We start from the raw sequence: 57,671 nt of genomic DNA on the forward strand, positions 1-57,671 counted from the left end.
CACTTTTTTGATAATGCTTGCAGAATTGGTGATATTTACACGCATTTGAATAAACGGATAGGCAGCTTTAAATTCCCTGAGGATCGGAGGCAGGATATTTTCCCCGATCGTCAAACTGCAGGCAACTTCTAAATCGCCATGAACCTGTTCTGACATGCTCAGAATTTCCTTTTTAGCCGTATCACTGACTTTGATGATTTCCTTTGCATATCGGTAGAGCACATGAGCCGCTGCTGTAAGCTGTACCTGTTTAGTCGTCCTGTCGAACAAGGATGTGTTCAGGTCTTTTTCTAATGATTTAATCTGGGATGTAATGGTAGGCTGGGATAAATATAGGATTTTTGCCGCTTCAGAAAAGCTCTTCTTTTCAGCTACGGTGATGAAGGTTTGCAGCTTCTCGTAATTCATGATTCATTCCCCTTTCACTAAGGGATAAGGCCAATAGGCAGTGTTATTTCTGCTTAAAAAAGGCGTCTATAACCGTGTTCACTAAAAACTTCAGATCATCTTCTGTTGAGGACAATGGAGGAGCGATGATTAGTACATTATTGTAGCCTGGGACAGTATCGCCGTTTCGACCGATAATCAGCCCTTTTTCCTTACAATATTGGATGACCGGGTTAATCAAATGATCGGCTGCCGGTTTTTTGGTGGTTTTGTTTTCTACCATTTCAATTCCATACAGGAAACCGATATTCCGAACCTCTCCCACGTTTTCATGTTCGATTAATCCTTTCAGTTCACCCAGGATAGACTCTCCCAGCTTGTTTACACGTTCGACGATGCCTTCACGTTCAATTATTTCAATGTTTTTCAATGCGACTGCGCAGGAAGCCGGGTGTCCCCCATAGGTGGAGACATGGCGGAAGTGGTTATGATCGCCTGCTTCCTTAAATTTTTCATAGATTTCAGATTTGACTGCCGTAGCCCCCAGCGGTAAATACCCGCTAGTTAAGCCTTTGGCCATCGTTACAATGTCCGGCTGTACCCCTTCCGCATGCATGAACCCAAACATCTTACCGGTACGACCGAATCCGGAAACCACTTCATCCATTATTAAAAGTACATCATGTTTCTTGCAGATTTCAGCCACTTTCTGGATATAAGCTGTTGATGGTATAATTACCCCTCCACCGGAAATGAACGGTTCCATGATTACACCGGCTACCGTTTCAGCTCCTTCCCAGGTAATCATCTGGTCGAGCATTTCAGCTGTAATTAAATCACTCTGCTCTGGGTCGTCTGTGCCAAAAATGCTCCGATAACTGTACGGCGGTGGTGTATGGAGGAAACCCGGAACACCAGGGTCATATTTCATCCGGCGGTTCGCCTGTGCCGTTGCGCTCAGAGCCCCTAAGGTAGTCCCGTGGTAGGCCCGATACCTGGAAATGAATTTGTATTTGCCAGGATTTCCGTTTTGGTTATGGTATTGACGGGCAATCTTGAAAGCGCATTCATTGGCTTCCGACCCACTGTTAGCAAAGAAGGTTCGATAGGATCCACCCAGCAATTCACTGATCTTAGCGGCTAATTCAATCGCCGGTCCATGACCGAACGTAAGCGGAGAATAGGAAAGATCTTTCATCTGTTCTGCTGCAGCATCTATAATTTCCTGACGTCCATGCCCCAGATTCAAACACCATAGACCAGATACCCCATCCATATATTTCTTCCCCTCCACATCGGTGAACCATGCGCCTTCCCCTTTATCGGCCACCATTCCTGGCTGATTCTTCTTATACCGATGCATCGCATGCCAAAGGTACTGTAAATCTTTTTCTAATAGACTTTCCTTTTCCATTTCCACTTTCATGGCACCCATCTCCTTTATACGTTTGATTACGATAGGACATTCATCCTAACATCAGCACTTATCTACAATTACCATTAAGAAGAAACGGCAGCGAAGCCATCCAGACTACGTTCCAAAGACTGGTATGGTAGTCTCAAAGCATCTGCTACTGCAGGATGTGTCACATTTCCATTCCAAGTGTTAATCCCTTTTGCGACAGCACTATTTACCTGTGCTGCTTGTTTAACACCCTTGTTAGCCAGCAGCACACCATACTGGGTCGTCACATTTGTCAACGCATAAGTGGACGTCCGGGATACAGCTCCAGGGATATTCGCAACCGCGTAATGAACAACTCCATGCTTTTCATACGTCGGCTGATCGTGGGTGGAAATCTGATTGGCCGTTGCGATCGATCCCCCCTGGTCAATGGCAACATCTACAATGACCGAACCTTTCATCATTGTTTTCACCATATCTTCTGACACCAGCCGTGGAGCACGTGCACCGGGGATTAACACAGCGCCTATCAGAAGGTCAGCAGATGCGACAGCTTCTGCAATGTTGAACTCATTGGACATTACAGTAACGACCCTGCCGTGAAATTCATTATCCAGCTCGCGCAGCCGGTTTGCGTTAATATCCAGCAAGGTCACATCGGCACCCAGTCCAATTGCCATCTTGGCGGCGTTCGTCCCCACCACACCACCGCCAAGAATAACTACCTTTCCCGGCTGCACCCCAGGAACTCCACCTAGAAGGGTACCTTTTCCTCCATTCAGCTTTTCAAGAAAATGAGCCCCGATTTGAACGGACATCCGCCCTGCTACTTCACTCATCGGTGTAAGCAGTGGAAGCGACCCGTTTTCCAGCTGGATCGTTTCATATGCGATGGCTGTCACTTTCTTGTCGAGGAGCTCCTGTGTCAATTCTTCTTCAGCGGCAAGATGTAAGTAGGTGAATAAGATGAGTCCTTCATAAAAATACTGATATTCTTCCGGTTGCGGCTCCTTCACTTTCAAAACCATCTCAGCAGTCCAGACTTCCTTTGGGGTAGAGACGATCTTTGCTCCTGCATCTTCATAGGCTTGATCAGAAATACCGCTGCCGATTCCTGCAGTCGATTCCACCCAGACTTCATGCCCTGCCTGTTTATAAGCAATAACACCTGCAGGGGTTATAGCCACTCGGTTTTCATTATTTTTTATTTCCTTTGGCACACCGATTATCATTGCATACCCTCCTTTTACTAACTAAGTCATTCAGACGTCCGGTGGTTCGGACCAGTTAAAAGAATAAAATATCCTTAGCTGTTTTTTCTGGATAAATTGATGGAAAAAGAGTACATATCAGAACGATAAAACCCTTCCTGATATTCAATCAGGCTTCCTTCCTGATCATAAATCATACGGTGAATCATTAAGGCACAAACATCGGAGGTTATTCCTAAGTGTTCTGCATCGGCCTCCTGGAAACATCCGCCTGAAATATTCTGTTTGGCATCAGCAAAGTGAATGCCCAGCTTTTTCTCCAACAAATCATATAAGGTTCCTTTATCAATGTCATAGTTTGCCAGCATGGTACCAATATCTACGGGATAGTATTGGTTCTCGATCGCTATTGGAATGTCATCGGCATAACGGATACGTTTGATAAAGTATGCCGTTTCAAGCCCCGTCGCCTCCACAATTTCCGGGGCGGGCTCAATGACTCCGTGGTCGAGCAGCTTTGCACCTGGTTTCATCCCCATATTACGGATAGTTTCGGTTGTACTGCTTAAGGATCCCAGCCAATCTTGAATCGGCTTAAAAGAAACAAATGTACCTTTCCCGTGCTTTTTTTCCAGTACTCCTTCACGCACCAGCAAATTGATAGCTTCTCGTACAGTACTGCGACTGACCGAAAATTGCTCCATAAATTCTCTTTCACTGGGAACTTTAGCCTGATACTCCCCATCAAATATCTTTTTCTCCAATATTTCTTTTAATTGAATATGAAGAGGAACGGGGTTCGACTGATCTAAAAACATGTACATGACCTCACTTTTCTTGATTACTCATGATGTAGAATAGTTATTACTTTGATATACTTCTTTGACACCTATCAGCCTCCTTCATAAACCTTACTAGTTACCAAATCTTAACTTATCGGTTACAAGTCAAGTATAAGCATATCCTCATATGGTTTTCAATAAATTCAGAAAAATTAAATTCTTCAAAAAGGTGATAAGTATCATAGAAAAATTTAATGAGCATTTGCTAGCTTGTGTATGACATGGAAAAGCACGTTTATCCCATGTTCTATGTCTTCCCAGAATGTTTCTTCTTCTTCACAATGGCTCTTTCCGTTTATGCTGGGCACAAATAACATCCCGGTTTCGGTGCTCTCTTGCATATACATAGCATCATGTCCTGCCCCACTGCTCATGCGTCTATAAGGAATATCCAGCTCTCGGCAATGGGCTTCCATGATAGAACCAATTAGGGGAGAAAATGCTACCGGAGGTTGTGTCCGTATTTCATTCAACGTAAGTGTAAGGTGGTTTGCTGTAACTTCTTCCTGAATAAGCTGTTTGATTTCATCTAAACCCTCATATAAATCGCCTTTATTCGGATGGCGGAAGTCAATGGTGAATAAAGTACTGCCTGGGATAGCATTAATGATGCCTGGTTTCGTTTGTATGTCCCCTACTGTGACAACCGTCAGTTGATCACGACTCCTGCCCCAATCATTCAATTTCTTTATAATGGATGAAGCAGTGACCAGGGAATCCTTTCTCATAGACATCGGGGTAGAACCGGCATGATCCGCTTCCCCTTCGATACAAACCTCCAACCAGGAGAAACCAGCCACTCCTTCTACTACACCGATGCTTTTTTGTTCTGATCCTAATATTGGTCCCTGTTCGATATGCAACTCAACAAAAGCATCCAAATTCTTCGCTCTATGTTTTTCCTCTCCCATAAATCCTATAGCATCCAGTGCTTCTTTAAAGGTTTTCCCTTTGTTATCTTTCCGTTGATACACATATTCTTTTGCGAATTTACCTGTCACCGCACCACTTCCAAGCATCTGAGGGGTAAACCTCGCTCCCTCTTCATTGGTGAAAGATACAATCATAATGGATTTGCGACATGTTGTTCCCTGTTCAATCAGTGACTCTATCACTTCAACTGCTGCTAAGACGCCTAACGTTCCATCGAATTTTCCTCCATTTGGTACCGTATCCAAATGTGATCCTAGCATGATAATCGAATCTTCTTCTACTCCGGCCAACATGCCATAAATATTTCCAAAGTCATCTACACGAACCGAAAGTCCCAGTTCTTCCATCCAGTGTACAAGTAATTGTCGTGCCTCCATATCTTCCCGAGTCAAGGCCAGGCGGCTAACCCCTCCTCCCAACGTTTTACCAATAGCATTCATCTTTTCCATGCGTTCCTTTAACCGGTGCAGGGAAACCATTGTGCATCTCCTCCTTCTATAATATATCCCTAGAATAAATCGCTTCCGTTTTATTTCCAATAGTCGTCCTTTCAGGAAATGCACAAGAATACAGTTATATTGGTAGTTTACGTAGACTTATATAAAGTTTTAATAAGTAAAATCAACAATAACAATGGTTGGAATTTTCCGAATATATTTTACTTTTATGATTACATAGACTACTATTTTTAAATAAGACGAGCTTATACTCTGCCTCGTCTATTTTAAAAAAGGAATGGAGGATATATTTATGGCTTGGTATCTGGCCTATATATTAGGCTATTTTACTTTTATGTTTGCCCTTGGATTCTATTATTTCACCAAGGTAAAAACAGCAGATTCCTATTTGATTGCCGGCTGGAATATGGGATTCTGGAACATCGTTGGTACGATTATCAGTACAAATGCCGGTGCTGCCGTTTTTATAGGGTGGATAGGAATGGGTTTTACTGTAGGGATGTCAGGATTTTTCAAGTTTGCACTACCAGCTTACCTGACCAGCATGTTACTCGTCGCCTTATTCAGTAAACCGTTGCGAAGACAAAAACTTTATACCATGGCAGATTTATTCGGGGAACGATTCGGTGCAAGAACAGGAATTGTGCCATCGATATTCTCTGCTTTTATTTATTCCGTCCCCACAACTGCTCTACAAATAGTCGGCATGAGTACCGTATTTAATATGGTTTTCAATATCGAACCAGCGATAGGAATCGCTATGTCGTTTATTTTAATATTAGCTTTTACCATTCTTGGAGGGCTGGTAGCGACTATCGTGACGGATGCCATTCAGAGCGTGATTTTAATTATTGGCATTATATTGTTATCCTTTGCAGCTTTGAATTATGGTGGTGGCCTTTCCAATGTCATTGCCAATACTCCTTCCCAATACTTAACACCTACTGGTGCAGAGGGACTAAGTGAAGTTTTGCTGTTTGCATTGACAGTGGCTCCTTTCTATTTGATTTGGCAATCGACATGGCAGCGGATCTTCGCTTCTAAGACCGAGAAAATAGCGATACGAGCAGGGCTTACCGGCTTCGCCATAGCCATGGTCATTTCTGTATTACCATACAGCATCGGGGTCATTGCCAGACAATTTGTTCCCGCTGATATTCATCCAGATTTGATTTTTTCCTATGTAACAGTCGAGCTGCTTCCTCCTGCTTTAGGGGGTCTCGTAATAATCGGTCTATTATCTGCTTTGATGACCGGGGCCGATTCTTTTATCCTGCAAGGAAGCTCCAATATTACACAGGACCTCTATCATCGACTAATTAATCCCAAGGCTACTGATAAACAAATGATGTTTATCTCCCGGGTAAGCGTAGTAATCATTTCGTTACTTTCCGTGATTGTCGCTTATTTACTTACAGATATTATCACCATGTATCAATGGGCATTAAGAATTTCCGCTACAACTCTAGTAATTCCATTCCTGGCTATAATGCTTTGGAGAAGAACGACAACCAAAGGTGTTGTTTCGAGTATGTTTGCCGGATGTTTGATCACGCTTTTATGGCCGCTATTTCCAACCAATGTAGACCAGGTTATCCCAGGGTTAATTGTTTCGTTTACCACTTTAGTTATTGTTAGTTTATGGACAAACCATTCCCCCAATGAAACCGTCAGAGCTGTATTTTGGGAAGACCTCCCATCAGCCAAAAGAAACATAGATAATTCCAGCGATTCAGATAATACACAAGTCAGTTAGAAAGGAGTAAGTTTATATGAATTTGGATTTAATCGTTACTAACGCGAATATTATTACCCTTGATTATCAGAACACCATGGCAAAATCTCTTCTTGTTTCTAACGGAAAAATTGTAAAGGTCGATGCTGATCCGATTCCGGATACTCATGGATATACGGTAACGGCAAGCACCGAAAAAATGGATCTGCAAGGTGCTACCCTATTACCTGGCTTCATTGACACGCACAGCCACTTGTTAATGTATGGCGAATTGTTAAATTACATTGATTTTCGTTACCCGCACACCACAAGCATTGAACAAATAAAAGAGAAAATCAAAGAAGCTACAAATGATACACCACCAGGAGAATGGATCATTGGCTGGGGTTACGATGACACGCTTCTGGCTGAAGGAAGGCATCCTACTATTTTCGATTTGGACGATGTATCCAGAGATCACCCTGTGTTTATCCGGCATATTTCCGGACATTTTGCTGTAATAAATTCAAAAGCTCTTGATTTAGCCGGTATAACAGCAGATACCCCAGATCCTTATGGAGGATTCTTCGGCCGTGATGAATCCGGAGAATTAAATGGAGTCATCCATGAAATTCCTGCCTTAGAAAAGGTCTTTCGGGTGTTGCCAGTATTAAGTGAACAGGAAAGTGTAGATAGTATCGGAAAAGCAGCCGAGATTTATCTTTCGCAAGGTATTACCACTTGTACCGACGCAGGTGTTGGGTTAGACAAAGGTATAAGCGAATTACATGCACACTTAGCTGCGATCCAATCAGGTAAAAACCCTCTTTCCATGAGGTTAATGGTGTTGCATCATTTATTAGGGGACGAGGGAGACTTTGCTGATTATAACGCTCAGGAATTACAAGAGGAAATATCTAAAAAAACAAACTATAAAGCTCGTTTGGACAGCGCCAAGATGTTTCAGGATGGCTCAATTCAAGGATATACGGGTGCTTTAAGAGAACCATACTATAGCAAACCATTCGAATCAGGAGGTTTACTGCATGAACAGGAAGCGTTCAATAATGAAGTGTTAGACCTTCATAACAGAGGCTTTCGCATCGCTATTCATGGGAATGGCGACCGTGCAATCGAATCAAACATCAATGCGATTAAGAACGCCGTAAATATGGTACCAAGAAAAGATCACCGCCACAGAATTGAGCATGTGCAAACAGCGGCTCCCGAAGATTTACGAATAATGAAAGAACATGGAATTGCGGCTTCTTTCTTTATTAACCATGTCTATTATTGGGGCGAACGGCACCGGGATATCTTCCTTGGACCAGAACGCGCAGCACATATTAACCCACTGGCCGATGCTAAGGAGTTGGACTTATTATTCACCCTCCACTCTGATTGTCCGATCACTCCGATTTCCCCCTTATTTTCTGTATGGGCGGCTGTCAACCGGCTAACCAGTAAAGGGAATGTGCTGGGGGAAAATCAAAAAATCGACGTACTAACAGCATTAAAGTCCATGACCATTTACGGGGCCGAGCTTAACTTTGAAGAGGACGAAAAAGGTACTATTGAAGTTGGAAAAAAAGCTGATTTTGTTGTATTAGAAGAGGACCCATTAACCTGTCGGCCAGAAGAAATAAAGAATATATCTATTCTGAATACAATCATTGATGGTAAAACAGTTTGGGCAGATAAATGTAAAAGTATTGTATAGCCTGGAAGATTGAGCTGCTCAAAAAATAAATGAACCAAAAGGTCTGATGAAATTGCTCTTTCAGACCTTTTGGTTCATTTTTCAATTAGTATAACTTACTGGCTGTATTCTTCGTAATCCCCATTTTCACTTTTTCTGCGTACTCATAATTCTTAATCGTTAGTCCGGTACATATCAAATCGATTAAGAATAACTGGGTTATCTTAGCCACTAGCGACCCACTGTCCAATGGGCTCTCTTTTGATGATGATAGTAAGACGTGATCCGCAAATTTCGTGAGAGGGGATCTGATATAGTTTGTGAGTGCAATGACTTGCGCGTTATTTTCCTTCGCAATAGCTACACTATCCACAATATCTTTGGTGCTCCCCGTCAGGCTTATAGCGATTACAACCGTATTTTCATTCATGGTTGAAGCACGCATCACTTGAAAGTGTGGATCAGCTATAACGTCGACATGTTTACCTATACGCATAAGTCGGGTCTGCATATCCTGGGCGGCAATACCAGATGAACCTACACCGAATACCACAACATCGTTCGACTCATGGATCGTGCTGATAGACTGCTGTAAGACGTCCGGGTCTACCAGGTCATAGGAATCCTCGATGGCCTGTACCATATTATTCTTGATTTTTTCTACGTACGTAGCTTCATTATCATCCTTGCCTTGCACTGACACTTCCTGAGCGAACAAAAACTTGAAATCCTGAAATCCCTTAAATCCCAGCTTTCGAAAAAAACGCAAGACCGTAGCCTCTGCCACACCGCTCGCCTCTGATAATTCCGTTAATGAATGATAGAGAACCTGCTGGCTGTTTGCTTGGATATACTGATATATTTTATTTTCTGACTTTGTAAAGTTAGGCTTATTTTGTTCCATTAAAATGGAGGGTTTCACACCATTAAGTCGGTTCTTTTCCATAAAATAATCCCCCTCTTTCTTCCTTTGCGGTCAATCAGCAAAATAATGGTAAGCAGCTCCCAGAAGGTTTGCTTTATTTTGATGAACTGCTATCCGAACATCCAGGTTTCTTCGATGATTCGGCATCACTTTTTTAAATAGCGATTGTTTAATATGGTTCAAAAGAAATTCACCTTGCGCAGAAACACCGCCACCGATGACAATCAGTTCTGGATTTAAAACATGGACAACCGACTTCAGGCCAGTCGTCAAATCATCCAGCCAGCGATTAAAAATTACCTCACTCTGTTTATCACCATACCGCAATTTTTCAAAGAATTCTATAACCTTTACTTTACTATCAAATGATTCATTTATCATCTTTTCCAGTGCAGAACTGGAAGCATATCTTTCGAGGCAGCCATAATTTCCACACGTGCAAGCCTGGCCGCCGGGATAGAGAGTGAGGTGACCGATTTCGCCGGCAGCATGAGTGGAGCCTGAATATAATTGACCATTTAAAATTAACGAACCGCCAATTCCCGTACCGATGGTCAAACATAAAAAGTTTTTCTTATCCGTTGCAGCTCCCTTCCAATACTCTCCGAGCGCTGCACAGTTGACGTCATTTTCCACTTTAACCTTCACCCCTGTTGCATTCCCAATACTATTCGCTATACCCATTCCAGTGTAATCAGGGATATTATCCGTAGCATGTACCACTACCCCTTTTACCGCATCAATCTGACCGGCCGTACTGATGGATATTCCATCTATATTCCAGGCTTTATTTATTTCCAGACTTTTAGTAATGACTTTTTTTATAATTGCTTCTCCGCCTTGATTCGCTTCTGTCGGAAAAGAACCTTCTTCCATAAATGAGCCATTCCTATCCACAACACCATACTTTATCGATGTTCCTCCTATATCAAATACGGCAATCAACATAGCTATTTCTCCTCTATATTCAAGTTAAAAAGAGAAAAACCTGCGCACAGGCTTTTCTCTTTAAAATTACGGGCTAAACAAGTTAGGTAAAAATAGTACAAGTTGTGGAAATATCGTTATGATAATCAATGTAACGAACAACGGAATCCAAAATGGAATGACCCCCCTGGTGATGACATGAATAGGTATATTACCCACTTTTGACACGACAAACAGTGCCATTCCCATAGGTGGGGTCAGAATTCCGATCATTAGGTTGAGTATAACAATAATTCCAAAGTGAACCGGATCGACTCCAGCCGCTACAACAACCGGCACCAAAATCGGTATCAATAAAATAAGCAAGGCCAACGATTCGATAAACGTACCCAAGAAGATCAAGAGTAGATTAATCATTAACAGTAATAATACTGGGTTTTCTGTTACATTTAAGAAAAAGTCTGCTATTTCCATGGCAACTCGTTCATGTGCGATCATCTGGCCAAAGAATTCTACAGCCATAATCATCAATACAGCTACCCCGGTCAATTTTAACGAATCAACCACATTATCAAAGAACTTCTTCAAAGTCAGTTCTCGATATAAAAAGAACCCCAGGATCATCGCATAAACGGTTGCTACCACAGCAGCTTCTGTCGGTGTGAATAATCCAGAAAAGATACCACCAATGATGATAACCGGTGTCATCAATGCCCAAAACGCTTCTTTGAAGTGAAAAGCTCGCTTTTTGAAGGTAGCTTTTTCTTCTTTAGGAAATCCACGTTTCTTTGCAAAAGCATAAGCGACCATCATCAAGCTGGCAGCCATGATAATACCAGGAATAACACCAGCTAAAAATAAATCAGCAATGGATTGATCAGAAACTACACCATAGATAATAAGTGGAATACTGGGAGGGATAATTGGTCCAATGATTGCTGAAGCTGCTGTAAGGCCTCCAGCGTAATCATCATCATATTTTCCATCACGCATCGACTTGATTTCTAATTGCCCCAGCCCGCCGGCATCAGCAAGGGCTGAACCGGACATTCCGGAGAACATAAGGCTCGCCATGATGTTCACATGTCCCAGTCCACCCATGAAGTGACCTACCAGCGATCTGGCAAAACTGAAAATCCGCTCAGTTATCCCAGAAGAGTTCATCAATGTTCCAGTTAATATAAAGAATGGTACAGCAAGCAACGAAAATGTATCCAGACTATCAACCAATTTTGCACCTGTGAAAAATACGAGGCTCCAGTCATTGGTGAGGAAATAAACAAATGCCGCGAGTAGCAACGTGAATCCTACTGGCATTCCCAAGAATAAAAGGACAAGCCATAATAACAAAATCATAAAGACATCCATTTATCCCACCTCCTTCTTACGCTTGATATCTTTGATGTTTTTTTCAATCAAACGATATAGCATAAGCAAGGATAAGACCGGGAGCGCCATGTACATATATACATAAGATATATTCAAGGAAACGATCTCCACAGGAAGTTTACGCATCGACATTTCATATCCGATATAAGCCATTACTATTAATATGGCTCCTATCAAAATTTGAAGGATATAATGGATAATATTCTGTATGCTGACTGGCAATTTGTCAAAGAAGTATTCGATTCTGACATGTCCATCACTTTTAATCTCAGAGGAGACGGCAAGGTAGGCGACATATACAAACAGAAACCTTGCCAGCTGCTCAGACCACGTATTCGGATTATCCAGTACCTGTCGTGAAAATATCTGGATGACCAGCACCACTAATATGACAATGAATAGCGATCCACCAATAATCTCCTCAAGATTCCGTAAGAACTTTTTCATAAACATTCCCCTAAATCGAGTTTGAATTACCGTGCGTCTTCAATCTGCTGTAAGTAGTCCTCTCCATCGCCTTCAATATCTTCCAGGTATTTAGGATAAGCTTCGGAGACTGCATTTCTGAACTCCTCTAAATCAGGCTCGGTTACTGTTACACCTTCTTCTTCAAACTTAGAAATCAAGCTTGCTTCTTCCTCTTCAAATAGCTTGGTATGTTCTTCGGCAGCTTTATCAATTCCATCTTGCAATATGGTCTGAAGATCTTCAGGTAATGTGTCCCACGTCTTTTTACTTACTACATAATTGGCATCATTAACCACATGATTTGTCAAAGCAAGGTAATCCTGTACCTCATAGAACTTTTGTGCATCAATGGTGGAAAGAGGATTCTCCTGGCCGTCGACAGAATTGGTCTGAAGCGCCATGTAAACTTCTGTAAATGCCATTGGGGTAGGAGATGCACCAGTAAATTTAGCATAATCAAGTAGTGTATCGGCTTCAGGGACGCGGAGCTTCAATCCTTCCATGTCACTTAATGATTCTATTGCACGGTTGGAAGTTGTCTGGCGTGTACCATTATAGGCAGTTGCCGCAACCATCCAGTTGTGGTCTGTCTCGAGCTCCTCATGAAGTTCTTTACCATAATCCGTTTCATATACAGCACGTTTTAAATGATCGAAGTCATCGACAATATATGGGAGACCCATCAGTTCGGCACGAGGAACCCATATCCCGAACCTTCCTGTTTCAGCAAGTGTAATGTCTAAGCTATCTTCTCTTACTTGCTCCAACATTGCACGGTCATCTCCAAGTTGAGAATCTGCATAAATGTTAATGGTCAGTTGTCCATCACTTTCTTTATCAACATAATCAGCAAGTACCTCAGCTGCCTTGTATTCATTTTGAGCAGTTCCGGCTACCATTCCGAACTTCAACTCAAAGTTTTCCTCATCAGATGAAGAGTCAGCACCTGCAGAACTTGTTTCATCTTCTCCAGAACAAGCGGCTAAAGCGAATACCAAAACTAACAAAAAGCCTAACTTCATGATATGTTTCTTCATAAAATAACCCCTCTCCCTTTAAAATAATGTCTCACACATGTTTGAAACGCTTTCATTTATTAGTAAAAATATATCACCATGAAAGTTTGTTGTCAATATTACAATTATTATGAAAATAAACTATCAAAAAAGAAATTTATTTAAAATACTTGTCAGCAATTTCATTAGCTCTTGTTACTTCTATTTCCGTTAGTGCACGCATCGGCTTTCGACAGAATCCAGCGTCCACACCTTTATACTTTAGTACTTCTTTGATCGTTTGATAGAGTCCATTATCAAGGATTTCAGCAATTAGATCGTTCGTTACTTCTTGTACTGCTCTCGCCTCTTGGTTCTTACCACTTTGCGCCAATTCGAATATCTGCTTTGCCCGTTGTCCATTCAGATTGAATGTACTGCCAATAGCTCCATCGATATCTAATACACTTGCTGGCAGAAGCATTTCATCAAATCCAGAATAGATCAGTTTCTCTGGAAACTTGTGCCTGATTCGCTCCAGCAGGAAGAAGTCTGGTGCTGTGAATTTCACGCCAATGATTTTTTCATGTTCAAATAGCTCAGCAAATTGATCCAGGTTCATATTGACCCCTGTCAATGCCGGGATGGAATAAATGATCAAATCGTTATCAACGCTTTCTAGAATTGTCTGATAGTAGTCTTTGATCTCTGCAAAATCAAATTTATAATAAAATGGCGTGACAGCAGAAATTGCATCATACCCCAAATCTGTCGTGAACTGGGCCAGTTCCACTGCTTCATCGATATTCAAAGAGCCCACTTGACCAATAAGCTTCACTTCGCTGCCAACTTCATCCTTAACAATTTCAAATACCTGTTTCTTTTGATCCGTGGATAACAGGAAGTTCTCCCCGGTACTACCATTTACATAAAGACCATCCACTTTGGAAACATCAATATTATACCTGACAATTTCTCGCAAGCCTTTCTCATTTATGTTGCCTTGTTCATCAAAGGAACACATTAAGGCTGAAAATAATCCTTTCATACTTATCCCCCTATTATTTGCTAGATTCATATTCATTCACTTGATCGATGGCTGCTGCAAATCTCTTAGTAATCAATTGCGGCCTCGTGATTGCACTGCCCACCACCACTGCATGTGCACCTAGTTCTAAAGCTTTTTTCACTTTTTCCGGTGTATCATAGTTGCCCTCTGCTATTACGGGAATAGAGACAAGCCCCATTACCTTCTCCAAGACATGTAGCGGAACCACACCTTCCGTATAGCCGGTATATCCTGCAAGCGTTGTCGCAACAATATTTACGCCCGCTCTTTCTGCTACCATTGCCTCTTCCGGCGTAGATACATCTGCCATAAAAAGCTGTTGCGGAAATTCCTTTTTCACTTTTTGAAAGAACTCAGTAAATCCTTGCTCATCCGGCCGCTTACGGCAGGTAGCGTCGAAAGCAATGATGTCACACCCTTCTTCGTAAAGCTCCCTCACCTCTTTAATGGTCGGGGTAATCCTTACATCATTATCAGGGTAATCCTTCTTGATAATCCCAATGATAGGAAGGTCGACCTCCTGCTTAATCGCCTGAATATCCCTTACTGTATTCGCCCTTATGCCTGCAGCCCCGCCTTGGGCTGCTGCTAAGGCCATCTTGCTCATGATGTACGGATCGTGAAGCGGTTCTCCTTCCAGTGCCTGACAGGATACAATCAATTTTGACTTTAAATTTTTTACTAGATCCATAAATGATCCCCTTACCTAATTTGCCATACTAATGTCTTTTTTTAAAAACGCTTTCAGTAAGTTCACTATAAACCTATGATTGTAGATTGTCAATATTAAATATTATATTGACAATCTACAATCATAAATACAAAAAGGGCATCATTTTTTATAGGTGATGCCCTTTTTAATAGACCTACTATTCTACTATTTTGAAGCTGTTATTATTTCATCTTCCAATAAAATAGCTTCTTGATATAGTTTTCCGTATTCATTAAACCACCGTGAGTTTTCAGCTGACTCAATCTTTACATCATGTATCCCAGCGGGCAAATCAGGCAGTGTGCCAGTAAATGTAAAATGGTTATTATTTTGTTCTTCTAATTGTAAAGTTATCTGTTTCCCGCCAACGGTACCATGAAGCTGCCTTTCTCCCATTAACATCATATATGCATCTTCAAATGATACATCCACACTTATTTCATCACCTTCAACATATACGGGAGGAGGATTAGAGATAATATGAGCCGTTTCTAAAGTCGGATCAGGAGCTTCTCTGAATTTGTCCCATTTCAGAAATTCCTGATTAAATTTGATGAAATCCATTTCCGTGTTGGGAGTCCCCTCATAGAAAAGTCCTAACTTCCCGTCACTCAAGTTAGCAAGACTGGAATACCCATAATGTCCTTCTTTGACAAGCTGTTCATATTTCCAATTGAAATCATACTTTAAACGGCCATTTTCATACGTACCGTTTTCCTCTATTAGGCCGAAACGGACTGCTCCATTGATTCTGCTGGAATTATCATTAGCACTAGACAGTACTACTGCTTCTTTGCCGTCAACCATTCCCTCATACTTGATAGCTGACATTTGACTGTATGGCGCATCTACTGCTTCTTCGGTAATTACCTCATGATGCCATGTTTCTCCACCATCGAAACTAGTTGCAATTTGTGGATGGCCACTATGATTCCTCATGAACAACTTCAGTTGACCGTCTGGCATCTCCACAACCTGGGCTTCTGTAATTTCATACTGCCAGCCTTCAAAGGTTTTCTCATCTAACACTTTGTCGTCACCGACTATTCTGCCATGATTTGGAGACTCACCCCGATGCCATGTTTCTCCGTTGTCATCACTATAAATGACCGCACTGGCCTGGCGATTATTATCATTGATGAAATAAACTGGGAAAACCAGCCTTCCCTGATTCGGTCCTTCTTTCAATTGAATTCCATTACCAGGGCCAGCTCCCAAAAACATCATCCAATCTTCTTTGACTTCATCATTCAAGTCAATCGGGCCAGTCCATGTTTCGCCTTCGTCATCACTATAATATAACTCAAGATAAGAAGTCTTAAATGGCTTTAACGGAGAAGTCTCACTGAAGATGTTATCTATTTTCTCATCATCCTGATATAAATCCCTCTCCATATCGACTGTATATTCAGTAAGCGCTCCTGATTCATCATAAACCTTGCCTTCCTCACGAATCGTATATTCGTTTCCACTTTCATCGGTAAGAAACATATATTCTTTTCCATTAACCGTTTTAAACCCAGTTCCCTTGGAAACGTTCGTACCGAATCCTCCCATCAATCCAGCTCCATGGGGAAATCCATCCACTAAAGCAAAAATTCGTTCAGTTGAGTGATCTTGCAAGAAAGCTAAGTCAATATTGGACGCTTCATCTGGATAATCATTGATAACAATTCCTTCATCCCAGGTTTCGCCTTCATCAAAACTTCGCCTGATTACTGCATCAATATTATTGGGGGAATCAGCCCCACTCTCAACTCTTCTGTCGATTCCGGCAATAAGAGTTCCCGCTTCCGTGTTAAACAAAGCAGGAATACGATAATTATTTGAATCCATGAACCCTGGATAAAAAAGGCTTGTAGGTTCTGTAATGTAGGCGTCCTCGGGCATTGGATTTATCAATGCTTCTTTTGAGGTTACTTCGGTGATGTTAGTAAGTAGGTGATCAGAGAGGGGAGTGGAGTAGAATTCAAAGAAGTCAATATCCCCTTCAAACGGATAAGGATTTCCTCCCGATGCCCGTTCTGTTATTCCCAGTTTTGCACTGTTTGGTTCGTAGATGTTATCGAGGAATTTCACAGGTGAAGTTTGATCATGCTTTATTAATTCACCATCAAGAAAATATTTATAACCTTCCTCCTTGTCTACGGACATTGCTAAAGTATAAACTTCACCTTTTTTTAAAGACAGATTAGGGGCTTGGATGTGTGTATTTTCTTGTGGTTCACCTGGCTTTTCATAGCGATTCTCACTTCCAATCGCTCCAGGCGATACATATAAATGAAAATGACCGTTTGCAAGTCTGTTATTGCTTAAAGAAAACAAAGACATAATCGAATCACCAGTATAACGGAATCTGACCACAATCGTTCCTTCTTCTTGCTGCTTTAGGATGTCTAACTTATTATTTAAATCTACCGATTCGCCACTTGATAGTTGTTTGTTCTCGATTCGCAATATCGGCTCTATCTCTTCTTCAGAAATAGCAGACACTCCAGCGACAGGTTGAAAAGCTGAAATTACCAAAAGGAATACCAGCCCAAGCAGAAAAGCTTTTTTGTTCAAACAATCTCCTCCTAGTTTATAAAAATGTTTATGGCAGCTACCCTCCTATTTTGAAATATTTTTCCATTTAGAAAGATAGTAACATTATGAAAATAAAACATCAATATTAATTTTAATGATGACAATAAATAATCAAAAATTATTGGTCACTTCGTTAATAGACTTATATAAAAAGCACACAAACGAAAATTAACGTTTGTGTGCTGAATACTAATTTCAGTTATATATCCTCGGTATTTCTTTTTCCCACGTTTTCTCGGTTACTTTTTCATCATTTTCATACGCCCATATTTTATTGACCAGATAGAACGTTGTCGCATCACTGGTCATTTCACTGAATGTTTTCACCTTTGTCTGCCAATCCTCCCTGCCGATGGTTAACTCCCATTCGCACTGAACCTTGGCGGAGGCAGGATTCTTTTCTTCTATTATATAGACGTTTTTATTGGTACTTCCATACTCTATCCCATTGGCAGGCAGCCTGCGCTTTCCTTCATCAGAAAAGTCATGCAGCGTCCATGTCTGCTGGATAGGGTCATGGGTGATTTCCTGTGTTCTTTCTTCTTTTCGTAGTATCTCTCTTTCCATGACTGTTGCCGTTTCTGGTGGCTGGAACTTGCCTGCTTGGCTGTCCTTCTCACTCGGTACTCTCTTAGGCATTTCCAGGTAAGTGGAGTCTCCAGTATATAAGGTAAGCTCCACTTCTTCAGGAGAAGGCCATGCCTGTGGCCAATAGGTGGGAGCAATAGCCACTTCCAAACGATGTCCTTCAGGAATAACTTGTCCCAATGAATCAAGTTTGATAGCTGCATGATACGTCTTCCCTGGCACCAATGCTTCAGGGTTTTCATGGGAATCCAGATGATTCAGATTCAGCATTCCCCAACTGATTAACGTAGACTCTCCTGTCGGTGATTTATCCGATAAGCGCACAGCCACGAAAGCATTTTCTTTGTTAGCAGAGAAATTCATATGAAAGACCGGGTGTCCAAGGTATTCTGTTTGTTTAGAAAACGGTTGAGATTGGAACACAACCGATTTTCCATTTTCTAACCTCTGATCGGCAGGCAGATCACCAGGTTGACCAAATGGGCAATACGTACCCGCATAAAATCCATGCTCCTGAACACTGGGCACTACTATTGCTTCCCTGGATGATGCCTTCTCCTGCAATTCATCAGAAGAAACAAACCATTTCTCTTCCTTTAATTGCGGGGATGGCCAGGATTCGTCCCCCACCCATTTTCCTGGGCGTTCATCATAACTGACAGCAGGTTTGACACTGTCCTGCATCCAGGAAGTGAGTTTAGGATCATCCATGATTCCTGTATCAATACCTTTCAGCCAATGATCCCACCAACGGATACATTCCTGCAGGAACCCAATGGTCGGTTCAGGGGTAGCAACTTCAGGAAACTCATGTGCCCACGGGCCGATAATCCCTTTGCTTTCTTTTGGCAGGTTCTCTAATAGGCGGAAAACGGCATCCGTATATCCATCCTGCCACCCACTGACAGCAAAGACAGGGATTTGAATGTCATCATAATTTTCGCAGACAGACCCATGCTTCCAATAATCATCCCGTGTTTGATGGGTCAGCCATTCTTCTACAAAAGGAGGGGTATTTTCGAGACGATCCATCCAATTTTCTTTCCAGATTTCCCCAACCACTGCCGGGTCTTGCGGACGGACATTATAAGCGAACATCGTTGAGGCCCACCAAAGCATGTCCGAAGCAAGAATATTTCCTCCCCGATAATGTACATCATCCGCATACCTATCATCCGTGGAGCATAATGTGATGATTGTTTTTAAAGCACGATGCTGCCTGGCAGCTACCTGAAGTCCATTAAAACCGCCCCATGACTTACCAATCATGCCTGCAGCACCGGTCGCCCACGGCTGATTTTCTATCCAGGTAAGTATGTCTAAAGCATCGTCTTGCTCCTGCTTCGTATACTCATCTAATAGAATGCCATCTGAATTCCCGGTACCTCTAATATCAACCCGGATACTGGCATAGCCATGTCCTGCAAAATATGGGTGTCTTGCCGAATCACGTATGGCTGTAAAATCATCCTTACGATAAGGGAGATATTCCAAAATGGCAGGGACTGGATTATCCTCTGCATCTGTCGGGAGCCATATTGTGGCAGATAATTTTGCACCATCAGACATAGGGATCCATATGTTTTCTATCTTTTTCACTTTTCTAGGGTAATCGGTTTTTACCTTTCTTCGGTCAGAATCTTTTATGTTAAATACCACCGGTTTCCACCTCTTTCAAAATTCGATGTTTAAGTCAACTTTTTCTCTATTAACTTCTGGTATGGCATGAACCAAAATTTCCCGCACATATTTTAACGTTAGATAAACTGCTTCATCTTTTGCTAAAGGACGTCGTTCATTGATGTAAGTGCTCATCATGCCTTTCCAAATCATTAAAGTCATATCGGAAATAAGTTCTACTTTTTCTTCCTGGATCAAACCTTCTTCAACAGCTTGCTGAATAAAGAGAGCACTACGCTTAGAAAAACTATGTTCTGTGATAATAGATCTTATTTCTTGCGGCAGCCCAATTAAATCATCAGCGTAAATATCATAATAGTGATCAAGGAGATCCTGGGCAGAGCCCCCAACATTTTCGATGAAAATTACTTCATAGATTTTTGGTTGTTCAAAACTATGTTCACAAAAACATTCCCAGGCATACAGCCATTTTTCCAACGTGTTATTACCCTTTTCTAAATAAGCAGGCAGCTCTTCTGTATAGCTTTTTGTGAAGCGCATCGCTGCAAAAAATTTCAAATGAGAAAGGTCTTTGAAGTAGTTATAAGCAGTGGAACTAGTGAAACCGGCTCTATCTGCTATCTTACGGATGGTTACATTTTCAATGCCTGACTCTTCGATCATCTCTACAGCAGCCTCCATGAAATAGTTCCACATCCGCGCTTTTTTCAATTTTTTTCTGTTATCTTCCATATCACTCATCCTCTATTTTTTATCATCTATATAAACATGCAAATGTTCATTGCTCTTTAACCATTTAATAAGAGAATAAGCCATCAGGATATACATTATCAATACAGGGACAGATACTAATACCGAAGAAGTCTGGACAACATCCAAGCCTCCGACAATGGTCAAACTAATTGCCAGCGCAGAAAGTAAAATACCCCATAGCAGTCGATGCCAACGGGCAGGTTCCGCCCCATCTTCCAACTCCCTGGTAGCAACGCTTGCAATGACATAACTTGCTGAATCAAGAGATGTAGCCAAAAATATAAAGCCCAATATTACAAAAAATGTTGACACTAATATAGGAAGCGGGAGTGAGTTCAACACTTCTACAATGACGGAAGGGCCACCTTTCTCCGTAAGAATGGATGTTAGGTCTACTTTGTCGGTCAATTGCAGATTCATGGCATAGCCACCAAAAACCCCGAAATATAACCAACTGCCAAGTGACCCCCATAATAAAACATTAGAAACTAATTCACGGATGCTTCTTCCTTTGGAAATACGAGCTACGAATATTCCTATAAATGGAGCCGTAGCCGCAAACCATGCCCAGTAAAAGACAGTCCAGGCCTGTAGGAAGCCACCTTGGTTGATAGGATCGGTGTAAAGGCTCATGCGCATAAATTTGTCCAACATGATTCCCAAACTATCTGTAGTATAAGAGAGAATAAAAAAAGTCGGACCAAAGATGATGACGAATAATGCTAGGCCTAAAGCCATATAAACATTCCAGTCGCTCAGTTTGCGAATACCTTTGTAAAGGCCGAAATAGGCACTGGTACTGAAAATAAATGTCCAGATGACAATAATGGTAAGGTTAAGCCATAAAGAAGGCTCGATACCAAAAAGGTTTCCTAATACGGCAGCCACCATAGGTACTCCAAGCCCTAAGGAAGTACCAAGCCCGCCTATCATACTCCATATCACTAATACATCAATTGTTTTCCCAAGAAAACCGTCTGCATGTTTTCCTAATACTCCCCTGCAAGCAGCACTGATTTTCAACGAACGATCCTTTCTAACAAAAAAACTATACGCCATGACTACTGCTGGAAGCGCATATAAGGCCCAGGCAGAAATTCCCCAATGAAAAAAACCGTAACTCAGAGCATACTCTGCTGCTTCATTGGTACTTGGCTCAATTCCAAATGGAGGGCCTGTGTAGTAATAAAGCGGTTCGACAATGGACCAGAACATAATGCTGGTTCCCATACTTGCACAAAATAACATGCCACCCCAACTGAAACGAGAGAATTCAGGTTTATCTTGTGGATCGCCCAACTTCACTTTTCCATATCTGCCGATCATCAGCCAAATAAGTATAATAAATAGTCCTATCGTTAAGAATTCGAATGCCCAATCCAATCGATTATTGATTGCGGACATCATACCCGAAATAACCGGTGCTGCTGATTCTCGTAATATAACAAGCAACAGGGTTACGACGACAACTAAAATCAATGACGGCCAAAAAATACTTTTTTCTAAATTAGCTTTCATAAGAGTTTGCATTCCTCCCCTATTTATGAACACGTTCTTTTTATGAACATGTTCATATTAACATAACAATAAGATTTGTCAAAAAATTATTGAAAAATAAAATCACCCCGGAGCCCTCCAAATTTTGGAGGGCTCCGGGGTAGACTCACAGCTAGCGTACTTTATTGTTCAAATGTTTGATCAACTGAAAGAATAGAAGCATGATTCGACGAAATCCTTGTAAATGACTAATAAAAGCACACCAAAATAGAAAGACCAATAAAAAATGTCGTTAAAATACTTCCATCCAGTTCCCTCTTATATACCCTGCAAAGTTTCAATTCGCAGAAGCAAGGGTACGCTTATAACAGAGAAAACGACGGAGGTACATCATGAACGAATTAATGGTTTCGGTGATCATCCCTGGCTATAATGAAGCTGAAAATATCAATCCGGTATATAACGCCCTCCAAATGGAGTTTTCCACGCTTCCCTACTCCTGGGAAGTCGTATTTGTCGATGACGGAAGTCAGGACGACACCTTACTGAATATCCGGATCCTGGCCGATAAGCATCCGGAAGTGAAATATGTGTCCTTCAGCAGGAACTTCGGCAAGGAATCCGCCCTCCTTGCTGGACTTCAGCATGCGAAAGGTGACGCAGTAATCATCATGGACGCCGATCTCCAGCATCCGCCTGCACTGATTCCTGAATTGATCGCAGGCTACCAGGAGGGTTACCAGCAGGTGGTCGCTAAACGTAACCGAAACGGTGAAGGCAGACGCCGATCCTTCCTCTCTTCCCTTTACTATAAAGCGGTCAACCGGTTGATCGATGTAAAATTGAATGACGGCGAAGGCGACTTCCGGCTGCTGGGTAGACAGGCAGTCGATGCCATCCTAAGCCTTAGTGAGGGAAACCGGTTTTCCAAAGGGCTGTTTTCCTGGATCGGCTTTGATCAGAAGACGATCCATTTTGACAATGTCGAGCGGGAAAACGGTGAATCGCAATGGTCGCTGAAACAGCTTTTGGAATACGGAATCGAAGGAGTCATTTCATTTAACCAGCGCCCGCTCCGCCTGGTTTTGTACACCGGGTTAATCATTATGAGCCTTAGCCTTCTCTATATTATGATCATGTTCGGGATAATCCTCATAAGAGGCGTAGACGTGCCGGGCTATTTTACCACCATTTCATCTATCTTGTTCCTCGGCGGGGTGCAATTGGTGAGCCTTGGTGTAATCGGGGAATATGTGGGCAGAATCTATATGGAAACGAAAAAACGACCACACTATTTGATAAAAGAAAGCAATGTGAAGAGGGATACTCGTGATCAAAGGAAGTCAGTTGCAGAAGACGATCGCTATGAAAAAGTGGAATAATGAATTCACCCGGTTCGTCATCGTCGGCGGACTGAATACGGCGAATTACTATCTTTTTTATGTTCTTTTTTATAACCTGATCGGGTGGCATTACCTCCCCTCCCACATCCTTGCCTTTTTCATCAGTATGGTCATTTCCTTTTTCCTTAACGTGTACTTCACCTATAAAGTCAAACCGACTTTGTCTAAATTCCTGATGTTCCCGTTCACCCAGGTGGTCAATATGTCGGTGTCTTCGCTGTTGATCTATGTATTTGTCGACCTGCTCCACATTAACGGAAACATCGCTCCACTTGCCGCGGTCATTTTTACCGTGCCAATTACATTCATTGTAACGAGTAAAATTTTGAAGAGGTAAGGCGTGAACAATATGACAACGAAACAATCGATCCTGCTTATCGGCACAAGTCTCGTCACAGCTATCCTGGCGCATGCCTTCTTCCTATACCAGTGGACACAGGGAGTTTATATGGCTGGGCCGGATGACGGGCTTTCTCAGATGGTGCCGTTCCGTGACATGCTTTATGACCAGTTCACGATTGGCAATTTCTTTTACTCGTATGAGTTTGGGCTCGGTGGCGGAACGTTCAGCCAACTCGCCTATTATTATGGCATCAACATCTTTTTCTACTTGACCGTAGCGGTTGTATTCCTGCTGGAGTCCCTGTCGATTATAAGAGAAACGGATATTCTGTTCTGGACCGAGGCGACGGTATTCATCAGCATCGTGCGCATGACGCTAATCCTGTTGGTCACTACATATGTATTCCGCTACCTGAACGGCAGGATACTTCCTTCTTTCATCGGCGCTGTCCTTTACGGGGCGTCGGGTATGTATTTCCGCCATGTCACCTATTGGGAATTCTTCGGCGACGCGTTCCTATGGCTGCCGCTTTTAATTCTAGGTGTTGAGAAAATCATCCGCGAACAAAAGCCGGGCTGGTTGATTGCAGCGACAGCCATCTCTTTTTTCGATAATTTCTACTTTGCCTACATAAATGGCATTTTTACCGGCATGTATATCGCTGCCAGATGGATTTTTCCACTGATTGACAAAGAAACACCAAAACTAAAACAGCTGAAATATTATACCGGTTCTGTCCTGCTTGGGCTCGGGATCGGCTCGGTCGGACTCATCCCGGCGGTTTGGGGCTTTCTGCAAAATATCCGGCCGCCTTTTGACCAGGAAATTCCGCTTGTCTCCAGCACCAGCAACATACTCTATGACAGCCCGCACCTGATTGTACCGGCTTTATTCGTGCTTATGCTCGGGCTTTTACCGTTGTACAAGAAACCACAGTTCAAGCTGTTCACAGCATTGAGCCTGCTGATCATCGTGCTGCATTTTATTCCCTGGGCGGCCAGCTTCTTTAACGGGCTGTCTGCTCCTCAGCACCGATACGAATACCTTGCTTCCTTTACTATCGGGGGCGCAGTGGCTGCCGCTTTACCGGCATTGGAAAAAATTACCCGAAGACAGTTCACGTTAGCGGGAACAGGTTTGGCCGCAATCTATGTGTTATTTCACTTGGTAGATTTGAGCCTGGAGTTTATCAATCTATGGACACTATCTATTCCAGTTACGGCAGCACTGGTTCTCTTGTCCGTTTTTTGGTTCATCAAAAAACGAACTTTGTATGTCCTGCTTGGCCTTACGCTCCTGTCTCAGCTTGTGATAATCAACCACTACCAATATGACAAACTGTATGTCCACGGGGGAGTAAAGGAAACCACGAAGGATTACATGCTGAGTAAAAACTACCTGGCAGAAGAACAGCAGAAACTAATCGATGACGCTCTGGAAACAGACGCTTCTCCCCTGCCACGGGTGTCATGGAAAGCAGATGGCAGATATAACACACCAATCGTCCAGGGGTTTGCCGGCACCAGTGCTTATTCCAGCATTCTCAACGGACACGTGCTCGATTACTATTACCATGACCTTGAAATCGATATGAAGCGGGAAAGTGTCAGTCGCTACTCCGGCTTCGGGGATCGCGCGAGCCTGCACAGCCTGTGGGGGGCAAACTATATCATGTACGAAAAAGGGAAGGAAGCGAATATCCCATACGGATTCAAACTCGCTGAAGAAAGTGAAAACTATGTTGTCTATCAAAATACTAACCCGCTGCCGTTCGTGCAGATATCTGACCAGATTTACAGTGAAGAAGCCCTCGAAGATAGTCATCCGATTTCACGTGAGCAGGCGATGATTCAGGGGCTGGTAGTCAAAGATGCGACAACATCAGCAGAACAAATTCCGGAGTATGAAAATCTGATCGATCAATCAGAAATAGAGCCAATTGGAGGCAGTTATTCCAACGGCAGGCTGGTTATTAGTGAAAAAGAAGGCGGGCTCGATATCACTCTTCCCCAATCGGTTCTGGATTCAGGAGCAGAAGATATCTATGTTTCCTTTTATCTATTCAACAATGTAGAGGAAGCTTCCTTGTTTGCCATGCGGGTCAACGACTTCTGGACCTCCCGGAAGTCGAGGGAATCATTTTATAAAACGAATGTAAATGACATCACCATCCGTGTGCCAAAGGAAGAAACCATCTCTATCCTCGTACCAGAAGGAGATTATACGCTCAATGAGTTAGTAATCTATGCAAAAGATTATGAAGCATTGGAACAAGCGACAAAAAGAGAACCACACCAGCCAGAGGTAACGCTCGATGGTAACAAGGTCACGCTAACTGACCTGCAGGCAGATACGAAAGGCTACCTGGCTATCCCTGTCCCTTATGAAAAAGGCTGGCAGGTCAAAGTCGATGGAGAAAAACGCGATATAGAACAGATCAACTACGCCATGCTCGGCACCGCCATCCAGCCAGGAGATGAAACCGTAGAATTCACCTACCTGCCGCCATACTTTAAAACGACCTTGTTGGCAGCTGGTCTATCACTGCTAATAGCTGTATTTTGGATTAGGAGAAAGCACACCTGATTACGTAGTCGTGGATTCAGACCGACCATAACAAAGCTATGGATAGTACATTGTGGTGGGTGGTTTTTTCTGATTTAACCCTGGGAAACGGATTTCTTTTTTAACTTCAAAATAAAAGCTAAAGGCTCCCCGTTATGGGAGCCTTCAATTAATAGTTATAATTTTGCTCAGGTAACTGATCATAAACCTTTGCATTAGCTTTGAAAATGGATCCATCAGCAATCGCAGCTGACGTTGTCTTCAGTGCCAAAAATGCTTGCTTCGTATTATAACCATTGGATTTTTGTCCTAATACATAAGGTTCGTAGCTGTTATCGGCCATCCCCCTCATTTCAAACAGAATAACTGGAATATCATATTGTAGAGCCATCGCATTGGAAGCTACAGAAGGTCGAGTTGTCGGTGCATCATATTTGAAGACATGGGACCAGCCGTATCGCTCCAACCCCTGATACAAGACCGTTGCCAACTTTTTGGATTGGTTCAATACCGATGGATCTACATCCGAATGGTATGGTGCTAAAAGAGAGGCAGAAGAGTACCTATCGTCATAATCCTCTTGCGTTCCTTGGTGGTGCATATCGATCATATAATCAATCTTATATTTTTGGAGCACATTTTTATGTAAGGCTTTCGTTTCCGGTGCCACCTTTTCTACGTGGTCGCGATTAAGATCAATTCGGTCGGCGTTATAGCGCGTGAGATGACGCCCGCTTGCTACATGATCATCCAAAGAAAAATTAACATCTCCCATAGCTCCATCTGCATTATACATTGGTAATATCAAAATGTTCACTCGGTTCAGCATCTCTTGATTTTGGGCACTGTTGGAACCTAAGTGACGAATAAAATCCAGAGCACCTTCTGTGGTTAATGCCTCATTTCCATGCTGTTGAGTAAGGTAAAGTATCGTGGGATTCTCTGGATTGGATATATACTTAACCAGATGGATATCTTTTCCTTTCGTGGTTTGTCCAATCACCTCTAGGTCCATTTGTTGTTGTTTGGTAGCTTCCTTTTGAAGAAAGCTTTTCATCTCACTGTATGTGGTGAACATCGCCGTCTGTACCGTCTCATTCCCGTTAACGTCCGGGCCGTTCCCTCCTGCCAGAGCTGGTGATGCAGTCACTCCCATTCCCGTTAAGGCCACTGCCAAAGTCATCGTTACTATTTTTTTCTTCAAATCCTCATCTCCTTCATTCATCCACCTTGAACACTGTTACTTTAAAAAGTTAAAAGCATGCAAGGATATTTTTTTTTCTATAGTAGAACTCATTCTACATATGGACGAAATTTCCTTTATATATATATAAATTCACCTGAGTAACCTTATCGATTTTGAACTATCCTTCCACCCCACTCTATCATAATCGCCACCCCCTCTTTTCCCTATGAGTCTTCTAACCAGCTTTACCATAGTGGCTATTTAGAAAATAAAGTTATTTTCTACAACACCAAACGACACCCAACTTCAGATAATAGTAATAGATATCTAATAACTGCAGAACCGGTTCTCGAAACGAGAATAACCATGTCGAATCTGTTAGACCAATCTTTCGAGGAAGTGTTAAAGCAATACGACAATATGATCCACTACCATATCCACAAGCTACATATCAACGACCCGGAGCAGGAATTCTACCAAGAAGGCTGCATCACACTCTGGGAAGCCTACCAGACACACGATCCATCACGAGGAACATTCCGTCAGCTTGCAAACTATAAAATCCACCATCGCTTCATCGATCTGATCCGCAAGCATTCCAAAGCAGCAGAGAACGAGAAGAATTATGTGGATCAGCACGCCACCGTCGAAGATAACAGCACGTATGATTATCCGGAAGACTGCTATTTTTGGAACGCCATTCAAGATGAATTGACCGAAAAACAATGGAAATGGATGAAGTATTACATCATTGAGGGTTTTTCTTATGCGGAGATTGCGAAGAAAGAAAATACTACAATTGATGCTGTGAAGAACTGGGGAAGAGAAGCTAAGAAAAAATTAAAATGGTTGGTAGTAATTGAATAATAATATAGAACGAGTCTGGGACATAACTAGCCGAAAATAGTAAAAAAAGGGTTCCGATTATCGAATTTTGATGACCGGAACCTTTTTTACTGAGTCAATCTCATAATTGGTTAGACGGTTTCCGTTTCAGGCCGTGTACTTTCTCAAGTTCACGGCCAAAAAGGCAAAACCTAATTCATTTTCAACGTTATCGCTGCCCCTAACGGACATGCGAGTGAAACGCAAATTAGCCTTCAGAAATCCAAAAACTGGCTCTACATCTACTTTGCGTCTGCCGTAGAGTTCGCCGGTTTTCTCATCCGAAAGCTTCTCTCTCACCGTATTTTTTTGTTGCTCCCACTTTTCATTATAATAGATTTTTCGATTGTTCCCTTCTTTTGCCTTCGTGCACTGGGAACGGAGCGGACATCCCGTACAATCTTCGCTCTCGTACACTTTGAACTCCCGAGTATAACCGTTTCGATCGGTTTTCTGGGATCGGTAACGGAACGTCACTTGTTTTCCGTTAGGACACGTATAGGAATCTTCTTCTTCATTGTATGACCAATTCGCGGAGTGGAAGGCATTTTTTTGAAAGCTCTTCGTCTTCTCTTTACGATAAGAGTTGTATGTAATCAGAGGCTCACGCTCCCGGTTTTCCAGGACATCTTCATAATTTTCTTCACTCCCATAGCCCCCATCGGCGACGATGTAGTTCGGAAGTTCAAAGTAATCCTGTTCGATCCGATCAAGGAAAGGACCGAAGGTACGCATATCCGTGGGGTTCGGAAAAATATCATAAGCGAGGGCGTATTGACCTTCCGTCGCAACTTGGATATTATAGCCGGCTTTCAATTGCCCATTCTTCATATAATCATCTTTCATCCGCATAAATGTCGCATCGTGGTCTGTCTTCGAATAACTATTCCTTTTCCCGAAGATTTCCATGTCGTTCGCATATTTTTGCTTGCGCGCCGCAAAGTCTCTGAACTGTTTCCTGGCCTGATTCGGTTCTTTGCGTTCGGAACGAATTTGTTTTCGTTCACTTGTGTCTTCGCTTTCTTCAATTTTCCGGTTCAAGTCTTCGACTTTTTCATCTAATGTTTCGGCTATATCAGAAAGTTCGTCGACCGATAATTCCTCCGGATTTTCCCTTTCTATTTCAGGGATGATTTCCTTTTCCACTAATTCATCATACATTTGGTTGGACTTTTCTATTAGCTTGTCGCTGTAGTTTTCGACGGCCTTACGCCAGACGAACGTAAACTTGTTGGCGTTTGCTTCTATCTTGGTTCCATCAATAAAAATAGCTTCCGCATCAATGATATCTTCTTGAACCAGTCGGGAACGAAACTGGACAAAGCTCTGGCGAAGAAGATCTTTGACGGCGGGGTGGACACGGAACCGATTAATGGTTCGATAGCTGGGCTCATAACCTTGAGCCAGCCACATCATACGCACACTATCCTTGAGTAGCCCTTCGATTTTTCTTCCAGAGAACACGGATTGGGTGTAGGCGCATAAAATGACCTTCATCATCATGCGTGGGTGATACGCCGGGCATCCCGTGTCACGCAGGAATGCTGAAAAGGCTTCATCCGGAATACTTTCCACCAACTCATGCACGGCATAGGCGATATCATTATCTTGAAGTTTCATTTCCACATCCATAGGCAAGATTACTTGGTTCATGTTATACTGTTTAAACATAAGGACACCTCCGATGGTTGTTGTGTGGTAACTTTAATTTTATCAGAGGTTGTCCTTATTTTCTTTATTGAAAATAAAAGAAAACCATAAAAAAGTGGTCGGCATCATTTTGATGCCGACCACTTTCCGTTTAATTTACTGGGTTTTGTCCCAGCCTCGTTTATCCTTCGTTATATTAAACTTAAGGCTTTTACCATTCTGCGATAGTTCCATCTTTATGCCGCCAAACAGGGTTTCTCCAGCGGTGCCCCTCTTCTGCCTTCTGCTTCACAAATTCCTCATTGATCGAAACACCAAGACCTGGGCTTTGCAGATTTTCAACATACCCCTCTTTGTAATCAAAAACAGATTTATCAGTTAAATAATCAAGCAAATCGCTGCCCTTATTGTAATGAATTCCAAGACTCTGCTCCTGAATAAAGACATTGTGGCTTGTTGCATCAACTTGAAGGCATGAGGCAAGTGCGATCGGTCCAAGCGGACAATGGGGAGCAACTGCAACATCATACGCCTCCGCCATGGAAAAGATTTTCTTGCATTCGGTTATTCCGCCGGCATGAGAAAGATCGGGCTGAATGATGTCTACATATCCATCCTGAAGCAGCTTCTTAAAGTCCCATCTCGAATACATTCTCTCTCCCGTTGCGATCGGAATATTCGTTACACGGGCTATATCCCTAAGTGCTTCATTATGTTCAGGAAGAACCGGCTCTTCAATAAACATCGGGCGGAAAGGCTCCAATTCTTTCGCCAGTATTTTTGCCATCGGTTTATGGACCCTTCCGTGAAAATCAATGCCGATGCCGAAGTCATCCCCCGCGGCTTCTCTTACCGCAGCAGTTCTTTCCAATACTTCGTCGATCTTTTTATAAGAATCGATGTATTGCATTTCTTCTGTCCCATTCATTTTAATAGCGGTAAAACCAGCGTCCTTCGCTTCCCTGGCGGCAGTCCCGACATCCGCCGGCCGGTCTCCCCCGATCCAGGAATATACCCTTACCGAATCACGGCATGCACCACCCATTAATTCGTGGACGGGCGCCTGATAGTACTTTCCTTTAATATCCCATAACGCTTGATCAATCCCGGCGATCGCACTCATATGGATGGGGCCGCCACGATAGAAGCCTGACCGGTACATAACCTGCCAGTGGTCTTCGATCCGTAGCGGGTTTTTACCGATGAGATAATCGCTTAGTTCTTCTACTGCCGCCTTTACGGTATCTGCTCTTCCTTCAATTACCGGCTCTCCCCATCCTTCAATTCCCTCATCAGTTTCTATCTTCAGAAAGAGCCATCTTGGTGGAACCTGGTATAACTTTAGTGATGTGATTTTCATTTTTATTCTCCTTTCCCGTCTACTAATGCCATGAACGCTCTCGCTTTATTTGTCAATTCTATGTAATTGTTATGCTGGTTAATTGCATCGGCATTTACTAGTGACCTGCCCAGCCCAACCGCAATTACATTTTTTTGAAAATAGAATGGCATGTTCTCCTGGTTAATACCTCCTGTTGGTACAAGAGGAATGTGAGAAAGCGGTCCATTGATTGATTTTAAATAATTGGGTCCCAGAGCATTCGCCGGGAATACTTTTACAGCATCTGCACCGCTCTGATAAGCTTCAACAATTTCTGTCGGAGTCAAGGCCCCCGGGATACTGATAACGCCTTTTTCTTTCGTCACACTGATGGTCTCCGTACAAACATTTGGTGAAAATATAAAATTTGCTCCTGCATCGATGAGCGTTGCTGCTGTCTGAGTATCCAATACAGTACCGGCACCAATGATGACGTCATCATCAAATCTAGTATTCAACTTGGCAAGCAACGCTTCTATCTCCGGAGTATCAGCAGTGATTTCAAGTGTTTTAACCCCGCCATTGACTAGAGCCTCGGCAGCAGGTAATACTTTCTCTGGAGACATCCCTCTCAGGACAGCAATCACTTTATTCTGTTCGATCTTTTTAAATACATTATTCATTTCCTCATACCTCCTAACGACTGACATCCTCCTGGTTATTAAAATAGGAATCTAATAAATTTCTATCAGGAAGCCCTTCTACATCTCCTGGCACAAGGGTCACCATTGCTCCAATAGCGTTTCCCCTCTCAACAGAATCTTTAGGACTAAGTCCATCTAATAAACCGGAAAGGACTCCCGCTGCAAAGCCATCACCGGCGCCAACCGGGTCAACGACCTGTTGGACCGGAGACCCCTTTACTAATCCTTTATCTTCTTTTGTGAAATAATAGGCTCCTTCAGCTCCAAGCTTAATGATGGATAGACCTACGCCTAATTGAAAAGCCTTTTCTCCGATCAACTTGGGGTCAGATACGCCAAACATAAACTCAGCTTCATCAATACCTGGTAAAAATATATCGGACAGTCCGGCAATTTCGAGCAAGACTTGTCTCGCTCTCTCCTCATTCCAAAGGTTTTTTCTTAAATTAGGATCAAAGCAAATCTTCACCTTATGTTTTTTAGCAGTAGAAATCGCATGGTGTACCGCTTTATAGCACTTATCACTAAGTGCCGGTGTGATGCCTGTAATATGCAGGTATTTGGCATTAGCAATATAGTCTTCTGCTATATCTTCTTCTGTCATATTACTGGCGGCCGAATGGGAGCGATAATAATAAACCCGGCTACGTTCACGGTTAAGGGCCTCTTTCAAAAATATCCCCGTGGGGAACGTTTCATCAATTTTCACCTGACTTATATCGACTCCCTCTCCCTGGATAAAGGAGCGCACCTTTTGTCCCAATTCATCATTACCAATTCTACTAATCCAGCCGGCTTTGTGACCTAGCCTGGAGAGCCCGATCATCACATTGGATTCTGCTCCTGCAACTCTTGCGGAAAAATCATTGGCATATCTAAGCAGTCCCTGGGAGTTGGAGGCAAACAGTACCATAGATTCTCCCAATGTAACAACATCCATCTAATCACCTCATTTCACTAACAAAAAACTAGACTTATCGCCAAGTCCTTATGGCGAAAAACTTAGTTTTACTTATCCTTTAACAAAATCAACTTTCTTAAGGAACAAAAGCGCAAGCGCCTTGCTCACCCCCGACAAGCTTAAGAAAAGCCTCGGCGTGACGTTTTTTGTCACAGAGAGGATTTACTTAAGACCTCGAGGGGGTTGGCGCTGGAGCTGGAGGAGACCCAGCAAGTAAAGCTACCACGAAAAGAAAATTTTATAATTTCCTAGACAGCAAGGAAAGAGCGGACTAAGCCGCTCTTTTGCCTTACTTCAATCTTGCCTTTGACTCTTTTGCAGCATCTTCCATCGCTTTTTTAGCATCTTTTTGACCAAGCAATACAAGGTTCACCTCTTCAAACAGTGGATTTGAAACTTGTCCCCAGTTAGGGATATCTGGCGGGAATTTTACATAGTCAAACTGCTTGGCAACGTTTGGCTGGTGGCCAAGATCGTTAAATTCATCGCTCTCATACACAGCCTTTGATGCTGGTGCCTGACCTGCTTCTGCCCAGGAAATACCGTTCTCCCCAACATAACTGATGAATGCTTCAATGCCATCGATTTTCTCATCTTTCACACTGTCAGGCATGACAAAATTATGAGAGTTTCCATATACAGCCTGCGTCTCGGTTCCTAATTGCGGCATCGGCGCACTGCCAAAATCTACATCCGATTCTTTAAACTGATTGATCATCCACGGACCATTAATTATCATGCCGGCTCTTTGCTGTAAAAACAGTGGAGTTGGACTGTCCTGGACATTACTTGGAGCCACCTCATATTTTTCTATCAGGTCTCTTTCAAATTGAAGGGCTTCAATTACAGGCTTTGAGTCATAGTTAATCTCTTTGTTTTCTGTAATTAACTCACCTCCGTTTTGATAGACAATGGAAGGAAAAATAAAGTCCTGTAATCCTCCGGTTGATACGATTGTTCCATATTGACCTTTGTCCTTATTCGTAAGCTTTTCAGCATATTCCAGGAACTCCTCCCTGTCTTTCGGAGGTTTGTTTGGATCGAGTCCCGCTTCCTTAAACATTTCCTTGTTCCAGTATAAAATAAGCGGGTGAATATCCAGCGGAACACCATAAAGTTCTCCATTATAAGTAGCACCCTCTAATGCATTTTCATGATAGTCCTCTTTCTTCACAAGATCTCCTGTCATATCATCCAGCTGCTTTAAAATACCTTTATCTGCATAAGTAGGAAGGTGATTCGCATGGACAATAAACAAATCCGGAACTTTCTTCTGATCCTGTATCGATAAATCCAGTGTTTTGTAATAATCCTCATTCGGTTTAATTTCCAGATTAACTTCATATTCTTCCTGCGATTGATTAAATCCATCCACAATTTCTTTCATTTTAGGCCCGTCCGGTCCTGAGAATGGCGTCCAGAAAGTTATTTTCTTTACACTTCCTTCTGCCTCGCCGCCCTCCCCGTTACTTTCAGAAGAGCATCCGACCATGCCAATAACTAACAGAACAGCAATCATACTTACCAAAAAACGTTTGATTTTCATTATAATCCTCCTTTTGTTAAATGGTTTCAGGTAGTTAAACCACCCGTTGTTCCATATTAAGGAACGATGTTCCGTAATATGAATATAAAATTTACTGGGCAAAACCCAGTAAACTTGATATTTCAGTTGCAGATTTTTTTAACAATGGCAGGTATTCCTGGATATGCTGGTCCGTCATTTGTACGGAAGTTCCTGTAATACTAACGGAATAGTTCACGCTATTTAAATGATCGAATATAGGAACAGCAACACACCGGATCCCTTCTTCGTGCTCTTCATTATCAATGGAATATCCATTCCTATTAATTCGCTCAAGTTCATGTCTGAATTCCTTTTCTTCTGTATAGGTGTTTTTGGTGAACTTATGAAAAGAGTTTTCAGACAGGTAACGAGTTAGTTGTGCTTCATCAAAGTAAGCAGCTATAGCTTTTCCTACCCCAGTACAATAAATCGGAGCACGTTTACCCAATTGGGAATAGATACGTACAGCAGATGGAGTCTCCACTTTATCAATATAGATGACATGAGAATCATCAAGCATTACTAAGTGGGATATTTTGTCGGTCTGGTTAGAGATTTTCTCCATAATTGGATGAGCAAGCTCAACGATATTCAACTGATCAACGACAATATTACTCATCTCAAGAAACTTTAATCCAAGACGGTAAACGCTTTTTTCCTGCATTTGCTTAATATATCCATGCTCTTCTAAAGTCATTACCAAACGGTGAGCAGTACTTTTAGCTACTCCTAAACGATTGGCTATCTCTGTAATTCCCAGACCTTTTGGGTGTTCTTTAAGGTATTCTAAAATTTTTAAAGATCGATCAACAGATTGAATCATTCATTTTCACCTTTTTACTAAGTAGTTGTTCCTTATTGTGTAACCGCTTTCCTTATAGTGATTACTATCCTATATAAAATTCAGAAATTTGTCAACTTTATAAATTAATTTTTCAAAGAAAGTTATGTATTTGGTGTATTGTCACATGTTACAGGATTAAAAAAGGAAAGACTATGCAGCCTTTCCTTTTTGTTGAGCGATTAGATTTGGTTAATAAAACGTCTAAACGCCTCTTTCCCTTCCTTATCTTGTTTAAATACACCGGCATGCTCCAGTACAGTCGAAAATGTTTTCCCTATTTCTTCTTGAAGAACCTGTTTGACATTGTTTTCATTTAAATCCGTATACTCATTTTTTATCCGCTTGGCCCACTCAACATGTTTGGCCATCCGGTCATCTTCTTTTCCTTCTGTATCCAGCTTATCATTTAGGATGTATTCTCCCAGCACTTCCATCTCTTCTACCAATCTGCCAGGAAGCACGGCAAGCCCCATGACTTCTATCAGTCCGATATTTTCTTTCTTGATATGATGGACTTCCTGATGGGGGTGGAAGATGCCAAGCGGATATTCATCATCTGTACGGTTGTTTCTTAATACGAGATCCAGTTCATACAACCCATCCCGCATGCGGGCAATCGGGGTGATGGTGTTATGCGGATCGCCACCAGTCTCAGCAAAAATACCGACACTTTCATCACCATAATTTCTCCAGGAGTGAAGAATCCTGCCGCCAAGCGCGGCTACCTGCTCCCGGTCTTCCCCCTGGAGCCTGATTACAGACATCGGCCATTTGACGATACCTGCAGTGACCTCTGAAAACCCGTCAATGGAAAAATACTCTTCTATCGGAGCTTTAGCCATTGGAAACTCATGGTGACCTGCCTGGAAGTGATCATGGCTGAGAATAGACCCTCCCACGATTGGCAGGTCGGCGTTGGATCCCACGAAGTAGTGTGGCAGCTGCTGTATAAAATGGAGCAGCCGGTTAAAACCATCCTCGGAAATTTCCATCGGGCGGTGGTCACGGGATAGGACAATAGCATGTTCATTATAATAAACGTAGGGCGAGTATTGTAAGTACCACCTTTCACCTTCCAGTTCCATCGGTATGATACGGTGGTTCTGTCTGGCAGGGTGATCCAATCTGCCTGCATAGCCGACATTTTCTTTACATAACAAACACTTGGGATAAGCTACAGCTTTATTAGCCTTTGCCGCTGCTATCGCTTTTGGATCCTTTTCCGGCTTGGACAAATTAATCGTTATTTCAAGGTCCCCGTAAGATGTAGGGCTGTACCAGTGGACATTTTTAGCAATCCGGTTTGTCCTGATATAATTAGACGATTGAGCAAGCTGGTAAAAATAATCGGTAGCCGCAACAGGTCCTTCTGATTCGTAATAATGATAAAATGTTTTATTGACTTCACCAGGTTTCGGCAGCAGCTGGTCCATGATACGGGAATCAAACAAGTCCCGTTGTGTCACGGTATCCTCTGAAATCAACCCCTGAGCAGCAGCATAATCCAGCATAGGTTCCAGAATCTTAACAGGAGTTTCCAGCTGTTCATCTATCACCTCTTGCGGCTGGTAGTCTTTTAGCTGGAACAGGTCCAATAATCCATTGCGTACATAATCCGTATCCCACACAGTGATCATTTTCTTTTGCAATCCATATTGAATCAATCGATCGATCTCTTGATAGATATTGATGGTCATGCCTGCACCTCCTATTATTAAGCCTGATAGCCGTCCGGATTTTTCTGAAACCAATTCCATGCTGTTCGAATCATGGTGTCGATATCGGAATAGTTCGGACTCCAGCCTAATTCATTGATCGCTTTTTCCGAAGAAGCAACTAATTGAGCCGGGTCACCCGCTCGACGAGGAGCTACTTCTGCCGGTATCTCATGCCCCGTCACTTTTCTGGCAGCGCCAATTACTTCCTTAACGGTAAAGCCATGGCCATTACCCAAATTATAAACGGCACTCTTTCCATCTTCCCGTAATTTCTTTATAGCGAGATGATGAGCATCAACAAGGTCAGTAACATGAATATAATCGCGGATACACGTCCCATCCTTGGTATCATAATCTTCTCCAAAAATGTAGATGTTCTCCCTTTTACCTAAAGCAACCTGGAGAATAATCGGAATGAGGTGAGTCTCCGGACGATGATCCTCTCCAATTCTTCCCTCAGGATCTGCACCAGCTACATTGAAGTATCGTAATACCACATGCTTGATGCCATGCGCCTGTTCGGCCCATTTCAACATTTTCTCAATGGCAAGCTTTGTCTCTCCATAAGGATTGGCCGGGTTTGTAGCATCTGTTTCCTGGATAGGGATCTGTTCGGGGTCCCCATAAACAGCTGCTGTGGAGGAAAAGACGATCTTTTTGATGTTATGCTTTGCCATAGCCTTCAATAGACAAACCGCACCATACACATTATTATCGTAATATTTCAATGGCTCTTCCACACTTTCCCCTACAAGAGAATCAGCAGCAAAGTGGATGACAGCGTCGATGTTGTTTTCCTCGAACACTTTATCCATAAAACTTTCATCCCGAAGGTCACCCTGGTAGAAGACAGCACCGTTGAATAATGCTTGCTGATGCCCCTTCTGCAGGTTGTCCACTACAACCACGTCTTCTTGTTTGTCTAAAAGCTGTGCTACGGCATGGCTCCCAATATATCCTGCTCCACCACATACTAATACGGTCATTAAAAAGCCCTCCTTTTATAACGTCTTTGCTCCATCGCCAATGTCCACTACATAAAAATCTGCTTCCAGACCTGTACTTTCGTAGTACCTGCGGCCAACATTTTCAATAAAGCGATCGGTTGCTTCCTCAGGGACAATACTTATCGTACAGCCACCGAAACCAGCCCCAGTCATTCGTGAGCCAATCGCTCCTTCCTGCCAGGCGGCCTCTGCCAATGCATCCAGTTCTTTCCCCGTCACTTCATAATCGTCCCTTAATGATTCATGGGATTCATTCATCAATCGGCCAAATCCCTCAATATCACCGCTATTCAACTTTTGTACCGCTTCTACGGTACGGACATTTTCATAAACGGCATGTTTCGCTCTTTTCTGTACTACTTTATCTGAAATCAAATGTTTATGTTGTTCAAATTCTTCCCGTGTAAGGTCACCTAAGGAATCAATGGCGAGTTCAGCCTGCAATTCTTTCAGCGCTGTTTCACATTGAGATCTTCTTTCGTTATATTTAGAATCTGCCAGGCCTCTCCGTTTATTGGTATTCGTGATGATCAGCTTCTCATTTTTGAGAACAATCGGAGTATACTGGTAGTCCAATGTATCGCAATCCAGAAGAATCGCATGGTCTTTCTTACCAAGCCCGCTCGCAAATTGATCCATGATTCCACAATTCACACCTACGAACTCATTTTCTGCCTTTTGGGCAAGCCTTACCATTTCCACTTTATCTATATCGAGGTGAAATAATTCTTTTAACGCTATAGCTGTGACCAGTTCTAACGAAGCAGATGAAGATAGACCAGCACCATTCGGGATATTTCCATAAAAAGCAATGTCCACTCCCTGGTTAATCTCATAACCTGCTTCTTTCAGCATCACAGCCACACCGATCGGGTAATTCGCCCAATCTCGTGTTTTATCGTACTCTAGATTATCTATCTTTGTTTCTATAACTCCCATTTCTTCAAAGTTCATAGAATACAAGTGAACTTTTTTATCGTCCCGTTTCCTGGCAATCGCATAGGTGCCTACGCTCAAGGCACAAGGAAATACATGTCCGCCATTATAGTCGGTATGCTCTCCGATCAAATTAACACGGCCAGGTGCAAAAAAAGATAACGTGTTTTCCAAATCACCGAAACGTTCTGTAAACGTATTGCGAAGTTGTTTCATCCTGACACCTCATTTTCCTTCAATTTCCCTATTTCACGCTTGTTTCTACTACATTGTAACATACTTAGTTAATTTAATTAATTATGTTTTTATGTTCTTAACTATTTCTTTAAATCTTCTGCCTACTCTATTTTCCTTTCGAACCATTTGGCCTTTTTCATTCATTTCTAACGTGTAAAGTCCAAAAGGCATCAATTCTTCTTCTGCGCTTTTACCCGATACCCGGTATTCCCAGTCTACTAGATCGAAGAAAGGGAACCAGGTATAACCAAGCAGGTCTATCCCCTCATTTCTAAGGGAAAAGCAGGCATCGACGGAATCATTCAGCCACTCCACCCTTTCTGTTTCAGATCCTCTAAAACTGGTCTCCGTAATCATGATAGGGGCTTGATAGCGATTTACCGCTTCCCGGATAATATCCTTTAACTCTTCCCCTGTACCTAAGACGTGGGGATAGATAATATATCCTTTATCATCCCGTTTCACTTCATGTACACTAAATTGCGGATAATAATTGATGCCAACGATATCAAAGTTGCAATTATGTTCCTTGAACCATTTGACTTCTTCTGTAGAGACACCATATTGCAGCATAAGCTGGTATAATGGATGGTCTTCATTCACACGGCCATTTAGAAGTTCCCACATGACAAACCTATTTTCATTCCATATATCCACCTCTGTCTGTAATGCTGGATCATAAGTGAAGTATTTCTTCGTCGCATCCACATGCACCATCACTGCTTCTGAATCTATGGACTGAATGGCCTTGACGGTCTTGATGATTCCTTTTCCGAGTTGCATGATCATGTGGTAAAACCCATGCAGCCCCGTATGATAAGGCGGCCACACACCATTCAACCCACAGAACTCTGCATTTACATAGGGCTCATTAAGTGGAGTATAGTATTTCACAATATCGCTGTACCTTTCTGCAAAAGCTGCAGCATATTTAGCGACACAATCCGGATATCTTCCATTACTGAACTCATTCTTCAACCAATGAGGTGTCCCATAATGCATCAGATCTATAATTGGTATCAAATCCGGGTGCTTACGAAAATAATTCATGACTTCATCTACCCATTCCCAGTCAAAGACACCTTCTTCATTCTCCACCTTATACCACGGAATTCCATACCTGATCATCCTGGCACCAGACTCCCGGGCGAGATCCAAATCTTCTTTCCAACATTCATAATGCTGGGTCAGTGCATATTCATCTAATGGACGTTCTCCTTTTTCTACCTGGGTTACGAACGTGTCCTCAATTCCTACAGCCCAAATAAAGTCCATATTTTGTTCCATTTACCGCTTCACCCCTATAGAAAAATCGGATGGCATAATACCACCCGATATTTGATTATTTTTGGTCGTTGATTTTTTTAATTTTTTCTAATTCGCATTTTGGCTTTCGATCATAGGTTAGTAATCCATTAATCTCCTGTTCCACATCTGTTAATTGGGTATAGCAATACCCTTGCAGAATCGGCGATTGTTGTAATGCTTCAGTTTGCCTGCGGTATTCTTCGACCAGGTCTTCACTTGTACTTACGGATGAATAACCCCAGCCTTTTTCACCGATTTCGTAGGCGATTCCCCCATATTCCGTCACCATGACAGGTTCACCCCGATAGGAAAAACCTTCTGCATAAACGGGCCGGTCAGCAGCAGTCATCCCTGTTGCTGATTCAATATCTTTAAAGTAATCAGCCATAATGTCTGCCGAACGATAATTATGGACGCCGCAAATGTCTGAGATCGTATGCTCCCATCCTTCATTAGAAAGAACCGGCCGGGTTGTATCAAGGGATTTGGTTAAGTAATACATACCTAATGAATGATGCTGCTGTTGGGTTTCATGAGCCACTCTTGAAATACCCCAACTCTCATTCAAAGGAACCCAGGCAACGATGCTCGGATGGCTATAATCCCTTTTAACAGCCTCGCCCCATTCCGCTGAAATTCTTCGGACAGCATCTTCACTATACTCAGCAGCGTTAGCCATTTCTCCCCATACCAGGAACCCTAGCTTATCTGCCCAGTAAAGGTAACGTGGATCTTCTACTTTCTGGTGTTTACGTGCCCCATTAAAACCCATTTCTTTAGCGAGGACAATGTCCTGCTTCAAGTCATCATCTGTAGGAGCCGTCAACAAAGCACCTGGAAAGTAGCCTTGGTCAAGCACCAGTTTTTGATAGTAAGGCTTATTATTTAAACGGAATTCTCCATGATCAATGGAAACTTTTCGCATACCGAAATAACTAGTAACGTTGTCCGTCTCTCGACCACCCTTTATCGATTTCAATTCGACATCAAATAAATTAGGGGTTTCCGGGGTCCAGTACCATCCCGAGTGGTGAATATTACTACGATCGGTAAACCTGTTCCTTAAATTGAAACTTCGCTTCGTATAGTTTTCAAAAACGGTGGCACGATCAGAAATAATCGTTTGACCTTCAAATTGTATGGTCACCTGTAGTTCAACATCTTCATCGATGTCACCAGCGAATTCTGCCTCCAGCTCAATGTCACCGCGATCAATCTGCGGGGTCCAGCGGATAGAATCGATATGTGTGTTTTCTACTGCTTCCATCCAGACGGTCTGCCAAATTCCAGTTGTTCTTGTGTAAAAGATGGATTCTGGTTTCTCATGCCAATATTGTTTTCCACGAGGGATTGTTTCGTCTTCGGAAGGATCTTCTACACGAACCACTAGTTCATTGCTTCCTTCTTTGACCGCATGGGTGATATTAGCTTGGAAAGGAGTGTTTCCACCTTCATGGAAAGTGACCATTTCTCCATTCACATACACCCAGGCACGATAGTCCACTGCCCCAAAATGGAGCAATAGTTTCTTATCTTCCCAGTTATCCGGGACATCAAATTCACGATGATACCAGACGACGTCATGGAAAGAAGGGTCATTAATACCGCTTTTCTCGGTCTGGAAAGCAAACGGGACAAGGATCTTTTTCTCTTTTGGAAAAGAGTCATACCATTTTTCTGTTAATCCCTTCTTATTGTCATCAAATGAAAAATTCCATTCTCCATTTAGATTGACCCACTCTTCCCGTACAAATTGCGGGCGGGGATATTCATTACGAACATTATTCATCGTTCTCCTCCTATTCCTGCGATTACTTAATACCTGTTTGTGTAATACCTTTGATCAGTTGTTTTTGTCCGATTAAGAAAATGATGATGATTGGAACAGTAGCGATAGAAGTTAAGGCCATCAACTTACCATAAGAAGATACAAAACTACCCTGCTGCATAATAGCAATACCAGTAGTAATGGTTCTCATTTCTGGTGAACTAGTCGCAACTAATGGCCATAAGAAATCATTATAGATTGTCATAAAAGAGAAAATGCCCAGCGTCCACATGATCGGTCTGGCAGACGGCAAGACGACTTTCGTAAAAATCTGCCATTTATTAGCTCCATCCAGATGAGCAGCTTCTTCCAGTTCTTTCGGGAACGAACGGAAAAATTGATAAAGCAGGAAAACACCGAAAGCATTAGCGGTATATGGGAAAATCAATACAGCATAAGTGTCTAAAAGACCTGCGTTGCTGAACTGCATATATAAAGGAAGGAATGTGATGACCCAAGGAATCATCAATGTACTGATAAACATCGGTAATAATATTTTCTTAAAAGGCACATCCAATCTGGCAAGAGCGTACGCTGCCATTGCATCAATAAATACAATGATCAATGTACCGGTTATCCCAGCAAACAGGGAATTGAACATCCACTTGAGCACTGGAACATTCAGCCCTTGACTAAGCAGAGTGTACGTGTAGTTTTCGGTGGTAAATTCCTGTGGAAGCCAATTCAGACCACCAGATATCGCTTCAATATCTGACTTAAAAGAAGTGGAAAACATCCAGAAAAGCGGGGCGAGGAAAATGATAGCTACAATACTCGCTAACAAGACCAGAAATATTGTTTTTGTTTTATTCTGCATGATTTGCACCTCTCTTTTTAGTAGAATTGGATACTTTAAATTGAATGATGGATACGACAATCATGATTAATGCCATGACGATTGCCATTGCCGAGGCAGATCCCAGCTGTCTTTGTTCGAAAGCTTGCTCGACAATACCCATTAGAAGCACTTCTGTGGAATCGCCTGGCCCACCACCAGTCATCAGGTATGGCTGTCCATATATATTGAAGGAAGCAATGGTTGAAGTGATCACAACGAATAACATAATAGGACGGATGGATGGAAGTGTAATATGGATGAAGTTCTGCCACGCACTTGCTCCATCAATAGCGCTGGCTTCATACAAATCTCCAGGCACCTCATTCAACGCATTGATGAAAATGATCATATTAAACCCAACTGTCCACCATAAGGTTGCTGCCACAATGGAAATCCAGGCATAAGGCATGCTTGTCAACCAGGGAATCGGGTCAAAACCCATTTTTACTAAGTAATTGTTGATCAGCCCTGAGTTTGTATCTAACAGCCAAAGCCATATGATAGCGATGACAGATACAGAAATGGAATAAGGGATAAAATAAAAAGTTCTGAAATACCCCCTTAGTTTTGCAGGTAAGCTATTTACCAGCAACGCCAGACCAAGACCTAAAAACACCAATAAAGGTACAGAATAAATGACGAATTGAAACGTATTCCAAAGACCTTCAAAGAATAACGAACTCAAATATGAATCCGGGTTAAACAGAGCAATATAATTTTTCAACCCCACTAACGGGCGGTCACTCGATAAAAGATCCCATTCATGAAAACTGATATACACCCCATAGACAAGCGGGACCACCAAAAAAGTCATGAACATGATAAAGTAGGGTAAAACAAACAAAGCTGACGTAAAAGAAGACTTTCTTGTGTTCATGATTTCTACCTTCCTTCTATTACAAAAAATTCTGTTAACTAAATATAGAAGGGCAGGTAGCTACCTGCCCATGTTTAGTTATTGCAACCTTTCATCTGCCTGCTTTTGAGCATCCTCTAAGGCGTCCTGGACGTCTTTTTGTCCAAGTAATACTTCATTGATCGCGTTATACAATGGATCTGAAATTTGACCCCAGTTTTCTACCTTTGGTGAAAATACAGCATTGTCAAATTGCTTGGCAGCCTCTGGCTGCTGTTTCATTTCCTGGAATTCATCGCTTTCGTAAGTTGCTTTTGCTGCTGGAGCCTGGCCAGATTCAGCCCAAGCCATTCCGTTTTCACTTACATAAGTCAAGAAATCTGTAATGCCTTCTACTTTTTCATCGCTGACACTTTCAGGGATGACAAAGTTATGAGAGTTTGCAAACACTGCTTCCTGTTCTGTTCCTAGTTGTGGAACTGGGGCTACACCATAGTTGATGCCTGAGTCTTCCCATTGCTGCATCATCCAAGGTCCATTAAGATGCATCGCATTTTTTCCCTGAACGAATAATGTAACTTCTCCATCCTGTTGTACATCAGCTGGAGAAACATTATGTTTTTGGATTAAATCAAGTTGGAACTGGAGAGCTTCCTGAACAGGCTCTGAGGTGAATTGAGCTTCCCCATCGGCATACAATTCTCCACCATTCTGACTTACAATTGTAGGGAAAATGAACTGCTGAGGCCATAATGTCGGAACAACAAAACCATATTGCTGTTTATCTTTATCGGTTAATTTTTTGGCATATTCAACGAATTCTTCCCGGTTAGTCGGTGGAAAATCCGGATCTAAACCAGCTTCTTCAAAAAGATCTTTGTTCCAATAGAACATCAACGGGTGAATATCCAAAGGCACACCATACAATTCACCATCGACTGTTGCATTCTCCCAGCCTTTTTCATGGTAAGCATCTTCTTCTACCGTGTCTCCAACGATATCGCCTAAGTTTTTAAGCACATCTTTGTTAGCGTAGGAAATGATCTGATCACCATGCATGACCATCATTTCCGGCATGTTTTTTTCTCCATTAACTGCTAAATCGACTGTTTTGTAGTACTCCGATTGAGGTACAATTTGTAAATTAATATTATAATCTTCCTGAGAGTCATTATATTCGTCGACAATTTCCTTCATTTTTGGTCCATCGGGTCCAGAAAAAGGTGCCCAAAGAGTAATTTTATCTCCTCCATTGGATCCACCGCCATCTCCTGAATCTCCACCTGAACAAGCAGCCAAAACAAAAACCATCAAACTAGCAAACAATATGGGTAACCACTTTTTACTTGCTGACATATCCTTGCCCCCTATAATTGTAATAAAATCAGAAACCGCTTACAGAACTCTGCAAAAAATATGATAGTTAATTAAATAAATTAACTATGTTGTTAAAACAAGATTACTATTAAACTAGTTTTCTGTCAACAGCTTATCTTTTTAAAATATCTGGCCTTTTCACCTTTTTGCCTTTTACCTCTACTTCCTGATAAACCCATTCCCCAGTGTAGGTAAGGAATTCCACATCGTTATCTTTTACGAGAATCGTGTCTTCTGATTTCACCCCCGGTAAGGATGGATTCCATGCGTAAGCTTGATTGCTTTTGATGATATGGGAGGTATTTGGATCAGCTAAAAACTCTCTGGAGGCATAACCTGTCAGCCCACCTTGATGTAACAACTTCCAATCATCCGGAAATCCCTCTTTTTCATATTGTGCGATACCCGCCTGGATAACGTCACCTGCCGTGTTACCAGGCAAGGTTGTCACATTCATCATTGCATCAATTCTTGCGACTCTTTCTTTATTTTCCTGCACCTGTTGGGACATTTCACCAAAGTGAACAAACCTGGTGACATTAGCTACGAGACCAGCTCTTTCGGCACAAAGCACAATCATTGCTTCTTTATCCAGTATTTTTCCTGTAGGAATCGGATGGCGATAACGGTAAATCCGTTCATCCGTAGCCACCAGGATAACTTGGGCTTTGATTCCTTGTGCGATTACTTTTGCTGCTAATGCCGCTTCGATTTCATGCTCTGTTTGTCCTGGTTTGATCGATTTACAAATTTCTTCTACAGCTCTTGCAGCCCTTTGACACAAGTCCCTGTAGCTTTCTATTTCCTTTTCGCTTAGTTCGGATCTCCATATACTAAGCTCTTCATCTACTACCTTCCAGTCTTTATAAGGAGAATCTGTCACCATCTTCTTCCCTGATGTAATCTCCTCGATCAAACCATCTGTACTTTTGAACCAATCAACCGTAGCAACTTCAACCTCAAACGGGAACTGGGAGCATTCCTCTTCTACTAATCTTCTTTTTTCCATTTCAGACGTCACTAAGTGGGCTTCATCCCTGGTGATGATTAAATCGGCTACTCCCTGGTCAGTAGCTTGTACAATGTGGTTGTACCTTCCTTCCGTTACCCAGGAAAAATTATTACGTTTTCTCAACAAAATACCATCCAGACTATTTTCTTCTAAGTAAGATCTTACTTTTTGTATATTCATAGACTCCTCCTATACGATGTCTCTCAAACATCCGGTGTTTTTTGCGGGATATCTTCCGGAACGCCTCCTTCAATAACCGGCCAGCCATCTTCCCATTTAATCGGATCCAGCATTAAAGGCCTTCTACTGGCCCCCGTCCATAGCAAAGGATCCTTCTTATCAATAGCGTGATAGACAATCCAATCGTCACCTGACTCATCCTGAACAATTGCATTATGTCCTGGCCCAGCAAATGTATCATTTCCTTCAAGGATGACCGTCCCGCCATTGTTTGTCAGTTTATTACCTTCCTTGTCTACATAGGGGCCTTTAAAATTTTCCGAGCGCCCTACAGCGACATTATAGGTGCTATTTTCCCCTTCACAACAGGAACCTCTGGAACCAAAAAAATAATAATATCCTTCTCTTTCGATGATATAAGGGGCTTCATAATCGGTACCAGCAACTTGGAATTTCTCTCCCTTTATAGAGGTACCATCCTCCGATAATTCCACTCCATAGATACCATGAAAACTCCCCCACATTAGGAAAGGTGCACCACCCTGGACATAAAAAAATGGATCAATCGAGTTTTGTACTCCTATTTCCTCACTATCAAATAACTTCCCCTTATCTTCAAAAGGGCCTTCCGGATTTTCCGAAACAGCGACCCCTATACCAGGATTAGAATCCCCCCAGATCGATAAGGAATAATAAAGGTAGTACTGGCCATTATGCTTGGTAATTTCAGGAGCCCATAGTGCGCCGCTCCCTTTCCATGAAGGCTTTTCTTCAAATGCTTCCCCTACATATTCCCAATCCACAAGGTTTTTCGAGCAGACCACCGGTATTAACTTCGGCTGTGTATCATCTCCCCAGGCGTCCTCTGTTCCATATGCATAATAGTAGCCGTCTTCCCCTTTGATGACAGAAGGATCAGCCAGCACGGGTTCAAAAACAGGGTTTTGGAATTCTTTTGTTACGAAATGGTTATATGCCATATAACCTGGTCCGCCACCAACTATTAGCAAAAGCAAAGTGATAACCAGCCATTTTTTCTGCATAACATCCCCCCAAATGTGAAATAACTAAACTTACTTAATTAATTTAACTATCTTTATGTTAGTATAAGGGAAAGGATATTTCAATTCTTTTCTAGATTTAAAATGGAGGAATCTACTATGCAGGTAAAAGGCAGCTTCCAGTTAATGAAATCCCTCAATCGATCAGTCATACTTAATAAAATAAGAACAGATGGACCAATATCAAGAGCAGATATCGCTAAAGAAACCCATCTCACTCCTCCTACCGTCAGCAGCATCGTCAAGGAGTTATTGGAAACAGGTATGATCAAGGAGAGCTCCCAAGGTGTTTCAAAGGGCGGCAGAAAACCTACGATGCTTATCATTAACGCCAGCAATTTTTATATAATCGGTCTTGACGTTGGCCCTACCTTAATGAAGTCTGTATTAACGGATTTGAATGGCACATTGGTTACGGAAAGTCAAACCCCTATCCCACAGCCGACATCTAATGATGAATTGCTTGAGCTTATGAAAGTGACCGTCCAACAGTTAATTGCTTCTCAACAAGGCAAGCAGGACAAAATCATTGGAATCGGCGTTGGCATGCACGGGGTAGTAGATGTGGAAGAAGGAGTATCCCTGTTCGCCCCTAATCTACAATTACAGGATATTTACATTAAAGATTTTCTGGAAGAAGAGTTCGGTATTCTAGTGAAGGTAGAAAACGATGCCAGAGCTATGGCACTTGGTGAACTATGGTTTGGAAATGGGAATGGGGCAGAAAATATCGTAACGGTAAACCTCGGTCGAGGCATTGGCGCGGGAATTATCATTAATGGGAAACTGTTTCATGGAGAGAATTCAATCGCAGGTGAAATCGGTCATATGACCATTGACATCCGTGGACCAAAATGCAGCTGCGGGAATTACGGATGCTTGCAAACCCTGGCCTCTGGTCCTGCGTTAGCAGAGAAAGCAGCAAGGGAAATAGCAATCGGAAAACAAAGCCTGTTGCAGGATATGGTAGACAATAACCTTGAGGAAATTGGCGGCCGCTTGATTCACGAAGCAGCTAAAAAGGGAGACCAGCTCAGTATTGATATATTAAAGGAAGCAGGTCTTTATCTTGGCATTGGACTCACGAACCTTATTCATACGCTCAATCCAAACAGAATCATCATCGGCGGAGGAGTTTCCCAGGCAGGAGAATTCCTATTAGATAGTGTGAAAACTACGATTCAAAGCAGGGGATTGACGAAGTCCGCTAAAAATACAGAAGTGTTACTTTCTAAATTAGGAGCAAACGCCACAGCGTTAGGCGCTGTGTCATTGATTCTGGTAGAGCTTTTTTCCAGAACGGATACGGATTAAAAAAATTGGAACTGGGGTATAAACTCAAGTATACCCCGGATCCATCCAATATCTGGATAACCTGGGGTACGCACGCTTCCTTCTCGTCTAACACAAATAAGAAGCCCTAAAGATACAGGACTTCTATTCTATACTAGAATAGCACGATACTTGGAATCAGCGTACCCGCTATCTATAGGCTCCTTTAATAATAATGCCGTGAAGTATACAGATAAGTTGAGAATCCTCATCAATGAACTTTAAGTAAACCTTGGTACTTGCAGTTAAAGTTATGGCTTAACACCCTGCCTTACAAAGTTGGTTGAACACCTTAAATAATCTTCCTATATATTAGCAGTATGTTCCTTATATGGCCATGCTGGCAAAGTTTTTCGAAGAGGCTTATCTTGTCGATAACCGAGTACGTAATCTGCTTGCATAAGTGTGTGTATTTCTCTTGTCCCTTCATATATGACAGGAGCCTTAGAGTTTCTTAAATAGCGTTCAACGGGATATTCATTAGAATAACCATAGGCCCCATGGATTTGAACAGCATCATTGGCAGCTTCATTAGCAAAATCACAAGCTTGCCATTTAGCCAGGGACGTTTCTCGCGTATTTCTCTTTCCTTGATTCTTGAGCCAGCCTGAACGAAATACGAGAAGCCTTGACATTTGCAGACCTGCCTCCATTTTGGCTATCATTTGCTGGACGAGCTGATGTTTTCCAATTTCTTTTCCGAAGGTTGTTCTTTCTTCACAGTATTTTATAGACGCTTCTAAACATGCCATGATTGTCCCACAAGCACCAGCTGCAACAGTGAACCGGCCATTATCAAGTGCGGACATCGCTATTTTAAATCCTTCTCCTTCTTCTCCTACCAAATTTTCCTTAGGCACTTTAACATGATCAAAAAAGATTTCCCCTGTATTTCCAGCACGTATCCCCAGCTTTCCTTTAATTGCTTTCGAGGAAAACCCTTGCATATCCCGTTCTACAATAAAACAAGAAATGCCTTTATGTTGTGCTGATTTATCTGTATAGGCAAAGACCAGGAAATGATCAGCAGCATCACAAAGTGATATCCAGGTTTTCGATCCATTTAATATATAATAATCTCCTTCTTTTACCGCCGTTGTCTGTAGGGCAGCAACATCTGATCCGGCGTTTGGTTCCGTTAAACCGAATGCTGCAATTTTTTGGCCCTTTGCTTGTGGTACCAAGTATTTTTGCTTTTGCATTTCATTTCCCCATTGAAGAAGTGTCATACTATTTAATCCGGTATGGACAGACACGGCAGTTCGAAACGCTGTGTCTCCTCTTTCTAGTTCTTCGCATACAATTGCAAGGGAGTTATAATCCATCCCACTTCCTCCATATTCTTCGGGAATGCACACTCCCATCAAATCTAATTCAGCTAAACGATTGATGATGCTAGTCTCAAAGTGACCCTTGGCATCCCATTCAGCAATATAAGGCATAATCTCTTTATCCACAAAGTCTCTCACCATTTTTCTGACCATTTCCTGTTCTTCTGAATAACTAAACTCCATCATTCTACCAACCTCCTAAATTATATTTTTACCTTTAAGATCCTCTATATCTTCAAGGGTGTATCCCATGTCTGTCAGCACTTCTTCTGTATGTTCTCCTGGAAGTGGCGGGTGTCTTTTGTAATCAACAGGTGTTCGAGAAAGTTTCAATGGGCTTCCCACAAGTTTTACGCTTCCAGCTGTAGGATGTTCGACTTCAAGAGCCATTTCTCTCGCTTTTACTTGTGGATCTTCAAATACATCTTTTATATTGTTTATTGGACCACAGGGTATACCATTATCTTGTAAAAGTTCATTCCATTCTTTTGTGCTTTTCTCTTTTATCTTGTTAGAAATTAAATCTATGAGTTTTTCGCGATTTTGAAGACGAAGTGAATTCGATGAGAATTTAGGATGATTGGTGAGTTGCTCCAACCCCAGCAGACTACAGAGCCGGGAAAATTGACCATCATTACCGACAGCTATAACGATCTCTCCATCTAGTGTGCTAAACACTTGATAGGGCACAATATTAGGATGTTGATTCCCTAGAAGTTGAGGGATGTTTTCGGAAACTAAGTAGTTACTAGCCACATTTGCGAGGGCGCTTACTTGGGAATCAAACAAAGAAATATCAATACTCTGCCCTTTATTGGATTGGTTTCTTTCATTGATAGCAGCAAGAATTCCTATGGCTGAATATAATCCAGTTAAAATATCTGATATAGCTACCCCGACTTTCACCGGCCCGCTTTCTTTTGTCCCGGTGATACTCATTAATCCACTAAGAGCCTGAATGATAAAATCATATCCTGGGAGGTGGTTATAGGGCCCATTCTGACCAAATCCGGTAATAGAACAGCTAATTATTTGCGGATTGAGCTCTTTTAGGTTTTCATAGTCCAATCCCCATTTTTTCATCGTAGTATGTTTGAAGTTATCAATCACCACGTCTGACTTTTTAACCAGATCTTTTAATATCTTTCTGCCACGTTCAGATTTAAGATTAATAGTGACAGCTCTCTTGTTCCTATTAGCGCACAAATAGTATGCGCTTACATCATTGGCATACGGAGGACCCCATTCTCTCGTTTCATCGCTCCCGCGTGGGGCCTCAACCTTAATTACCTCGGCCCCTAAATCTCCAAGAATCATCGTACAATAAGGTCCTGCTAATACTCTCGTCAAATCTAAAATGCGTATATTACCTAAAGCTTTCGTCACATCAACACCTTCTTTATAAAGATTTATTAGTCCATAATCGCCTATCTTTTAAAAATTCAGCTGTTCCCAAGTGTGGTTAGGAACAGCTGATTTACCTTAGCTCATTAATTGCATTCCTACCGAAACTTGGTTAGGGTTCATTTTTAATTCCATAATGGTTGGTCTGTCTATTTCTTGAAGCGCCTCTTTAAAAGCCTCACGGAAATGAGTGACAGAATCTATACTTATTCCACGCGCTCCGAGCGCTTCTGCCAATTTTGAATAATTAACGTTAGATAGTTCTGTCCCAATCACATGATCAGGGAATGTTTTTTCTTGGTGCATCCTAATCGTTCCATAGGAGGAATTGTTGAATACCAGAACAATAACGGGAGTTTTATTTCGGACAGCTGTCTCAACCTCTTGAAGAGTCATCATAAAGCCTCCATCACCAGCAAATACAATAACAGGGCGTTCAGGGGAAGCCATTTTGGCGCCGACACCAGCTGGTAAACCATAACCCATTGCTCCAGAAGTGGGTCCAGCGTATGATTTCCTTCCAGTAAAGATATGGAAATTATGCATCCATGTTGCAAAATTCCCGGCATCGTTTGTAATAATCGTATCCATAGGGCACAATTCGTTAAAAGCCTGGATTATTCCTTTATAGCTGATAGGCCATTCTAATTCCTGTATATCTTCCATACGTGAACTGCTTAGAAAAGTTTCTCTTCGTTCATCACTCCATTTGTTCCACTTAGTATAATCTCTTTCTTTTATTGCCGCTGTCAGAGAATGAAGGGCTGCTTTTGCATCTGCTACAAACCCGAATTCAGGTGGGAAAACCCTCCCCAAAATATCTGGTTCAATGTCAATATGGATTAACGTCTGTTCAGACTTTAATAAGGAATAATCCTGGGTAGTAACCTCTGAGAGTCTTGTGCCAATGGCAAAAATCACATCGGCCTGTTGAACTGTTTCTATTTGAGTAGCAGGTGTACCAAGACCTAAATGACCGCAATACAGCTGGTGGTCATTGGATAGTACATCATGCCTCCGGAAAGAAGCCATTACTGGTATATTCGTTTTTTCACTGAAAGATTGAAGTGCTTCTTCACCGTTGGAAAGCTTGACTCCCCCTCCTGCAATGATAACCGGTCGCTCGGCTTTCTTTAATTGTGATAAGATTTCTTCCACTTGTTGCGATGAAAGTGCAGGTTTGGAGATAGTAGTACTCTGTGCGAATCTCATTTCAGCTTTTTCCGGCAATACATTTTCTGGGAGTGAAACAACAACCGGACCTGGGCGCCCTGATTTTGCAATCCGGAAGGCACGCTGCACCAGCTCAGTTGTACGTTCCGGATCACGAATCTCTACGCCCCACTTCGTTGCCTGTTCCAGGAAACGGTCAAGTTCCATTTCCTGAAACCCTTCTCGCCCACGGAATTTAGTATGTACCTGTCCCAGGAAAACGACCATGGGAGTAGAATCTTGATAAGCAGTGTGAATGCCAATGGAAAGGTTTGCTGCACCAACTCCACGAGTTGCCATCACTACTGCAGGCATGTTGGAAGTCTTGGCGTAACCCTCAGCCATAAATGCTGCTCCACCTTCATGGCGGTTGGAAATTAATTCAATTCCATTTTCATTATAAATAGCCTCCATTAAAGGAAGGTAGCTTTCTCCAGGTACACAAAATACACGCTCTACGTGTTCGCGTTTCATACATTCCACAATTGCTTCAGCGCTTGTCATACGGGTCATATCAAATCCCTCCTTATTGGAGTACGGATAAAGTTCGCAATCCGCTTAGCTGCTTCTTGCAATCTATCTTCACCAGAAGATAAAGAAACTCGGAAAAAACCTTCACCTTGCAATCCAAATGCAGAACCTGGCGTAATGATGACACCAGTTTGTTCTAATAATTGCTCAGCAAATTCCTTAGATGTAAGCCTTAGTGGTACTTTACACCATAAGAATATACTTCCATTCGGTTTGCTTGCCTCTATTCCAGCTTCCTGCAAGGCGTTATACATAATAAGCATACGATTCTCAAAGATAGTATTATATTCTTTCATAAAGGATTGATCTCCTGACAAAGCATAAGCCGCAGCTTTTTGTATTGGTAAAAACTGGCTGGTATCTAGATTACTTTTAATCACGCAGAGACTGTTTAAAGCTGCTTGAGACCCCACAGCATAACCTATTCTCCAACCCGTCATGCAGTAGCTTTTGGAGAGTGACCCGAACTCTACTACCCTTTCTCTATTGATATCAGCTTGTAATAGGCTAGGAGCTTCATAATCTTTAAAAGTTATCATATTGTAAGCTGAATCATGAATGAGCAATAAATCATACTTTTCCGCAAAATCGGCTGCTCGTTGGAAAAACTCAAGGGTGACAGTAGCTGAAGTCGGGTTTCCCGGATAGTTTAGAATCATAGCCTTCGCTTGGTTTGCTTTTTCTACAGGAATATCATTGAAGTCTAGTACAAATCGATTTTCTTCTTTTAACGGAAAAGGGATAGTTTTGATTCTTGCCAAGACAGATGCTGATTCGTATACCGGGTAACCTGGGTCAGGTACTAAGAAATGATCACCGGGGTTCATTACCGCAGGAAGTAAATGGCCGATTCCCTCTTTTGACCCTATTAAGGTAAGCACTTCTTTTTCGGAATCAAGTCTTACAGAAAATTCACGTTCGTAAAAAGTTGCTACTGCTTCACGGAACTCTGAACACCCTCCATAAGGGGAATATTTGAAATTTAGCGGGTCTTCCATTTCTTCTTTTAATTTATCTACGATGTGAGGTGGTGTAGGTAGATCAGGAGCACCTATCCCCAAATCAATTACATCCATTCCATGTTCAATTAACTCTTTTTTTCGTTGATTGATTTTTGAAAATAGATAAGGAGGTATACTTGACACTGCCTCAGACTGAAAATTCATGTTTTCACCTTTCTTTTACAGGATATTTTATGGCTGAATAACCACACGTTTAAAATTTGAAAAGTGCTTTCATCGCTCGGAAAAGCCTAAATTTTTAGTAATGGCTAGAGCAGCTGCTTGGGTTTTTTCCAGTATCTTAACCTTTCTATCACTCGAAAATCTCATACTTGGTCCAGTTACTCCAAGAGCCCCGACTACGTTACCTGAATAGTCACGAATAGGGAAAGATATACCAACTGTATCAGGGTCCTGTTCCCCGTTACTCACCGCATAGCCTTGTTTGCGAATCAATTCTAACTCTTCATTCAATCGATCTCTATTGGTGATGGTATAAGGAGTAAAGGCTTTGAATTCCATCTTACTGATGATGTCTTTTTGTTTTTTTTCTGGAAGGTATGCTAAAAGCAGTTTAGGGCCAGAGCCTACATACAAGGGTAGTCTTTTTCCCACTCGGGTATATAAACGAATGGTCTGATTGCTTTCTACTTTTTCAATATAGATAGCTTCATCATCTTCGCAGATGGAGAGGTGTACTACTTCATTTATTTCTTCAGCTAAGAACTCCATTTGTTCTAATGCGACTTGCCTTAGTTCTAAATCCTCTCTGACTAGATTACCAAGCTCCAGCAGCTTAAGCCCAAGTTTGTAGTAAATATCATGTTCTGACTTTTTATTCTTCCGGAGAAACCCGCCTTCTTCCAAAGTATAGAGTAAACGATAAGCAGTTGCTTTAGGCATGTTTGTCATCTTACAGATGTCATGAAGCGATAGTTCTCGTCTTTCTTCTGTAAATAATGAGAGTAATTTAAGGGCTTTACTAACGCTCTGATTCACGATAATTCACCTTTCTTCCGAATGCAGCTGTAATTTAAGCGATGAGAGTTAGTTGAATAATGTAAGTTTTATTGCTTTAGCTAGCTTTTTCATGAGTGTCAGCACTACCTGACAATCGATTATAAAAGCTTATCATTTTAGCTGATGGCTTCGTCAACTTACTTACGATCACAATTGTAAGTAAGGAGAGTATTAAAGTAGGAATCATAGGATCGATGGTGTCTGTCAATAGTCCGACAATCTGTAAGGTTCTCCAGCCTATAGCAATGATCCCACCAGTAATCAATCCTGCCCATGCACCCTCTTTTGTCATATTTTTATAGTACATGCTCATCAAAATTACGACCCCACCAGTGCTCCCAGCAACAAAATAAGCTATATTCATCATTTCCATAATATAGGCTGGTCTCCAAATACCTATTGGAACTGCCAAGGCACCTATTATGATGATTAACAGTTTCGTGATCATCAACACCTTATTATCAGAAACATCTTTTTTGAATGTTTTTTGATAGATATCTCTACCTAAGCTTGTAGCTCCTGCTAAGAGCCAGGAATTAGCTGAGGACAATATAGAAGCAAAAACACCTGCCATAGCGATGCCAATGATCAGCGGGGGAGTAAATTCATACATGTAGGTGATCCATATTAATTCTGAATCTGCGACGGAAGGATACAAAAGTTTTGCAGAAGCAGCAGAGAAGAAGACAATGGAATAAACAGGTACATAGATTAAAGAAATACCAATACCAGACTTAATAATTTCCCTTTCATTTTTAGCAGCGTAAAATCGAGTCAAGAAGCCTGGATTTCCTAGATATCCGAAGCACCATATAAAAAACCAGGAAAATGCCATTATAGCTGTCGTAGTTCCGGAGGAAGTGAAATATTCAGGCTGAGTAGCACTTACGGTAGAAGCTACTTCAGTCCAACCACCTGCAGAGTTAAGGATCAAGGGGAGAGCAATAAGTAAAGCTAAAGTTAAAACAATCATTGCCAGAAGGTCGCTGTTCATTACTACCACCATACCACCAAATACTGTGAATACGATAACCAGTACGGATGTCATTATTGAACTTGTAGCGTAATCCCATCCGAACATCTGAGAGAACAATAGACCACCTTGTACATATAATGTCCCTAATAAAATAATCATCCATAAAGAGACGATGATAGAGAATGTCGGTCGAAGTGCAGGACTGTCAAACCGCTCTGCAAGATAATCAGAAATGGTTATTTTTCCAAACCTTCTAAGTCGTGGACCAACAAAGAAACACAATATAAAATAGCTCCATGCTATACCAGCATTAATCCAAAATATCGGCATACCTAAGTCATAGTAGAAGGCGACCATACCAAAAAACGCGGATCCACTAATTCCAGATGCTAATAAAGAACCAACAATTAAATACCATTTACTTCCCCTGGATGCTACAAAAAAGGAACTTAAATCTTTTGATTTCAGGTGTGATATTACAGCAATGAAGCCCATGACAACCATGACAAGAGAAAATCCAATAATAATTAAGAAATTATCCATACTGCACCTCTTTCAGGTTGATAATTATTCACTTTTCCTGTTTTTTTCTTCAATTAAAGAGTTTTCCCACGGAAATCGTTCATGCTTTAACCAGTAGGTACCTAAAGTTACAGATAAAAAGGTTGGTAAAAATAACATCAGTAGAAGCAGCCAAGTATCAGCCAACCATCCCATACAAACACCTCCTAACCTACTTTAAATGGTTTGATATTAATATCTCTGCTTTCAAGCTTGTGCTTTATCCTTTTTATCATTTCTAAAGCAGTGGGCGTATCTCCATGCACACATATACTCTCCCCTTCTACCTGTATTTCATCTCCAGTGATTGTGGTGAC

The 57,671-nt window shown here is 42.0% G+C and carries 48 protein-coding genes (2 of these 48 running past the window's edge); 7 read left to right on the plus strand and 41 right to left on the minus strand.

From position 1 onward, the window contains the following. The 5 genes from B9Y67_RS07290 to B9Y67_RS07310 form a co-directional block, all read right to left on the minus strand. Positions 1–408, minus strand: the start of a protein-coding gene (locus B9Y67_RS07290) for a selenium metabolism-associated LysR family transcriptional regulator (protein ID WP_085506084.1). Its footprint begins 573 nt before the window's first position; 408 of the gene's 981 nt are visible here — the first part of the coding sequence; the start codon lies at positions 406–408; its stop codon lies off the left edge, out of view. Between the two features lie 43 nt (positions 409–451). Continuing rightward, entirely contained in the window at positions 452–1,813 is a 1,362-nt protein-coding gene (locus B9Y67_RS07295) for an aminotransferase (RefSeq protein WP_085506085.1), read from the minus strand. Between the two features lie 74 nt (positions 1,814–1,887). Further along, positions 1,888–3,024 carry an alanine dehydrogenase gene (ald, locus tag B9Y67_RS07300; protein ID WP_085506086.1) on the minus strand — a complete coding sequence of 379 codons (1,137 nt, stop codon included), beginning with the start codon at positions 3,022–3,024 and terminating at the stop codon, positions 1,888–1,890. A gap of 74 nt (positions 3,025–3,098) precedes the next feature. Beyond that, the gene (locus tag B9Y67_RS07305; protein ID WP_085506087.1) at positions 3,099–3,821 is read right to left on the minus strand and encodes a GntR family transcriptional regulator; all 723 of its coding nucleotides are present in this window, start codon (positions 3,819–3,821) and stop codon (positions 3,099–3,101) included. 215 nt (positions 3,822–4,036) lie between these two features. Next, positions 4,037–5,257, minus strand: coding sequence for a Zn-dependent hydrolase (locus B9Y67_RS07310; RefSeq protein WP_085506088.1), 1,221 nt, complete (start codon positions 5,255–5,257; stop codon positions 4,037–4,039). 271 nt (positions 5,258–5,528) lie between these two features. On the opposite strand from B9Y67_RS07310, the gene B9Y67_RS07315 reads away from it, so the two are divergent. Both B9Y67_RS07315 and B9Y67_RS07320 read left to right on the plus strand, forming a co-directional pair. Then, a complete protein-coding gene (locus tag B9Y67_RS07315) occupies positions 5,529–6,992 on the plus strand; it encodes a sodium:solute symporter family protein (protein ID WP_085506089.1) in 1,464 nt (487 codons plus the stop codon). A 16-nt stretch (positions 6,993–7,008) separates the two neighbouring features. Then, on the plus strand, positions 7,009–8,670 hold the full coding sequence (locus B9Y67_RS07320; protein WP_085506090.1) for an amidohydrolase: 1,662 nt from the start codon (positions 7,009–7,011) through the stop codon (positions 8,668–8,670). A gap of 85 nt (positions 8,671–8,755) precedes the next feature. Here the strand turns inward: B9Y67_RS07320 and B9Y67_RS07325 are convergent, their stop codons facing one another. From B9Y67_RS07325 to B9Y67_RS07370, 11 genes are all read right to left on the minus strand, one after another. Next, positions 8,756–9,595, minus strand: coding sequence for a MurR/RpiR family transcriptional regulator (locus tag B9Y67_RS07325; protein WP_085506091.1), 840 nt, complete (start codon positions 9,593–9,595; stop codon positions 8,756–8,758). 30 nt (positions 9,596–9,625) lie between these two features. Then, positions 9,626–10,522 (minus strand): ROK family protein, encoded by an 897-nt coding sequence (locus B9Y67_RS07330; protein ID WP_085506092.1) that lies wholly within the window; start codon positions 10,520–10,522, stop codon positions 9,626–9,628. 66 nt (positions 10,523–10,588) lie between these two features. Next, positions 10,589–11,869, minus strand: a complete 1,281-nt coding sequence (locus B9Y67_RS07335; RefSeq protein ID WP_303393601.1) for a TRAP transporter large permease — start codon at positions 11,867–11,869, stop codon at positions 10,589–10,591. After that, a complete protein-coding gene (locus B9Y67_RS20975; RefSeq protein ID WP_254901740.1) occupies positions 11,870–12,337 on the minus strand; it encodes a TRAP transporter small permease in 468 nt (155 codons plus the stop codon). Positions 12,338–12,363: 26 nt separating this feature from the next. Continuing rightward, a complete protein-coding gene (locus B9Y67_RS07340) occupies positions 12,364–13,395 on the minus strand; it encodes a sialic acid TRAP transporter substrate-binding protein SiaP (protein ID WP_085506093.1) in 1,032 nt (343 codons plus the stop codon). A gap of 136 nt (positions 13,396–13,531) precedes the next feature. Beyond that, positions 13,532–14,401, minus strand: a complete 870-nt coding sequence (locus B9Y67_RS07345; RefSeq protein WP_085506094.1) for an N-acetylneuraminate lyase — start codon at positions 14,399–14,401, stop codon at positions 13,532–13,534. 13 nt (positions 14,402–14,414) lie between these two features. Continuing rightward, positions 14,415–15,113 (minus strand): N-acetylmannosamine-6-phosphate 2-epimerase, encoded by a 699-nt coding sequence (locus B9Y67_RS07350; RefSeq protein ID WP_085506095.1) that lies wholly within the window; start codon positions 15,111–15,113, stop codon positions 14,415–14,417. Between the two features lie 186 nt (positions 15,114–15,299). Beyond that, positions 15,300–17,699, minus strand: a complete 2,400-nt coding sequence (locus B9Y67_RS07355; RefSeq protein WP_085506096.1) for a sialidase family protein — start codon at positions 17,697–17,699, stop codon at positions 15,300–15,302. Between the two features lie 216 nt (positions 17,700–17,915). Then, positions 17,916–19,967 (minus strand): CocE/NonD family hydrolase, encoded by a 2,052-nt coding sequence (locus tag B9Y67_RS07360; RefSeq protein ID WP_085506097.1) that lies wholly within the window; start codon positions 19,965–19,967, stop codon positions 17,916–17,918. Between the two features lie 15 nt (positions 19,968–19,982). After that, complete coding sequence (locus B9Y67_RS07365) at positions 19,983–20,681, minus strand: TetR/AcrR family transcriptional regulator (RefSeq protein WP_085506098.1); 699 nt, start codon at positions 20,679–20,681, stop codon at positions 19,983–19,985. 12 nt (positions 20,682–20,693) lie between these two features. Beyond that, positions 20,694–22,220: a BCCT family transporter gene (locus B9Y67_RS07370; RefSeq protein ID WP_254901741.1), complete on the minus strand. Its 1,527-nt coding sequence runs from the start codon at positions 22,218–22,220 to the stop codon at positions 20,694–20,696. Positions 22,221–22,591: 371 nt separating this feature from the next. Here B9Y67_RS07370 and B9Y67_RS07375 point away from each other — a divergent pair, with 371 nt between their 5' ends. From B9Y67_RS07375 to B9Y67_RS07385, 3 genes are read left to right on the plus strand one after another with little or no spacing between them, the layout of a single operon-like run. Continuing rightward, entirely contained in the window at positions 22,592–23,581 is a 990-nt protein-coding gene (locus B9Y67_RS07375) for a glycosyltransferase family 2 protein (protein ID WP_085506100.1), read from the plus strand. Next, a complete protein-coding gene (locus B9Y67_RS07380) occupies positions 23,565–23,939 on the plus strand; it encodes a GtrA family protein (protein WP_085506101.1) in 375 nt (124 codons plus the stop codon). The genes B9Y67_RS07375 and B9Y67_RS07380 overlap by 17 nt, the downstream gene beginning before the upstream one ends. Positions 23,940–23,951: 12 nt before the next feature. Next, positions 23,952–26,531, plus strand: coding sequence for a YfhO family protein (locus B9Y67_RS07385; protein ID WP_085506725.1), 2,580 nt, complete (start codon positions 23,952–23,954; stop codon positions 26,529–26,531). A gap of 148 nt (positions 26,532–26,679) precedes the next feature. On the opposite strand, the gene B9Y67_RS07390 is transcribed toward B9Y67_RS07385, so the two are convergent. Next, positions 26,680–27,714: a M14 family zinc carboxypeptidase gene (locus B9Y67_RS07390; protein WP_254901742.1), complete on the minus strand. Its 1,035-nt coding sequence runs from the start codon at positions 27,712–27,714 to the stop codon at positions 26,680–26,682. A 348-nt stretch (positions 27,715–28,062) separates the two neighbouring features. On the opposite strand from B9Y67_RS07390, the gene B9Y67_RS07395 reads away from it, so the two are divergent. Next, a complete protein-coding gene (locus B9Y67_RS07395; protein ID WP_085506103.1) occupies positions 28,063–28,563 on the plus strand; it encodes a sigma-70 family RNA polymerase sigma factor in 501 nt (166 codons plus the stop codon). Between the two features lie 126 nt (positions 28,564–28,689). Here B9Y67_RS07395 and B9Y67_RS07400 read toward each other — a convergent pair whose 3' ends face one another. The 16 genes from B9Y67_RS07400 to B9Y67_RS07475 all read right to left on the minus strand — a co-directional run bounded on the left by B9Y67_RS07400 (position 28,690) and on the right by B9Y67_RS07475 (position 47,968). After that, positions 28,690–30,252: an IS1182 family transposase gene (locus B9Y67_RS07400; protein ID WP_085505220.1), complete on the minus strand. Its 1,563-nt coding sequence runs from the start codon at positions 30,250–30,252 to the stop codon at positions 28,690–28,692. 190 nt (positions 30,253–30,442) lie between these two features. After that, complete coding sequence (gene dgoD / locus B9Y67_RS07405) at positions 30,443–31,591, minus strand: galactonate dehydratase (RefSeq protein WP_085506104.1); 1,149 nt, start codon at positions 31,589–31,591, stop codon at positions 30,443–30,445. 2 nt (positions 31,592–31,593) lie between these two features. Next, a complete protein-coding gene (locus B9Y67_RS07410) occupies positions 31,594–32,235 on the minus strand; it encodes a bifunctional 4-hydroxy-2-oxoglutarate aldolase/2-dehydro-3-deoxy-phosphogluconate aldolase (protein WP_085506105.1) in 642 nt (213 codons plus the stop codon). Between the two features lie 13 nt (positions 32,236–32,248). Then, the gene (locus tag B9Y67_RS07415; RefSeq protein WP_085506106.1) at positions 32,249–33,196 is read right to left on the minus strand and encodes a sugar kinase; all 948 of its coding nucleotides are present in this window, start codon (positions 33,194–33,196) and stop codon (positions 32,249–32,251) included. 310 nt (positions 33,197–33,506) lie between these two features. After that, the gene (locus tag B9Y67_RS07420) at positions 33,507–34,763 is read right to left on the minus strand and encodes an ABC transporter substrate-binding protein (protein WP_085506107.1); all 1,257 of its coding nucleotides are present in this window, start codon (positions 34,761–34,763) and stop codon (positions 33,507–33,509) included. 91 nt (positions 34,764–34,854) lie between these two features. Further along, positions 34,855–35,607 carry an IclR family transcriptional regulator gene (locus B9Y67_RS07425; protein WP_085506108.1) on the minus strand — a complete coding sequence of 251 codons (753 nt, stop codon included), beginning with the start codon at positions 35,605–35,607 and terminating at the stop codon, positions 34,855–34,857. Positions 35,608–35,807: 200 nt separating this feature from the next. After that, positions 35,808–37,319 carry a UDP-glucose--hexose-1-phosphate uridylyltransferase gene (gene galT / locus B9Y67_RS07430; RefSeq protein WP_254901784.1) on the minus strand — a complete coding sequence of 504 codons (1,512 nt, stop codon included), beginning with the start codon at positions 37,317–37,319 and terminating at the stop codon, positions 35,808–35,810. A 23-nt stretch (positions 37,320–37,342) separates the two neighbouring features. After that, positions 37,343–38,332 carry a UDP-glucose 4-epimerase GalE gene (gene galE / locus B9Y67_RS07435; RefSeq protein ID WP_085506110.1) on the minus strand — a complete coding sequence of 330 codons (990 nt, stop codon included), beginning with the start codon at positions 38,330–38,332 and terminating at the stop codon, positions 37,343–37,345. Between the two features lie 15 nt (positions 38,333–38,347). Further along, positions 38,348–39,505 carry a galactokinase gene (locus B9Y67_RS07440; RefSeq protein WP_085506111.1) on the minus strand — a complete coding sequence of 386 codons (1,158 nt, stop codon included), beginning with the start codon at positions 39,503–39,505 and terminating at the stop codon, positions 38,348–38,350. Between the two features lie 81 nt (positions 39,506–39,586). Continuing rightward, positions 39,587–40,813 carry a family 1 glycosylhydrolase gene (locus tag B9Y67_RS07445; protein WP_085506112.1) on the minus strand — a complete coding sequence of 409 codons (1,227 nt, stop codon included), beginning with the start codon at positions 40,811–40,813 and terminating at the stop codon, positions 39,587–39,589. 55 nt (positions 40,814–40,868) lie between these two features. Then, positions 40,869–42,623 (minus strand): glycoside hydrolase family 2 protein, encoded by a 1,755-nt coding sequence (locus B9Y67_RS07450; protein WP_085506113.1) that lies wholly within the window; start codon positions 42,621–42,623, stop codon positions 40,869–40,871. Positions 42,624–42,645: 22 nt separating this feature from the next. Beyond that, a complete protein-coding gene (locus tag B9Y67_RS07455) occupies positions 42,646–43,479 on the minus strand; it encodes a carbohydrate ABC transporter permease (RefSeq protein ID WP_085506114.1) in 834 nt (277 codons plus the stop codon). Continuing rightward, positions 43,469–44,377, minus strand: a complete 909-nt coding sequence (locus B9Y67_RS07460; protein WP_085506115.1) for a carbohydrate ABC transporter permease — start codon at positions 44,375–44,377, stop codon at positions 43,469–43,471. The genes B9Y67_RS07455 and B9Y67_RS07460 overlap by 11 nt, the downstream gene beginning before the upstream one ends. Before the next feature lie 78 nt (positions 44,378–44,455). Then, positions 44,456–45,712, minus strand: coding sequence for an ABC transporter substrate-binding protein (locus B9Y67_RS07465; protein WP_085506116.1), 1,257 nt, complete (start codon positions 45,710–45,712; stop codon positions 44,456–44,458). Positions 45,713–45,845: 133 nt separating this feature from the next. Next, positions 45,846–46,925: a M24 family metallopeptidase gene (locus B9Y67_RS07470; RefSeq protein WP_085506117.1), complete on the minus strand. Its 1,080-nt coding sequence runs from the start codon at positions 46,923–46,925 to the stop codon at positions 45,846–45,848. A 23-nt stretch (positions 46,926–46,948) separates the two neighbouring features. After that, complete coding sequence (locus B9Y67_RS07475; protein WP_085506118.1) at positions 46,949–47,968, minus strand: family 43 glycosylhydrolase; 1,020 nt, start codon at positions 47,966–47,968, stop codon at positions 46,949–46,951. A gap of 117 nt (positions 47,969–48,085) precedes the next feature. Here B9Y67_RS07475 and B9Y67_RS07480 point away from each other — a divergent pair, with 117 nt between their 5' ends. Beyond that, a complete protein-coding gene (locus B9Y67_RS07480; protein WP_085506119.1) occupies positions 48,086–49,300 on the plus strand; it encodes an ROK family transcriptional regulator in 1,215 nt (404 codons plus the stop codon). A 323-nt stretch (positions 49,301–49,623) separates the two neighbouring features. Here B9Y67_RS07480 and B9Y67_RS07485 read toward each other — a convergent pair whose 3' ends face one another. The 8 genes from B9Y67_RS07485 to B9Y67_RS07515 form a co-directional block, all read right to left on the minus strand. Then, the gene (locus tag B9Y67_RS07485) at positions 49,624–50,832 is read right to left on the minus strand and encodes an acyl-CoA dehydrogenase family protein (RefSeq protein ID WP_085506726.1); all 1,209 of its coding nucleotides are present in this window, start codon (positions 50,830–50,832) and stop codon (positions 49,624–49,626) included. Between the two features lie 15 nt (positions 50,833–50,847). Continuing rightward, entirely contained in the window at positions 50,848–52,035 is a 1,188-nt protein-coding gene (locus B9Y67_RS07490; RefSeq protein WP_085506120.1) for a CaiB/BaiF CoA transferase family protein, read from the minus strand. Between the two features lie 96 nt (positions 52,036–52,131). Continuing rightward, positions 52,132–53,778 carry a thiamine pyrophosphate-dependent enzyme gene (locus B9Y67_RS07495; RefSeq protein ID WP_085506121.1) on the minus strand — a complete coding sequence of 549 codons (1,647 nt, stop codon included), beginning with the start codon at positions 53,776–53,778 and terminating at the stop codon, positions 52,132–52,134. After that, positions 53,775–54,962 carry an aminotransferase class I/II-fold pyridoxal phosphate-dependent enzyme gene (locus tag B9Y67_RS07500; protein WP_085506122.1) on the minus strand — a complete coding sequence of 396 codons (1,188 nt, stop codon included), beginning with the start codon at positions 54,960–54,962 and terminating at the stop codon, positions 53,775–53,777. The genes B9Y67_RS07495 and B9Y67_RS07500 overlap by 4 nt, the downstream gene beginning before the upstream one ends. Positions 54,963–55,031: 69 nt before the next feature. Then, complete coding sequence (locus B9Y67_RS07505; protein ID WP_085506123.1) at positions 55,032–55,796, minus strand: IclR family transcriptional regulator; 765 nt, start codon at positions 55,794–55,796, stop codon at positions 55,032–55,034. A 76-nt stretch (positions 55,797–55,872) separates the two neighbouring features. Next, positions 55,873–57,336 carry a sodium:solute symporter family protein gene (locus B9Y67_RS07510; RefSeq protein ID WP_085506124.1) on the minus strand — a complete coding sequence of 488 codons (1,464 nt, stop codon included), beginning with the start codon at positions 57,334–57,336 and terminating at the stop codon, positions 55,873–55,875. 24 nt (positions 57,337–57,360) lie between these two features. After that, a complete protein-coding gene (locus tag B9Y67_RS20640; RefSeq protein ID WP_176223931.1) occupies positions 57,361–57,510 on the minus strand; it encodes a hypothetical protein in 150 nt (49 codons plus the stop codon). A gap of 11 nt (positions 57,511–57,521) precedes the next feature. After that, positions 57,522–57,671, minus strand: partial view of a LamB/YcsF family protein gene (locus B9Y67_RS07515; RefSeq protein WP_085506125.1) — the 3' portion only. The gene runs 618 nt beyond the window's last position; only the last 150 of its 768 coding nucleotides appear in the window; the start codon falls outside the window, past its right edge; its stop codon occupies positions 57,522–57,524.

This window comes from Thalassobacillus devorans (assembly GCF_900176565.1).
In the GTDB taxonomy this organism is placed as follows: Bacteria; Bacillota; Bacilli; order Bacillales; family Halobacillaceae; genus Thalassobacillus; species Thalassobacillus devorans_A.

Bases quoted from the DNA above. Each gene is read 5' to 3' on its own strand.
- B9Y67_RS07315 (WP_085506089.1), top strand. From the start codon at position 5,529: ATGGCTTGGTATCTGGCCTATATATTAGGCTATTTTACTTTTATGTTT.
- B9Y67_RS07415 (WP_085506106.1), bottom strand. From the start codon at position 33,196: ATGGATGTTGTTACATTGGGAGAATCTATGGTACTGTTTGCCTCCAAC.
- B9Y67_RS07295 (WP_085506085.1), bottom strand. From the start codon at position 1,813: ATGAAAGTGGAAATGGAAAAGGAAAGTCTATTAGAAAAAGATTTACAG.
- B9Y67_RS07380 (WP_085506101.1), top strand. From the start codon at position 23,565: ATGAAAAAGTGGAATAATGAATTCACCCGGTTCGTCATCGTCGGCGGA.
- B9Y67_RS20640 (WP_176223931.1), bottom strand. From the start codon at position 57,510: ATGGGATGGTTGGCTGATACTTGGCTGCTTCTACTGATGTTATTTTTA.
- B9Y67_RS07425 (WP_085506108.1), bottom strand. From the start codon at position 35,607: ATGATTCAATCTGTTGATCGATCTTTAAAAATTTTAGAATACCTTAAA.
- B9Y67_RS07325 (WP_085506091.1), bottom strand. From the start codon at position 9,595: ATGGAAAAGAACCGACTTAATGGTGTGAAACCCTCCATTTTAATGGAA.
- B9Y67_RS07465 (WP_085506116.1), bottom strand. From the start codon at position 45,712: ATGTCAGCAAGTAAAAAGTGGTTACCCATATTGTTTGCTAGTTTGATG.
- dgoD (WP_085506104.1), bottom strand. From the start codon at position 31,591: ATGAAAATCACATCACTAAAGTTATACCAGGTTCCACCAAGATGGCTC.
- B9Y67_RS07340 (WP_085506093.1), bottom strand. From the start codon at position 13,395: ATGAAGAAACATATCATGAAGTTAGGCTTTTTGTTAGTTTTGGTATTC.
- B9Y67_RS07450 (WP_085506113.1), bottom strand. From the start codon at position 42,623: ATGAATAATGTTCGTAATGAATATCCCCGCCCGCAATTTGTACGGGAA.
- B9Y67_RS07330 (WP_085506092.1), bottom strand. From the start codon at position 10,522: ATGTTGATTGCCGTATTTGATATAGGAGGAACATCGATAAAGTATGGT.
- B9Y67_RS07385 (WP_085506725.1), top strand. From the start codon at position 23,952: ATGACAACGAAACAATCGATCCTGCTTATCGGCACAAGTCTCGTCACA.
- B9Y67_RS07375 (WP_085506100.1), top strand. From the start codon at position 22,592: ATGAACGAATTAATGGTTTCGGTGATCATCCCTGGCTATAATGAAGCT.
- B9Y67_RS07410 (WP_085506105.1), bottom strand. From the start codon at position 32,235: ATGAATAATGTATTTAAAAAGATCGAACAGAATAAAGTGATTGCTGTC.
- B9Y67_RS07310 (WP_085506088.1), bottom strand. From the start codon at position 5,257: ATGGTTTCCCTGCACCGGTTAAAGGAACGCATGGAAAAGATGAATGCT.
- B9Y67_RS07350 (WP_085506095.1), bottom strand. From the start codon at position 15,113: ATGGATCTAGTAAAAAATTTAAAGTCAAAATTGATTGTATCCTGTCAG.
- B9Y67_RS07365 (WP_085506098.1), bottom strand. From the start codon at position 20,681: ATGGAAGATAACAGAAAAAAATTGAAAAAAGCGCGGATGTGGAACTAT.
- B9Y67_RS07400 (WP_085505220.1), bottom strand. From the start codon at position 30,252: ATGTTTAAACAGTATAACATGAACCAAGTAATCTTGCCTATGGATGTG.
- B9Y67_RS07320 (WP_085506090.1), top strand. From the start codon at position 7,009: ATGAATTTGGATTTAATCGTTACTAACGCGAATATTATTACCCTTGAT.
- ald (WP_085506086.1), bottom strand. From the start codon at position 3,024: ATGATAATCGGTGTGCCAAAGGAAATAAAAAATAATGAAAACCGAGTG.
- B9Y67_RS07500 (WP_085506122.1), bottom strand. From the start codon at position 54,962: ATGAATTTTCAGTCTGAGGCAGTGTCAAGTATACCTCCTTATCTATTT.
- B9Y67_RS07420 (WP_085506107.1), bottom strand. From the start codon at position 34,763: ATGAAAATCAAACGTTTTTTGGTAAGTATGATTGCTGTTCTGTTAGTT.
- B9Y67_RS07395 (WP_085506103.1), top strand. From the start codon at position 28,063: ATGTCGAATCTGTTAGACCAATCTTTCGAGGAAGTGTTAAAGCAATAC.
- B9Y67_RS07510 (WP_085506124.1), bottom strand. From the start codon at position 57,336: ATGGATAATTTCTTAATTATTATTGGATTTTCTCTTGTCATGGTTGTC.
- B9Y67_RS07370 (WP_254901741.1), bottom strand. From the start codon at position 22,220: ATGAAAGCTAATTTAGAAAAAAGTATTTTTTGGCCGTCATTGATTTTA.
- B9Y67_RS07495 (WP_085506121.1), bottom strand. From the start codon at position 53,778: ATGACCCGTATGACAAGCGCTGAAGCAATTGTGGAATGTATGAAACGC.
- B9Y67_RS07440 (WP_085506111.1), bottom strand. From the start codon at position 39,505: ATGAAACAACTTCGCAATACGTTTACAGAACGTTTCGGTGATTTGGAA.
- B9Y67_RS07445 (WP_085506112.1), bottom strand. From the start codon at position 40,813: ATGGAACAAAATATGGACTTTATTTGGGCTGTAGGAATTGAGGACACG.
- B9Y67_RS07455 (WP_085506114.1), bottom strand. From the start codon at position 43,479: ATGCAGAATAAAACAAAAACAATATTTCTGGTCTTGTTAGCGAGTATT.
- B9Y67_RS07475 (WP_085506118.1), bottom strand. From the start codon at position 47,968: ATGCAGAAAAAATGGCTGGTTATCACTTTGCTTTTGCTAATAGTTGGT.
- B9Y67_RS07335 (WP_303393601.1), bottom strand. From the start codon at position 11,869: ATGGATGTCTTTATGATTTTGTTATTATGGCTTGTCCTTTTATTCTTG.
- B9Y67_RS20975 (WP_254901740.1), bottom strand. From the start codon at position 12,337: ATGAAAAAGTTCTTACGGAATCTTGAGGAGATTATTGGTGGATCGCTA.
- B9Y67_RS07345 (WP_085506094.1), bottom strand. From the start codon at position 14,401: ATGAAAGGATTATTTTCAGCCTTAATGTGTTCCTTTGATGAACAAGGC.
- B9Y67_RS07485 (WP_085506726.1), bottom strand. From the start codon at position 50,832: ATGGAGTTTAGTTATTCAGAAGAACAGGAAATGGTCAGAAAAATGGTG.
- galE (WP_085506110.1), bottom strand. From the start codon at position 38,332: ATGACCGTATTAGTATGTGGTGGAGCAGGATATATTGGGAGCCATGCC.
- B9Y67_RS07305 (WP_085506087.1), bottom strand. From the start codon at position 3,821: ATGTTTTTAGATCAGTCGAACCCCGTTCCTCTTCATATTCAATTAAAA.
- B9Y67_RS07480 (WP_085506119.1), top strand. From the start codon at position 48,086: ATGCAGGTAAAAGGCAGCTTCCAGTTAATGAAATCCCTCAATCGATCA.
- B9Y67_RS07470 (WP_085506117.1), bottom strand. From the start codon at position 46,925: ATGAATATACAAAAAGTAAGATCTTACTTAGAAGAAAATAGTCTGGAT.
- B9Y67_RS07460 (WP_085506115.1), bottom strand. From the start codon at position 44,377: ATGAACACAAGAAAGTCTTCTTTTACGTCAGCTTTGTTTGTTTTACCC.